Source organism: Myxococcus sp. AB056, assembly GCF_006547365.1.
GTDB lineage: Bacteria > Myxococcota > Myxococcia > Myxococcales > Myxococcaceae > Myxococcus > Myxococcus virescens.
Map to the genome: position 1 here is coordinate 1 of NZ_VHLB01000041.1, position 55055 is coordinate 55055.

General features: G+C 69.4%; 56 protein-coding genes (1 of these 56 running past the window's edge). 26 read left to right on the forward strand and 30 right to left on the reverse strand.

Going from position 1 to position 55055, the window contains the following annotated elements; genetic code table 11:
- Positions 1-150: 150 nt before the first annotated feature.
- On the reverse strand, positions 151-510 hold the full coding sequence (locus tag FMP39_RS18970; protein WP_026114223.1) for a helix-turn-helix transcriptional regulator: 360 nt from the start codon (positions 508-510) through the stop codon (positions 151-153).
- A 421-nt stretch (positions 511-931) separates the two neighbouring features.
- On the opposite strand from FMP39_RS18970, the gene FMP39_RS18975 reads away from it, so the two are divergent.
- Genes FMP39_RS18975 through FMP39_RS18985 form a run of 3 tightly spaced genes read left to right on the forward strand, consistent with a single transcriptional unit; the run spans position 932 to position 5320 of the window.
- Positions 932-3100 (forward strand): HEAT repeat domain-containing protein, encoded by a 2169-nt coding sequence (locus FMP39_RS18975; RefSeq protein WP_228558115.1) that lies wholly within the window; start codon positions 932-934, stop codon positions 3098-3100.
- Between the two features lie 40 nt (positions 3101-3140).
- Entirely contained in the window at positions 3141-4100 is a 960-nt protein-coding gene (locus FMP39_RS18980) for a ParA family protein (protein WP_090486128.1), read from the forward strand.
- 5 nt (positions 4101-4105) lie between these two features.
- Positions 4106-5320, forward strand: a complete 1215-nt coding sequence (locus tag FMP39_RS18985; RefSeq protein ID WP_141591750.1) for an extensin-like protein — start codon at positions 4106-4108, stop codon at positions 5318-5320.
- Positions 5321-5330: 10 nt separating this feature from the next.
- Here the strand turns inward: FMP39_RS18985 and FMP39_RS18990 are convergent, their stop codons facing one another.
- Genes FMP39_RS18990 through FMP39_RS19000 form a run of 3 tightly spaced genes read right to left on the reverse strand, consistent with a single transcriptional unit; the run spans position 5331 to position 9273 of the window.
- Positions 5331-6317: a M48 family metalloprotease gene (locus tag FMP39_RS18990; RefSeq protein ID WP_141591751.1), complete on the reverse strand. Its 987-nt coding sequence runs from the start codon at positions 6315-6317 to the stop codon at positions 5331-5333.
- Positions 6314-6892: an SH3 domain-containing protein gene (locus tag FMP39_RS18995; RefSeq protein ID WP_194858463.1), complete on the reverse strand. Its 579-nt coding sequence runs from the start codon at positions 6890-6892 to the stop codon at positions 6314-6316. Before FMP39_RS18995 ends, FMP39_RS18990 begins: the two co-directional genes overlap by 4 nt.
- 26 nt (positions 6893-6918) lie before the next feature.
- Positions 6919-9273 (reverse strand): CHASE2 domain-containing protein, encoded by a 2355-nt coding sequence (locus tag FMP39_RS19000; RefSeq protein WP_141591753.1) that lies wholly within the window; start codon positions 9271-9273, stop codon positions 6919-6921.
- A 263-nt stretch (positions 9274-9536) separates the two neighbouring features.
- Between FMP39_RS19000 and FMP39_RS19005 the strand changes: the two genes are divergently transcribed.
- Both FMP39_RS19005 and FMP39_RS19010 read left to right on the forward strand, forming a co-directional pair.
- Positions 9537-10742: a hypothetical protein gene (locus tag FMP39_RS19005; RefSeq protein WP_141591754.1), complete on the forward strand. Its 1206-nt coding sequence runs from the start codon at positions 9537-9539 to the stop codon at positions 10740-10742.
- A 1-nt stretch (position 10743) separates the two neighbouring features.
- Positions 10744-11517 (forward strand): ferritin-like domain-containing protein, encoded by a 774-nt coding sequence (locus FMP39_RS19010; protein WP_141591755.1) that lies wholly within the window; start codon positions 10744-10746, stop codon positions 11515-11517.
- A gap of 3 nt (positions 11518-11520) precedes the next feature.
- Here the strand turns inward: FMP39_RS19010 and FMP39_RS19015 are convergent, their stop codons facing one another.
- Positions 11521-12075 (reverse strand): DUF924 family protein, encoded by a 555-nt coding sequence (locus tag FMP39_RS19015; RefSeq protein WP_141591756.1) that lies wholly within the window; start codon positions 12073-12075, stop codon positions 11521-11523.
- 102 nt (positions 12076-12177) lie between these two features.
- Here FMP39_RS19015 and FMP39_RS19020 point away from each other — a divergent pair, with 102 nt between their 5' ends.
- Positions 12178-12747 (forward strand): TspO/MBR family protein, encoded by a 570-nt coding sequence (locus FMP39_RS19020; protein WP_141591757.1) that lies wholly within the window; start codon positions 12178-12180, stop codon positions 12745-12747.
- Positions 12748-12753: 6 nt separating this feature from the next.
- On the opposite strand, the gene FMP39_RS37475 is transcribed toward FMP39_RS19020, so the two are convergent.
- The 3 genes from FMP39_RS37475 to FMP39_RS19030 form a co-directional block, all read right to left on the reverse strand.
- Positions 12754-12921: a hypothetical protein gene (locus tag FMP39_RS37475; protein ID WP_162295036.1), complete on the reverse strand. Its 168-nt coding sequence runs from the start codon at positions 12919-12921 to the stop codon at positions 12754-12756.
- A 154-nt stretch (positions 12922-13075) separates the two neighbouring features.
- A complete protein-coding gene (locus FMP39_RS19025) occupies positions 13076-14671 on the reverse strand; it encodes an ATP-binding protein (protein WP_141591758.1) in 1596 nt (531 codons plus the stop codon).
- 147 nt (positions 14672-14818) lie between these two features.
- A complete protein-coding gene (locus tag FMP39_RS19030; RefSeq protein WP_194858464.1) occupies positions 14819-17461 on the reverse strand; it encodes a M1 family aminopeptidase in 2643 nt (880 codons plus the stop codon).
- 187 nt (positions 17462-17648) lie between these two features.
- Here FMP39_RS19030 and FMP39_RS19035 point away from each other — a divergent pair, with 187 nt between their 5' ends.
- Positions 17649-18440 (forward strand): J domain-containing protein, encoded by a 792-nt coding sequence (locus tag FMP39_RS19035; protein WP_141591760.1) that lies wholly within the window; start codon positions 17649-17651, stop codon positions 18438-18440.
- 10 nt (positions 18441-18450) lie between these two features.
- Here FMP39_RS19035 and FMP39_RS19040 read toward each other — a convergent pair whose 3' ends face one another.
- Positions 18451-19443 (reverse strand): endonuclease/exonuclease/phosphatase family protein, encoded by a 993-nt coding sequence (locus FMP39_RS19040; RefSeq protein ID WP_141591761.1) that lies wholly within the window; start codon positions 19441-19443, stop codon positions 18451-18453.
- Positions 19444-19730: 287 nt separating this feature from the next.
- Here FMP39_RS19040 and FMP39_RS19045 point away from each other — a divergent pair, with 287 nt between their 5' ends.
- Both FMP39_RS19045 and FMP39_RS19050 read left to right on the forward strand, forming a co-directional pair.
- Positions 19731-20282 (forward strand): hypothetical protein, encoded by a 552-nt coding sequence (locus FMP39_RS19045; RefSeq protein ID WP_141591762.1) that lies wholly within the window; start codon positions 19731-19733, stop codon positions 20280-20282.
- A gap of 56 nt (positions 20283-20338) precedes the next feature.
- The gene (locus tag FMP39_RS19050) at positions 20339-20896 is read left to right on the forward strand and encodes a hypothetical protein (RefSeq protein WP_141591763.1); all 558 of its coding nucleotides are present in this window, start codon (positions 20339-20341) and stop codon (positions 20894-20896) included.
- Here the strand turns inward: FMP39_RS19050 and FMP39_RS19055 are convergent.
- Both FMP39_RS19055 and FMP39_RS19060 read right to left on the reverse strand, forming a co-directional pair.
- Positions 20871-21287: a DUF3037 domain-containing protein gene (locus FMP39_RS19055; RefSeq protein WP_141591764.1), complete on the reverse strand. Its 417-nt coding sequence runs from the start codon at positions 21285-21287 to the stop codon at positions 20871-20873. The genes FMP39_RS19050 and FMP39_RS19055 overlap by 26 nt on opposite strands.
- Positions 21265-22050 (reverse strand): HipA family kinase, encoded by a 786-nt coding sequence (locus tag FMP39_RS19060; protein ID WP_140873153.1) that lies wholly within the window; start codon positions 22048-22050, stop codon positions 21265-21267. The genes FMP39_RS19055 and FMP39_RS19060 overlap by 23 nt, the downstream gene beginning before the upstream one ends.
- 184 nt (positions 22051-22234) lie before the next feature.
- Here FMP39_RS19060 and FMP39_RS19065 point away from each other — a divergent pair, with 184 nt between their 5' ends.
- The 3 genes from FMP39_RS19065 (at position 22235) to FMP39_RS19075 (ending at position 24881) form a co-directional block, all read left to right on the forward strand.
- Positions 22235-23863: a S8 family serine peptidase gene (locus tag FMP39_RS19065; RefSeq protein WP_141591765.1), complete on the forward strand. Its 1629-nt coding sequence runs from the start codon at positions 22235-22237 to the stop codon at positions 23861-23863.
- Positions 23864-23970: 107 nt separating this feature from the next.
- The gene (locus FMP39_RS19070; RefSeq protein WP_194858465.1) at positions 23971-24426 is read left to right on the forward strand and encodes a MarR family transcriptional regulator; all 456 of its coding nucleotides are present in this window, start codon (positions 23971-23973) and stop codon (positions 24424-24426) included.
- Between the two features lie 17 nt (positions 24427-24443).
- The gene (locus tag FMP39_RS19075) at positions 24444-24881 is read left to right on the forward strand and encodes an organic hydroperoxide resistance protein (RefSeq protein WP_141591767.1); all 438 of its coding nucleotides are present in this window, start codon (positions 24444-24446) and stop codon (positions 24879-24881) included.
- 197 nt (positions 24882-25078) lie between these two features.
- Here the strand turns inward: FMP39_RS19075 and FMP39_RS19080 are convergent, their stop codons facing one another.
- Positions 25079-26308 (reverse strand): DUF6068 family protein, encoded by a 1230-nt coding sequence (locus FMP39_RS19080; RefSeq protein ID WP_228558116.1) that lies wholly within the window; start codon positions 26306-26308, stop codon positions 25079-25081.
- Between the two features lie 99 nt (positions 26309-26407).
- Here FMP39_RS19080 and FMP39_RS19085 point away from each other — a divergent pair, with 99 nt between their 5' ends.
- Complete coding sequence (locus FMP39_RS19085; RefSeq protein WP_194858466.1) at positions 26408-28414, forward strand: hypothetical protein; 2007 nt, start codon at positions 26408-26410, stop codon at positions 28412-28414.
- Positions 28415-28545: 131 nt separating this feature from the next.
- The gene (locus FMP39_RS19090) at positions 28546-28989 is read left to right on the forward strand and encodes a hypothetical protein (RefSeq protein WP_141591770.1); all 444 of its coding nucleotides are present in this window, start codon (positions 28546-28548) and stop codon (positions 28987-28989) included.
- A 43-nt stretch (positions 28990-29032) separates the two neighbouring features.
- Here FMP39_RS19090 and FMP39_RS19095 read toward each other — a convergent pair whose 3' ends face one another.
- The 4 genes from FMP39_RS19095 to FMP39_RS19110 all read right to left on the reverse strand — a co-directional run bounded on the left by FMP39_RS19095 (position 29033) and on the right by FMP39_RS19110 (position 33186).
- Positions 29033-29581 (reverse strand): hypothetical protein, encoded by a 549-nt coding sequence (locus FMP39_RS19095; protein WP_225888964.1) that lies wholly within the window; start codon positions 29579-29581, stop codon positions 29033-29035.
- A 186-nt stretch (positions 29582-29767) separates the two neighbouring features.
- Positions 29768-31570, reverse strand: coding sequence for an amidohydrolase (locus FMP39_RS19100; protein WP_141591771.1), 1803 nt, complete (start codon positions 31568-31570; stop codon positions 29768-29770).
- Between the two features lie 42 nt (positions 31571-31612).
- On the reverse strand, positions 31613-32311 hold the full coding sequence (locus FMP39_RS19105) for a hypothetical protein (protein WP_228558117.1): 699 nt from the start codon (positions 32309-32311) through the stop codon (positions 31613-31615).
- Positions 32312-32412: 101 nt separating this feature from the next.
- On the reverse strand, positions 32413-33186 hold the full coding sequence (locus FMP39_RS19110) for a rhomboid family intramembrane serine protease (RefSeq protein WP_090486063.1): 774 nt from the start codon (positions 33184-33186) through the stop codon (positions 32413-32415).
- A 201-nt stretch (positions 33187-33387) separates the two neighbouring features.
- Between FMP39_RS19110 and FMP39_RS19115 the strand changes: the two genes are divergently transcribed.
- Positions 33388-33912: a hypothetical protein gene (locus FMP39_RS19115; protein WP_141591773.1), complete on the forward strand. Its 525-nt coding sequence runs from the start codon at positions 33388-33390 to the stop codon at positions 33910-33912.
- Between the two features lie 2 nt (positions 33913-33914).
- Here the strand turns inward: FMP39_RS19115 and rnz are convergent, their stop codons facing one another.
- Positions 33915-34838 (reverse strand): ribonuclease Z, encoded by a 924-nt coding sequence (gene rnz, locus FMP39_RS19120; protein ID WP_011550794.1) that lies wholly within the window; start codon positions 34836-34838, stop codon positions 33915-33917.
- A 119-nt stretch (positions 34839-34957) separates the two neighbouring features.
- Here rnz and FMP39_RS19125 point away from each other — a divergent pair, with 119 nt between their 5' ends.
- The 4 genes from FMP39_RS19125 to FMP39_RS19140 all read left to right on the forward strand — a co-directional run bounded on the left by FMP39_RS19125 (position 34958) and on the right by FMP39_RS19140 (position 40700).
- On the forward strand, positions 34958-35635 hold the full coding sequence (locus tag FMP39_RS19125) for a DUF2293 domain-containing protein (protein ID WP_194858467.1): 678 nt from the start codon (positions 34958-34960) through the stop codon (positions 35633-35635).
- A 98-nt stretch (positions 35636-35733) separates the two neighbouring features.
- On the forward strand, positions 35734-36465 hold the full coding sequence (locus tag FMP39_RS19130) for a TetR/AcrR family transcriptional regulator (protein ID WP_228558118.1): 732 nt from the start codon (positions 35734-35736) through the stop codon (positions 36463-36465).
- A complete protein-coding gene (locus tag FMP39_RS19135) occupies positions 36462-37571 on the forward strand; it encodes an efflux RND transporter periplasmic adaptor subunit (RefSeq protein WP_141591776.1) in 1110 nt (369 codons plus the stop codon). Before FMP39_RS19130 ends, FMP39_RS19135 begins: the two co-directional genes overlap by 4 nt.
- 12 nt (positions 37572-37583) lie before the next feature.
- Positions 37584-40700: an efflux RND transporter permease subunit gene (locus FMP39_RS19140; protein WP_141591777.1), complete on the forward strand. Its 3117-nt coding sequence runs from the start codon at positions 37584-37586 to the stop codon at positions 40698-40700.
- Positions 40701-40724: 24 nt separating this feature from the next.
- On the opposite strand, the gene FMP39_RS19145 is transcribed toward FMP39_RS19140, so the two are convergent.
- Complete coding sequence (locus tag FMP39_RS19145) at positions 40725-41477, reverse strand: hypothetical protein (protein WP_143043105.1); 753 nt, start codon at positions 41475-41477, stop codon at positions 40725-40727.
- A gap of 55 nt (positions 41478-41532) precedes the next feature.
- On the opposite strand from FMP39_RS19145, the gene FMP39_RS19150 reads away from it, so the two are divergent.
- Positions 41533-42090 carry a DUF2378 family protein gene (locus tag FMP39_RS19150; protein WP_141591779.1) on the forward strand — a complete coding sequence of 186 codons (558 nt, stop codon included), beginning with the start codon at positions 41533-41535 and terminating at the stop codon, positions 42088-42090.
- 54 nt (positions 42091-42144) lie between these two features.
- On the opposite strand, the gene FMP39_RS19155 is transcribed toward FMP39_RS19150, so the two are convergent.
- The 3 genes from FMP39_RS19155 to FMP39_RS19165 form a co-directional block, all read right to left on the reverse strand.
- Positions 42145-42573, reverse strand: coding sequence for a hypothetical protein (locus FMP39_RS19155; protein WP_186817974.1), 429 nt, complete (start codon positions 42571-42573; stop codon positions 42145-42147).
- 200 nt (positions 42574-42773) lie between these two features.
- Entirely contained in the window at positions 42774-43340 is a 567-nt protein-coding gene (locus FMP39_RS19160; protein ID WP_141591780.1) for a DUF99 family protein, read from the reverse strand.
- Positions 43341-43433: 93 nt separating this feature from the next.
- On the reverse strand, positions 43434-43637 hold the full coding sequence (locus FMP39_RS19165; RefSeq protein ID WP_002635980.1) for a cold-shock protein: 204 nt from the start codon (positions 43635-43637) through the stop codon (positions 43434-43436).
- Positions 43638-43903: 266 nt separating this feature from the next.
- Here FMP39_RS19165 and FMP39_RS19170 point away from each other — a divergent pair, with 266 nt between their 5' ends.
- From FMP39_RS19170 to FMP39_RS19185, 4 genes are all read left to right on the forward strand, one after another.
- Entirely contained in the window at positions 43904-44461 is a 558-nt protein-coding gene (locus FMP39_RS19170; protein ID WP_228558119.1) for a hypothetical protein, read from the forward strand.
- A complete protein-coding gene (locus FMP39_RS19175) occupies positions 44458-44778 on the forward strand; it encodes a transcriptional regulator (protein ID WP_011550804.1) in 321 nt (106 codons plus the stop codon). Before FMP39_RS19170 ends, FMP39_RS19175 begins: the two co-directional genes overlap by 4 nt.
- Positions 44779-44889: 111 nt before the next feature.
- Positions 44890-45378: an SRPBCC family protein gene (locus tag FMP39_RS19180; protein WP_141591781.1), complete on the forward strand. Its 489-nt coding sequence runs from the start codon at positions 44890-44892 to the stop codon at positions 45376-45378.
- Positions 45379-45419: 41 nt separating this feature from the next.
- Positions 45420-45965 carry an SRPBCC family protein gene (locus tag FMP39_RS19185; RefSeq protein ID WP_228558120.1) on the forward strand — a complete coding sequence of 182 codons (546 nt, stop codon included), beginning with the start codon at positions 45420-45422 and terminating at the stop codon, positions 45963-45965.
- Positions 45966-46034: 69 nt separating this feature from the next.
- Here the strand turns inward: FMP39_RS19185 and FMP39_RS19190 are convergent, their stop codons facing one another.
- The 3 genes from FMP39_RS19190 to FMP39_RS19200 all read right to left on the reverse strand — a co-directional run bounded on the left by FMP39_RS19190 (position 46035) and on the right by FMP39_RS19200 (position 48581).
- Positions 46035-46415 (reverse strand): hypothetical protein, encoded by a 381-nt coding sequence (locus tag FMP39_RS19190; protein WP_141591783.1) that lies wholly within the window; start codon positions 46413-46415, stop codon positions 46035-46037.
- Between the two features lie 144 nt (positions 46416-46559).
- Positions 46560-47531: an aldo/keto reductase gene (locus FMP39_RS19195; RefSeq protein ID WP_141591784.1), complete on the reverse strand. Its 972-nt coding sequence runs from the start codon at positions 47529-47531 to the stop codon at positions 46560-46562.
- A 240-nt stretch (positions 47532-47771) separates the two neighbouring features.
- Positions 47772-48581: a M57 family metalloprotease gene (locus FMP39_RS19200; protein ID WP_141591785.1), complete on the reverse strand. Its 810-nt coding sequence runs from the start codon at positions 48579-48581 to the stop codon at positions 47772-47774.
- 290 nt (positions 48582-48871) lie between these two features.
- Between FMP39_RS19200 and FMP39_RS19205 the strand changes: the two genes are divergently transcribed.
- Complete coding sequence (locus tag FMP39_RS19205; protein ID WP_194858468.1) at positions 48872-49234, forward strand: YciI family protein; 363 nt, start codon at positions 48872-48874, stop codon at positions 49232-49234.
- An 18-nt stretch (positions 49235-49252) separates the two neighbouring features.
- The gene (locus tag FMP39_RS19210) at positions 49253-50488 is read left to right on the forward strand and encodes an RNA polymerase sigma factor (RefSeq protein WP_141591787.1); all 1236 of its coding nucleotides are present in this window, start codon (positions 49253-49255) and stop codon (positions 50486-50488) included.
- Between the two features lie 43 nt (positions 50489-50531).
- On the opposite strand, the gene FMP39_RS19215 is transcribed toward FMP39_RS19210, so the two are convergent.
- From FMP39_RS19215 to FMP39_RS19235, 6 genes are all read right to left on the reverse strand, one after another.
- Positions 50532-51146, reverse strand: a complete 615-nt coding sequence (locus tag FMP39_RS19215; protein ID WP_141591788.1) for a class I SAM-dependent methyltransferase — start codon at positions 51144-51146, stop codon at positions 50532-50534.
- Entirely contained in the window at positions 51130-52482 is a 1353-nt protein-coding gene (locus FMP39_RS19220; protein ID WP_141591789.1) for a cytochrome P450, read from the reverse strand. The genes FMP39_RS19215 and FMP39_RS19220 overlap by 17 nt, the downstream gene beginning before the upstream one ends.
- A 119-nt stretch (positions 52483-52601) precedes the next feature.
- Positions 52602-52832 carry a cittilin family RiPP precursor gene (locus FMP39_RS38680; RefSeq protein ID WP_368667070.1) on the reverse strand — a complete coding sequence of 77 codons (231 nt, stop codon included), beginning with the start codon at positions 52830-52832 and terminating at the stop codon, positions 52602-52604.
- Positions 52832-53590: an ABC transporter ATP-binding protein gene (locus FMP39_RS19225; RefSeq protein ID WP_141591790.1), complete on the reverse strand. Its 759-nt coding sequence runs from the start codon at positions 53588-53590 to the stop codon at positions 52832-52834. The genes FMP39_RS38680 and FMP39_RS19225 overlap by 1 nt, the downstream gene beginning before the upstream one ends.
- The gene (locus tag FMP39_RS19230) at positions 53587-54555 is read right to left on the reverse strand and encodes an iron chelate uptake ABC transporter family permease subunit (protein ID WP_141591791.1); all 969 of its coding nucleotides are present in this window, start codon (positions 54553-54555) and stop codon (positions 53587-53589) included. Before FMP39_RS19230 ends, FMP39_RS19225 begins: the two co-directional genes overlap by 4 nt.
- Positions 54545-55055, reverse strand: the 3' portion of a protein-coding gene (locus FMP39_RS19235; protein ID WP_141591792.1) for an ABC transporter permease. 452 nt of this gene lie beyond the right edge of the window; 511 of the gene's 963 nt are visible here — the last part of the coding sequence; its start codon lies beyond the right edge, outside the window; the stop codon is at positions 54545-54547. Before FMP39_RS19235 ends, FMP39_RS19230 begins: the two co-directional genes overlap by 11 nt.

Genomic DNA, 55055 nt, shown 5'->3' on the forward strand with positions numbered 1-55055 from the left:
GTCATGAAGCATTCAGTACGCCCCCCCAGCAGCGGCTGCTTCACTCCACGCGCCAAGCGCTTGCGCCAGGGCGCAATCCGTCCGGCCCCTCACCACCCTTCAGGTCCCAGCCAGGGTCTTCACCGCCCCGGCCGGGTCTCCGCTGTATCGCTACGTCTCGAGCGCGTTCGCCACCTGCCCCAACAGGCGAAGACGCGGTGCGTCCAGCTTGCGCACCGTGCGCAGCAGCCGGCGGACTTCCGGGCGCTCACGGTATTCCGGCGGGTCCTCCGCCAGCGTGGGCGCGCCTTCCACGCCCGCCATTCCCAAGAGCACGTCCGACGAGCAGTTGAGCACCAGGCACAGCTTGCGCAACGTGCGGACGCTGGGGAGCATGTGGCCGCGCTCCAGGCGGCCATACACCTCGGTGGCGATGCCAACGCGCTCGGCCACGTCGGCCTGGGTCAGCTCCAGCCGCTGTCGCGCCGCGCGGACCGCGTTTCCAATGAGGGTTGCCAGTCGTTGTTCCATGGCGTGCGGAAAACCTGTCGAAAAGAGGGCTTCGTCCCCCCGCATCCAGGCGGAGAGGCTCCGGGGAGAAGTGACGGCCGTTGGCTGCCTCGTGGAACACAGATTACGAGTGGGGTCTGACATTCCGGGGCTTCCGGGAGGGCCTGCTGGAGCGTCCGGAATCGAGCGCTTCAACCCCTTGAGACGGATGTGTCTCGCGCGGCCCGCTCGTGCGCGCGGAAGCCGAAAATTCGGCCTGCGCGGCGTTGTCAATGACTGCCCGGGACGCGCTGAAAAAAGCCCTGGTGTTTCCGTGGTTTACGAAGTGAGGACGTCTGACGTAGGGTGGGCCCCCCGGTAGGTACCGGGAATCCGGTGCAAACCCCCGGTGACTCGGATCCGCAGGCCGCGCCGCGCGCCTCGCGGGGAGGCTGTTGAGGTCGTGAGCGACGAGCGTCCGGACGCGCTGCTCAAGAGCGCACTCGAAAAGATCGTCTACTTCGAGGCGCGTGCCCAACAGCTCCACAGCGAGCTGGCTTCGACGCGCGATGAGATGGAGCACCTCAAGCGCGAGGTCGCGGAGACGCACCAGCGCGAGCTGGGCCTGCGCCGTGAGGTCGCGGAGCTGGAGGTCCGCGTGGGTCGGCTCCAGGCTGAACGCGAGGAGCTGGCCCGGCTCAACCAGGCCCTGCGCGGCGAGCGGAACCAGATGATGGACAAGCTGCTGGACGTGGGGCGCATCCGCGCCACCGCCCAGGAGCGCGACGACGAGGACGACGACCTGGGGCTCGACCTGGCGTCGTTCATCTCCCAGCTTCGCAGCGAGGTGCTGCTGCGCGGTGAGGCGGGGCCGGTGGCCCGCGGGCTGGTGGTCCCCACGCGGCGCTCGCCGGCGCCGCTGCGTGAGACGGCGGCCAGTGTTCCCGTGACGCCGGCGCCGGTGAGCGAGCCGCCCGTGGCCGCTGTCGTCGAGGACGACGGCCTGTCTCCGGTGGCGCGTGAGGCGCAGCGCTTCCTGCAGGCGGGCCGGTTGGGCGTGAGCGCGGCGCAGCACGCGGAGCTGTCCACGCACGCGGGTTTCGGCGGGCCGACGGATGAGACGTTGTTCGGGTTCTCCATCCGCGAGCTGTCCGCGCAGGATGGCGCGGCCCGGGTGCGTGCCGCGGAGCGCCTGAAGGCGCTGTCACAGCCAGCCGCCGCGCCCGCGCTGGCGTCGGCGCTGCATGCGGAGACGGATCCGACGGCGCAGGTGGCGCTGCTCCAGGCGTTCGCGTCGCTGTGCCAGGAAGAGGGCGCGTCGGTGGTGTCGCCGCTGCTCGCGTCGCCGGTGCCGGAGGTGCGCATCGCGGCGCTCAAGGCGCTCCTGACGCTGGCGCCGAAGGACGCGGCGCCGCATCTGGCGCAGGCGATGAAGGACCCGGACCGCTCGGTGCGCCGCCGCGCGTCGCTGCTGGCGCTGGGCCTGGAAGGGGAGACGGCGCGGCGGCTGGGCGAGGAAGCCATCCACGACGCGGATCCGGAGGCGCGCGCGCTGGCCGCGCTGGCGCTCGGCGCCGGCGCTGGGGAGAACGCGCGCACGCTGCTGCTGGGCGCCTTGGGTGACCGTGAGCAGCGCGTTCGCAAGGCCGCCGCGCAGAGTCTGTCGCGCATCCTGGGGCAGGACGTGTCGGCGGTGGTGGACCTGGACGAGACGCACCGCCGCCGGGAGATTCGCCGACTGGCGACGTTGCCCGTGAAGCCCGTGCGGGCGCGGCTGGAGCAGCCTCGTCCGGTGGTGGCTTCGGTGCAGGCGGTCGCGCCGGCAGTGGCTGTCGCCGCGGTGGTTCAGGCGCCGGTGGTGGCGGTCGAGCAGCCCGCTCACGCGGTCGTCGCCGTGGGGGCTGCGAATCGGCAGGCCGTCACCGTGGGCCTCGCGCAGGGCGCTGGTCCGGTGGGGCCTGTGCAGGGGCGAGCAGGCCCCGTGGGACCGCCGGTGGCGCCGACGCCCGCGCCGACGCCACAGGCCGCGGCTCCCGTGCAGCGTCCGCCTGCGCCAACTCCTCAGGCCGCCACTCCGGTGCAGCGTCCGCCCGCGCCGACGCCACAGGCCGCCACTCCGGTGCAGCGCCCGCCCGCGTCGGTTCCGCAGACCGCCGCCTCCGCACCGCGTCCGCCCGCGCAACAGGCCGCTGCTCCCGTGCAGCGTCCGTCCGCGCCGACGCCACAGGCCGCCGCTCCCGTGCAGCGTCCGCCCGCGCCAGCTCCGCAGGCCACCCCAAGCCAATCCAGCCCCGCGCAGGCGCCGCGCGCGCCGGCCGCTCGCCTGTCCCCCGTCCAAGCGGCCCTGGTGGCCATGGGCGCGGTGCCCGGGCAGGCCGCCCCCGCGCCGCGTGTTCCCGCTGCCGCCGCGGAGCCGTCCCGTCCGGCGGCCCCCGTGCGCCCCAGTGCGTCACCGGTGGAAGTCCTCTGCACGCAGATGCTGGCCGAGGTCCGCGTCGCCGTCCGAGGCCGCTCGCTCGTCGAGCTGGCGGTCGCGCTCTCGGCGCCCTCGGAGCTCGCCCAGGAGGCGCTCACTCTGTTGTCCGCACGGGGAGCGGTGATTCGAAGGGGGCACAAATACTTCGCCGCTTGAGGCAAGGTAGCCGTCCCGCACGTCTTTCGAAGGGTCGTCCATGGAAGCGCCGACGTACAGCTCCAAGCAGGTCGCCGAGATGCTCGGCGTGTCCCCGAAGCAGATTCCGGAGGAATCGCGGAAGGACGCCTACACGCCGGACGACATCTGGGAGCTGCGCACCACGCTCGACCGTTTCCCGGCGCGGGTGGGCCACCGCCGCCAGCTCTTCCTGAACTTCAAGGGCGGCACCGGCAAGACGTCGCTGTCCACGTCCTACGCCTGGCGCCTGGCGGAGCTGGGCTACGCGGTGCTTCTCATCGACCTCGACAGCCAGGGCCACGCCACCAAGTGCCTGGGCTACGAGGGCGAGGACTTCGAGAAGACGCTCCTGGACGTCCTCGTCCGCAAGACGCCCCTGGCCAAGGTCATCCAGAAGTCCTCGCTGCCCAACCTGGACTTCGTCCCGTCCAACCTGACCATGTCCACGGTGGACCTCGCGCTGATGCCCATGGCCGGCCGCGAGTTCAAGCTGCGCAACGCCCTCAAGGACGTGGAGGCCCAGTACGACGTCGTCGTCTTCGACGCGCCGCCGTCCTTCGGCCTGCTCAACCTCAACGCGCTGATGGCGGCGAACGACTTGTTCGTCCCCGTGCTCGCGGACTTCCTGTCCTTCCACGGCCTCAAGCTGCTGTTCGAAACGGTGCAGAGCCTGGAGGAGGACCTGAACCACGTGCTCGACCACGTCTTCATCGTGGTCAACTCCTTCAACGCCACCTTCAAGCTGGCGAAGGAGGCCCTGGAGGCGCTCCAGACGCACTATCCGGAGTTCCTGCTGCCCACCATCATCCGGCAGTGCACCAAGTTCGCGCAGGCCTCCAGCGAGGGGCGGCCGGTGTTCGTCGCGGACCCCTCGTCCAAGGGGGCCAACGACATCCAGGCCATGATTGACAACATCCTGCCCCGGCTGGTGGCCGCGGCAGCCGTCGCCCAGACGAAGGGCACCCAGCAGGCCGGCTGAGAACCATGAAGAAAGCCTTTGAACAGAACGTGTCCCGCGCCAAGCCGCGCCTCCGCCTGGGCGCGCTGACGGGCCTCGTCGACCCCGTCGAGCCCACGCCTCCCGAGCCCGAGGCCGAAGCGGCCCCCGAGCCCGTCGCCGAGGCCCCCGACCTCTCCGCCGAGGTGCGCGCCCGCATCGAGCGCGCCCGCAGCCCGCGCCCCAGCGCCGCCGAGGCGATGGACGCCGCCCTGCGCGAGCCGGACGACGCGCCCGTCTACGAGGAGCCCCCGCAGGAGCCCGAGGCGGTCGCCGACGTGCCCGTGACGTACGGGGCGCCGCCGGAGGCGGAGGCGTTGCTCGACACCGAGCCGCACGCCGAGCCCGTCACCTTCGCCGCGCCGCCTCCGGCGCTGCACTTCGACGCCGTCAGTCCTCCTCCGGAGGCGCACCCCATGACGCAGGCCTCGGCTCCCGTGTCCATGCCGCACGTCACCGCCACCGTCGCGGAGCCGGTGGCCCGTGTCGAAGCGCCGCCCACCGAGGTGGAGGTGCAGCGGCCGGCCCCGCCGCGCGAGGACGGGCAGGACTCCTCGGCCCGCCGTGAGCGACTGAAGGCCCGGCTCAAGGCGGTGCGGGAGAATCCGCGCCCGGAGCCGCTGCCCGCCACCGTGGCGGAGGCGGGGCAGCGCGCCGTGGAGCGCATCACCCACCTCCAGGCGGAGCTGGTGAAGGTGAAGGCGCTCAACCTCTCCCTCACGCAGGACCTGGAGGTGTCGCGCCGTCAGGCGGAGAAGGCCACGGAAGAGGCCCGCCTGCGCATGGACGAGGCGCGCCGCCTGTCCTCGGAGATGGAGGGCCGGGTGAAGCTGCTGGCCGACCTGGAGCGCGAGCTGTCCGCGCTGGAGGGCGAGCGCGACGAGGCGCTGCTGTCGCTCCAGGAGACGCGGCAGGCGCTTCAGGCCGCTGCCAAGGAGCGCGAGGCCCTGGAAGAAGAGGTCGCCCGCGGCAAGCAGTCCCTGGTGGACAGCCTGGCCGAGGAGGAGCGGCTCGCCGGAGAGCTGGAGTCCGCCAAGGACGAGTCCATGTCGCTGCAGCGCGCGGTGGAGGCGCTCCAGGGAGAGCGCGATGTGCTGGCCCAGCAGGTGGCCTCGCTCACCGCCGAGCGCGCCGAACTGCTCGAGGCGCGCAAGGCCCTGGAGTCGGTGCACCGGGCCCTGAGTCAGGCCACGGTGCGCTGAAGTCGCCCGGCTACTTCCCGTCCTTCGCCACGCCGCGTGCGTTGTTTCCACCGCGCACGGCGGCGAAGGCGGGGCTGAGCGGCGGCGAGCGGAGCCCTTCGGTGGCCAGTCCACTGAAGGCGCCAGCCGGCTGTTTCAGTGCCTGGACGTGCGCGAGGATGTTGCGCCGGCGCTCGTCCTTCCCCGGGTGGTTGGCGAAGGTGCTGCCCCCGTCCTTCGTCTTGGCCAGCAGGGCGAGGTAGTCGTCCGGCGTGTAGCCCGCGGAGAGCATCAGCTCGACGGCGATCCGGTCCGCCTCCAGCTCCTGCTCCTTGGCGTTCCCCTTGTCGATGAGGTCGATGGTCTTCTCGCTCAGGTGGCCCAGCAGGCCCGGGTCCTGGTCCAAATCCAGCGTCCCGTCGCCATTGCGGCCCGCGGAGAGCACCTTCACCGCGGTGGGGGAGAGCACGGCCTCGCCGTAGGTGACCAGCTCGCACGTCTTCACCTTCGCGTCGCCGTACTGGTGGATGGCGTGCTTGAGCGTGACGTGGGCGATTTCGTGCGCCAGCACGCCGGCCAGCTGTCCTTCGTTCTCCAGTCCCTGGAGCAGCTTCCGGGTGACGAAGACGTAGCCACCGGGCGCGGACATCGCGTTGAACTGGGACGTGTCCTGGAGCACGCCGAAGGTCCACTCGAGCGTGGGCCGCGCGGATTGCGCCGCCAGGTTCTTCCCCACGACGTTGACGTAGCGGTGGAGCGCGTCGTTCGGGCCGTCCAGCAGCAGCCCGCCACCTCGCCGCACGAAGTTGATGGCCAGCGCGCCGCCCAGGGCGTACTCCTCCTGCACGCTGGGAGCGGCGCGCAGCTTCTTGCACGTCTTGGCTTCCGCGGACGCGGCGCTCAGCTTCCCCAGGAGGTTCTCACCCCGGGTGAGCGAGGACGCATTGAAGCCCTTGCAGGACGCCGACAGCGCGCCCAGACCCACCAACGCGAGCACCTTCCAGCCCGTTCGCATCATCGGTTGCCGCTCCGCTTGTTCGTTCCGGCCTTCGCGACCGTGTCGCTGGCGCCCACCACGGGGAAGAGCCCCGCCGCCGTCACGTGCGCGGCGATGTCCGCCGTGGACACGGACTTCGCCAGCGTCTCCAGCGCCTGGATGTCCCGCACGGCCTTGCCGTGGTCGCCGCCCTTGTCCTTGCCGTACTGCTCCGCGCCGGGGCTGAGCGCCTTCACCGCGGCGCCACTGGCGACGAACTTCTTCGGGTCCACCTGCTGGGTGCCATTCCCCTGCGTCACCAGCTCCATGTTGGGCGGCGTGGTGGACAGGTTCGTCTGGAACACGAAACCCTTCTTGCCGGTGGCCGTGGTCACCCGGTGCCACTGCTTGTGCTTCGCATCCGCGCCGCCCCACGTCACCCGCTCTCCGGGCTGGAGCACCGCCACGGCGTTGTCCGAGCCGGATGGGCTCGCCTGCACGCGCGTGTTCTTCGCCTTCACGTACAGCGGCTCGCCGACCTTCACGGCCGACGCCGCCGCCGGAATCGCCAGCGCCAGCAGGGCGGTGGTCCACGCCACCCGCGTCTTCATCCCCATGTCTCCCCGACTCCTTTCCTCACCGCTCACTTGTCCAGGTTCGCCACGCCGTCGAAGTCCTGCGGCGGCGCCTTCACATATCGTTGACAGCGCTCCAGCAACGCCTGCGTGGGCCCGTCCTCCGGGTCCTCCGCGCGGCGCGCATTCAGCACCGCTGCTGCTTCCTCGAACCGCGCCGCGCGGTAGAGCGCCAGCGCCGCGTGATATCGCTCCACCGTCTCCCGCTTGCGCGCGTCCAGCCCGCCCTTGAGCGCGAGCAATTCGTACACGGTGACGGCCTCCGTCTTGCCCGCCACGCGCACCCGGTCCAGCTCCCGCACCTCGATGTGCTCGCGCGCCAGCTCGTACGTGCGCGGGCCAATCATGATGACGGAGCCATAGGCTTTGTTCGCGCCCTCCAGCCGCGCGGCCAGGTTCATCCCGTCGCCAATCGCGGTGTAGCTGAAGAGCTGCTCGCTGCCGAAGTTGCCCACGAAGTTGACCGCGGTGTTGACGCCGATGCGTGTGTACATGTCCGGCAGCCCCTGGGCGCGGAACTCGTCGCGCAGCCGGTCCACCGCCGCCTTCGCCGCGAGCGCGCCCTTGCAGCCGCGCAGCGCGTGGTCCGCCTGTCGCATCGGCGCGCCGAAGAGACACACCACGGCGTCACCGATGTACTTGTCCAGGCACCCACCTTCTTTCAACAGCGCCGCGCTCACCCGCGTCAGATACGTATTGAGCAGGCGCACCAGGTTGCGCGGGTCGTCCTTGAAGCGCTCGCTGAAGGTGGAGAAGCCTCGGATGTCGCTGAAGAAGGCGGTGATTTCGACATTCTCCCCATCCAGCCGAGGCAGCTCGCGCTGGGCAATCATCTGCTCCACCAGCTTGGGCTCCATGAAGCGGCTGAAGGCCTGCCGGATGAAGGCCGCCTCTTCGTTGGCCACCAGGTGGTTGAAGGCCACCGCGCTGACGCTGGCCAGCACGCCCGCCAGCGCGGGCAGGGCGGTGAGCACGTAGGTGTTCGTCAGTCCAAGGGCGGGGCCCGTCACCCAGCTCATGCCGGCGTAGAGCCCCAGCGGCCACGCAATCTCCAGCGGCGTCCAGCGCGTCGTCATCAGCAGCACCACCGACACGAAGGCCACCGCGAAGACGAGCGCCAGACTCACCCCCAGCGGCGCGCGGGTGATGAAGCGGCCGTTGCCCAGGAGCGTGTCCAGCACCGCCGCCTGTTTCACCACGCCGGGCTCATGCGACGAGAAGGACGTGGCCTTGACGTCGTTGAGGCCCACCGCGTTGCCGCCAATGATGACCACCTTGCCGCGGAAGACGTCCGGCGGCAGCCCCGTGGGTTGGCCCTGGCCCCGGTGCACCCACGCGTCGAGCACGGAGATGAGCGGAACGCTGGTGAAGCGGTCATGCAACTGCCCGCCGAAGTCGATGCCAGCGCTGCCATCCGCATCCACGGCGTAGGTGCGCGAGCCCAGGCGCAGCGTGCGCCCGGAGAACTCGATGGCGCTGGCGCCCAGCAGGCCCGCGGCCACGCGCACCGGCAGCGTCGCGAAGGCATTGGGACCATCCGAATAGACGAAGCGCGTGCGGCGCATGAAGCCGTCGGCGTCCGACTCCGGCTCCACCAGCCCGAAGCCATCCACCGCGCCCACCAGCACGGGAATGGGCGGCACCGGGTGGCTGGGGAGCCGCTCCCCCGAGGACGTCGCGTAATCCAGCGCGGGCAGCGTCCGGCCATTCGCGCGCACCGGAAACGCGATGGCCCGGGCAAGCTGCTCGGGAGAAGCGGAGGGAAGGACCACCTCCAGGGCGCCGTCCTCGAACGTCTCCGCGCCGGCTTCCTCCGGGAAGGTGTCCTCCTCCTGAGGGGGGCTGTCCACCACCACCGCCGCGCTGAAGTCAGCGGGGGGCAGCAGCGGCGCGTTCGCGTGGGTGGAGACCCCCAGGTAGAAGGGGATGGACGTCTCCTGGAGCACCTGCGCGAAGGCCAGGTCCATGGACTCGTCCGTGCCGCGCTCGTCCATGACGGCGTCGAACACGATGGCCCGAGCACCCTCGGCTTCCAGTTGTTCCACCACGCGCGCCCAGAGGTTGCGGCTGTAGGGCCAGCTTCCGAAGTTGAGCGCGTACTGTTCGTTGGCGCGGATGCGCTCCAGGCTTGGCTGGTCGATGGTGACCAGCACCACCTGGGATGACACCTCGCGCCGCGCGGTGAAGCGCGTGACGACGGTGTCGTACGCAGTGCGCTCCGCTTCCTCCAGCAGGCCGCCCAGCTTCGCGTCGAAGTGAAGGCAGACGGCGGCCAGCGTGGTGGCCAGCACCGCCACGCCCAGCATCAGCCGCCAGTGGTTCTGCCACCGAGAACGGACCGTCTTCCAGCGCTCGCCTGCCACGTCCCCCTCTTGCGAAGCGTGCTGGGGTGGACACTACCCCAGCGGCAGGGGCGTGGGCAGTCACCTCGCATGGCGGGGTGTCTCGGCCGTGTACTCACGGTGAAACCCGAGATTTCAGAGGGGGCCCCAGCAGGCACCCAGGCGGGCCGCTGGCGCCTCTGACGTCACCCTTCCGGAAACCCGTGGACCGTTTGCCACATGTCGGTGCCGTCCGGACCTTTGCACTCAGTTCGGCACGGATTTTCGCTTTCAAGGAGTCAGACGTGGCCCTGGATATCCTCCAAGAAAAAGGCGTCCCGCTCGACAAGCAGGTCTTCACCTGGAAGGACCTGGTGCGGCGCCCCTACAGCAAGCTGGATGATGACGCCTTCACCCGCGTGTGCGTCATCTACATGAACGGCATCATGGCGGACGCACTGCGGACCAAGCATGCCTTCGCGCGCATGAACCGCGAGCTGCGGGAGCCGCTGGCGTTGATTCGCCGCGTGGAGCAGTACGAACAGACGCTCATCAACTGGCTCAACCCCGCGGACCAGTCGCCGCTGGAGACCACCCTGGGCTTTGAACAGGTCGCCATCGAGGTGACGGCCAGCGTGGCCCTGCGCGAGCCCGACCCCTACCTGGCCCAGACGTACCGGTTCGGTCTGCTCGAGGACTTCGACCACCTGTATCGCTATTCCGCGCTCTACGACCGGCTGGAGGGGAAGGACCCCAACAACATCACCCAGTCGTACACGGACATCATCCCTGGACGGCCTACCTCCGTGGAGCATCGCCATCCGCTGGATGACCTGCGCCGTCCCTACAACAAGCGCACGGCGCACCCGCTGACGAAGCTCCACGCGATGAGCATCACCGCGGCGGAGAACCAGACGCACGACTACTACATGACGGTCGGCCCGTTCTTCAGTGACCCGGTGGCCCGCCAGCTCTACGCGGAGATCGCCTCCATCGAGGAGCAGCACACCTCCATGTACGAGTCGTTGCTGGACCCGGACGAGTCCATGCTGGAGAAGTGGCTGATGCACGAGGCCTGCGAGGTCTACAACTTCTACTCGTGCGTGGCCTTCGAGAAGAACTCGCGCATCAAGGAGATATGGCAGCGCTTCCTGGACTACGAGCTGGGACAGCTCCACTACGTGAAGGAAATCTTCCAGAACGTGGAGAAGCGTGACGCGGCGGAGGTGCTCCCCAGCACGCTGCCGGAGCCCATCGGCTTCAAGGAACACCGCGACTTCGTTCGCAAGACACTGAATCAAGAGGAGGACATGGCCTCCAACGGACAGGACTACGTGCGGCTGGCGGACCTGCCGCGCGACCACCGCTCGTACATCTGGCGCGACCAGCTCAACTCCGACGGCTCCCCGTCCGAGACAGTGGCCGCTGGCTACAAATGGATTCCGGGCACGGAGCTCGCCGCGCGCACGCCGCGCATGGGCTCCACGTTCGAGGGAAAGAAGGTTCACTGACATGAAGACGACCACCAGCGACATGGGGCGCAACCGGACGGGTGTGGCCACCTCGCCCATCGACAGCGCGGACATCACCCAGGAAGCGGAGAAGCATCAGCCCAGCCACCTGGGAGACGGCTCGCTCCTCCTCCAGGTCCGGCAAATCTACGCGCGGGAATCCGAAGGCCTGGGCAGCGTGCCGCCGCCGGTCAGCCTCAAGGGCGTGGCGAAGACGGCGGTGGACGCGCTCAAGGGCTCCAAGCCCACCGTCTTCATCGACAAGCTGGGAGAGCGGCTGGCCTTCGAGCGCAGCGGCACCCGGCTCTACGAGGGCGCGCTCGCCAAGTTCGACGTCTACGGCAGTTGGGAAGGTGGGCCCACGCGTGAGGGCCTGGAGAAAATCTACAACGACGAGCTGTCCCACTTCCTCATGCTCACCGAGGCCCTGAAGTCACTGGGCGCCGACCCCACGGCGATGACGCCCAGCGCGGACGTCGCGGCGGTGGTGTCCCAGGGGCTCCCGCTGCTCATCGCGGACCCGCGAGCCAACCTGCGCCAGTCATTGGAAGCGCTGCTGGTGGCGGAGCTGGCGGACAACGCCGGCTGGGAGATGCTCATCGAGCTGGCCCGCGACCTGGGCCATGACACGCTGGCGGACCGCTTCCAGCTCGCGCTGGATTCGGAGGTGCAGCACCTCCTCTGGGTGCGTGGCTGGCTGGCCGCGGGCGTGAGCGTGGAGGCGCGCGGGGCGCCTGCCCGCGAAGAGCGCGCGGGCACGCAGCCGCGGGTGTGACGCTCAGAACGACGAGCCCGGCTCCTGGAGGAAGACGGACTCCTCCGGAGTCGTCGGACGTCCCAGCGTCACGTTGCGATGCGGGAAGCGGCCGAAGCGCTGGATGACGTCCCGGTGTTGCCGGGCATAGTCGAGCGCTTCCCGGCTGTCCGAGTGATACAGCGCGAGCACCTCGAAGAGGGCCACTGACAGCCGCTGGTCGTTGACGGACTCGCTGTGCTCGAAGGGCAGGTACATGAACCACCGCCACAGCGGCGGCAGGGCCATGTCCAGGCCTCGCGCCAATCCGTGCCGGGCCACCTCGCGCGCCCGCGCGTCCGAGGCGAAGGCCTGGGGCGTGCCGCGGAAGAGATTGCGCGGGAACTGGTCCAACAGCAGGAGCAGGGCCACGCAGCTGCGAGGCTCGTCCCGCCAGTCGTCCAGCTCGCCCTCGGCGGCGCGCTCGACGGCGGGCAGGAAGCGGCGCCGGCATTCATCATCGAAGGCTTCGTCCCGCAGGAACCACCGCTCACGTGGCTGCCCGAACCAGAAGCTCAGGATTTCCTCTGCGCTCGCCATGAGACGCCTCATCGTCAACGAGGGGAAGCCGCCTTGTACACCGGCGCCAGCCGGGGTGGCGGCTGGGAGGCGCCGGTACCACCTTCCACCCGACACTGGCGGGTGCTCCGCCAAGGGAGGACGCGGATGGACTGGACGCTGGAGCCGACGACACGAAACGTGCCTGACCCGGTGCGGCGCACGGCGCTCAACCCCACGCTGCGCAAGGAGTCCGTGGTGGCGCTGGGCGTCTTCGGCGCCCTGACGTTTGGCGCGGCGGCGCTGGGCGCTCGCGTCAGCTCGGCGGACACGCGCTGGTACCGGCGTCTGCGCAAGCCCTCGTTCCAGCCGCCACCGATGGTCTTCGGCCCGGTATGGACGGTGCTGTATGGCCTCATCGCCCTGTCGGGTTGGCGTGTATGGACGGCGCCCGCGGGCGCGGCCCGCTCCCAGGCCCTGGCCTGGTGGGGCATCCAGATGGGATGCAACGCCGCCTGGTCCTGGCTCTTCTTCGGCAGACACCAGCCGCGCCGCGCCCTGGCGGACAACCTGGCGCTGCTGGCCAGCGTGACGGCGTATGTCGCCGTCACCAAGGATGTGGACCGCCCCGCGGCCTGGATGGCGGTGCCGTACCTGGGCTGGGTGGGCTTCGCCAACGTGCTCAATGCCGAAATCGTCCGCCTCAACCCCTGAGCCACCCTAGTTGCGCAGCTTCGACGGCTTGGGCGGGTTCATCGCCAACACGGTGGCGAAGTAGCGGGCCTGACTCTCCGTGGTGCACCGCACCTCCTGGATGCGTCCGCCCACCTTCACGCGGACGAGCCAGCCTTCATTGTCACGAGTCCAAGCAGGCGTGTCGGTCGTCATGGTCATCCTCCCTCGAAGTGCATCCTCCGCCTTTCGATAGAGCAGCCGCCATGCCAGCGTCGGAAGCGTGCGAATCCAGGCGCTTCCCCCCGCCTCTTGGCCAATGGAAGACACCCACCCCTGTCATTTTTGCGGAATGCGGGGTGGCGGAGTTTCAGTGGATGAGCTGTCCGGGTTCCTCGACGTTCGGCTGCGCGGGAGCGCCGGCCATCAACGGCAGGGCGACGTGGAAGGTGGAGCCATGGCCTGGCTCGCTCTCCACCCAGATGCGCCCGCCGTGGCGCTCGACGATGTCCCGGCTGATGTAGAGCCCCAGCCCCAGTCCACCGAAGGAATGGGCGGAGGCGTTGCGCGCCCGGAAGTACCGGTCGAAGAGCAGCTTCTGCTGGTCCGGAGGAATGCCGATGCCTTCGTCGGAGACCGACAGGAGCGCCAGCCCGCCGCGCTGGCGCAAGCTCACGCGCACGGTGCCTCCATTCGGGCTGTACTTGAACGCGTTCTCCACCAGATTGGCGAGCACCTGCTCCATCCGGAAGGGGTCCACGTTCACCTGCACGGGCTGCTCGGGCGCGTCGAACCGCACGGTGTGGTTGCCGCGCTGGGGCTCGAGCTCGTGGAGGACGTGCTCCACCAGCCCTTCCAGCCGGGTGGCCTCCCGGTGAAGGGCCAGTCGTCCCGCCTCGATGCGTGAGGAATCCAGCAAGTCGTTGATGAGGCTGGTGATGCGCAAGAGGTACAGGCGCGCCTGACGCAAGGTGGAGGACTCCACGAGCTCGCCACGCGCCAGCCGGCGCTCCAGCGTGGCCAGCCGGAGGCTCAGCGGGGTGAGGGGGGTCTTCAGCTCGTGTGAGGCGATGGACAGGAAGTCGTCGCGCACGCGGATGGCCTCCTGGGCTTCACGGTACAGGCGCTCGCGCTCGCGCTCCGCGCGGCGGCGCTCGGAGATGTCCTCGACGATGCCAATGCCGCCCTCCACCTGTCCGGCCGCGTTGAAGCAGGGGGCGAAGCGCACGTGGACCGGCGTCTTCCTGCCAGAGGTGATGGCGCGGTACTCGCCTTCGTAGTCGCAGGTATGTCCCGCCAGCGTCTCCCGGACGCAGTGGAGGATGCCCTCATCCCGGAGCGACAGGAGGTTGAGGCCCACCAACAAGCGCTTGGGCGAGCCGATGATGCTCACGAACAGCTCGTTGCACGCGATGACGATGGCGCTCCGGTCGAAGTAGATGATTCCCATGGGCGCGTGCTCCACGACGGTCCGGAAGAGCGCGTCGCCAGGAACGCTCTCCGACTCGAGTCCGTGCAGCGTGCGCTCCACGGGCTCGGCCAGGGTGTCGACGACCTCGTGCAGGCGGCGGAAGTTGAGGACGATGCGCTCATCCCGGCCTTTGCCGGAGGCGCCCACCGTCAGCTCCACCATGATTTCCGCGCCGTCCTTGCGACGCGCGAGCACCCGGGTCGCTCGCCCTCCGAGCGCGGCCCGCCGGGAGAGCAGGTGGCGCAGCAGGCTCTCGCCTTCGTGGCGGTGCAGCCGCTGGGGAAAGAGCCGGGACGCCGGCTGGCCGATGAGCTCCTCTCGCCTCCATCCCAGCAGGCGCTCCGCGGCGGCGTTGAGAAAGCAGACGTTCTCACCGGCGTCGCAGGCCACGAAAGGGTCCACGGCGGCGTCCAGCCACGCGCTGAGTTCGTCGATGCCTGAGGCCATGCTCTCCTCGGAAACCCGCTGGTCGTCGTTGCCAGCGTCCCGGGACATGGGAGCTCGAAACGCCTCGACGCGAAATGCGGAGGGCGTGTCCCTTTCCATACAAGTAGGCATTGGAGGCACAGCCCGCGCCTTCAACATCAATGGTCGGCGTGCGGACGCCAGGTTCGACGTGCAGGCGAGCGGGCGGGCCCCTGTCTAGCGGCGCGTGGCCTTGCGTTTCCGGCCACCGGCCTTGCGTGCGGTTGTCTTCGTGCGCGCCGTGACCTGCTTTCGCGCCGGCTTCGCGCCCCCGCGCGATGGACGCGGCGGTTCGGGGGGCTTCAGCGAGAGCCCCTCCAACCGCTCGCGCAAGGCCCGTGTCTCCTCCTTGAGGCGGTCCACCTCTTCGCGCAGCGATGCCACCTCGCGGGCCTGCGGTTCACCTTCGCGCAGGAAGCGCACCGTCTCCCGCGCCGCGCGCCGGGCGACGGCATCCAGCAGTGGCGTCTGCTCCAGCGCGGGCACCAGGCGTGAATCCCCCAGCGTGCGCGCGGCCTCGAAGACGCCCATGCGCACGCGGAAGAGCGGGTCGCGGAGCAGCTCCGCGAGCAGGTCCACGGCCTCGCGCTTGCGACCCGCGACCTCCGCCAGCTTCGCCACCGCGAGCGTGGCGGCGCGGCGCAGCGGGGCCGCGTGGCCATAGGCGGTGCGCGCCAGCACCACCGAGAAGGCGGCGGGGTCTTGAGACTCGGCGAGCCCATCCACCGCGCCCACGGCGACGACATCCTGGTACGAGGGCCGGGTGCTCACGGCCTCCAGGACGCCCAACGCGTCCGGCGCGCGCACGCGGCCATAGCTGCGGGCGGCCTCCGCCTCCACGAAGTAGCTGGTGTCACCGCCGTTCACCAGGGCGCGCAGGCGGGCTGTCACCTCCGCGTCGCGGCGGAACTCGCCCAGCGAAGCCACCACGGCGCGGCGCACGCGGGGATGCTCGGTGGACAGCGTGTCCAGGAGGCGCGCGCGGGAATCGGGGGTACGGATGCGGCCCAGGGACTTTGCGCACGCGGCGCGAGTTCCCCAGAACAGCCGCGCGTCCGCCAGCGCCGTGCCCAGCGCGTCCACCGCGCGGGGGCTGCCGTCGCGACCCAGGGCCACGGCGGCTTCGGTGCGTGCGCGCATCTCCGGCGCGGCACGCAGTTCCTCCATCCAAAGGCCCGCGGACTTGTCCACCGTCAGTGTGCCGAGCACCCCGCGCCGAGGGTCCACCCGCACCTGCGAGGGCGCGCTGGGGCAGGGCAGGTGGAACGCGTGCTCCGCGTCCGCCACCTCCAGCCGGTGGACGGTGTCGCGGCCGTCCACGGTGAGCGCCACATCCAGCGGCAGCCGGAAGAGGGGCACGCCGTCCGCCGTGGACTGCGTCTGGCGCACCTGGAGGCGCAGCCGCGCTTCCTCGGCGTCGTAGCGGACATCGACCTTCAGCTCGGGGTGGCCGGGCGCGAAGACGTACTGGTCGAAGAAGGCGTCCAGGTTGTGGCCCGTGGCGTCTTCGAACGCGCGGGCCAGGTCCACCGTTTCCACTGAGCCGTGGCGGTGCCGCGCGACGTAGTGGCGCAGGCCCTTGAAGAACAGGTCATCGCCCAGCCGGCGGCGCAGCTCGTGGAGGACCAGGCCGCCCTTCTCGTAGAGGTGCCGGTCGAAGACATCCATGGGCGCGTGGAAGCGCCGCGCGACAATGGGGCGGGCGTAGCGCTCACGCGCCTCGCTCAGGTAGGCCTCCAGGTCCACGAGCCGGTGCTGGTCGGCCTCGTCTTGCCCGTCGGCGCGCTCCTTCCAGAGCATCTCGAGCCAGGTGGCGAAGCCCTCGTTGAGCCAGCCATGGGGCCAGTCACGGCAGGTGAGCAAGTCCCCGAACCACTGGTGGGCCAGTTCGTGCGAGATGAGCGGCTCGGCGTTGTAGTCCGGTTGGGCGCGCGCGTCGTGGAGGACGGTGTCGGTGAGGCTGGTGGCGGAGGTGTTCTCCATGCCGCCCAGGATGAACTCGGTGACGAAGACCTGGGCGTAGCTGCTCCAGGGGTAGGGCTCGCCGGTGACTTCCTGGAAGACGCGCACCATCTCCGGCGTGCGGCGCACGCAGCGCAGGGCGTCCTCCTTGCGGCCCTTGGGGAAGAGGTAGCGCAGGGGCACCGTGCCAGCCGTGTCGGTGGCCTCTTCAAATTCACCCACCACGAGCGTGACGAGGTACGGCGCGTGCGGCTGCGCCATCCGGTAGTGCTGGGTGCGGCGGCCGTCGTGGACGCGGTCGCTTTCCAGTGTGCCGTTGGACAGGGACGTCATCGCCTCGGGGAAGGTGGCGATGACCTCGGACGTGGCCTTCTGGGCGGGCGTGTCCAGGCAGGGGAACCAGGCACGCGCGTCGATGTCCTGGCCCTGCGTCCAGGCCTGGCGGGGACGGTGCGGATAGGCGGCGTCGGGCGCCCAGAAGTAGAGGCCGCGGCGAGGCCGGGCCGTGTAGCGGATGGCCACCTCACAGGCCTGCCCGGCGGCGAGCGGCGCGGACAGCTCCACGCGGACGTGGGCGCCGGAGTTGGAGAAGCGCGCGGCGCGGCCGTCTACCTGGACGTCGGACACGTCGAGGTCCACCGCGTCGAAGGTGAGGGTGTGGACTGGACGGACGGCGGAGACGCGCGTGGTGCACAGGCCGGTGATGCGGTGGGTGTCGAAATCGAGGTCGACCTCGATGCGGACGTGCTCGGCGCGGACCGGCCGCTCGGCGGCGTAGTGCTCGGTGGCGCCAGGAAGGGAGAAGGGGCGGGGGCCGGAGGGGACGGACTCGGAGGCGTGACGGTGGCAGCAGCGCATGGGCACCGGGGACTCTTCCGCAAGCTCGCGTCACCGTCGAGGAGGAGTGCACCTGGGGGCCGATGAGCGTCGTGTATCGACGAAGTCCTGAAGATGACGCCAGGGTCGCGCCCCTCCCCACTGGGGCGTTCATGACATGCACCTGAACACACGCGGAACGGCGTCGACCGGGTAGTCTCTGACCACCGTGCAGTGGGTTCTCTTCTTCTCCGACAGACAGGTGCGTGAGCAGCTCTTCGCCCGGGTGGATTCGACCCGTGGGTTGTTGCTGGTGACAGGGGTCCGGCACGGCGCGGCCATGCGTCCTCCGGAGTCGCGCGAGCCCTTCGCCACGCTGGAGCGGCTCCATGGCGACGTGCTGTCGCAGGTTCTGGTGGCCGACGAGGGCACCACGGATGGCATGTGGAGAGACCCGCTGGGGGACCTGGGCGACCGGCTCCACCCCGGCAGCCGGGATGACGCCTACGCGGCGTCCACGGGCTACCTGCTGCTGCGGGACGGCCGGCCCGCGGCGGTGGTGCGCAAGCAGGGCACGCCGTTCGAGGACCTCTGGTTCCTGCAAGAAGCCCTGAGCAAGCTCACCCCTCGCGTGCCCCCGCCGGACCCGGCCCAGCGGCCAGGACGTCGCCGCGCGGAGCCCGCGCCCCGCTCACCCCCACGGCCCGCGAGCGGTGGCACGCACGCCCGCGCCACGGGGACGCGAGAGCGGGCCGGCTGGGACGATGAGGCCACGCCCCCCCGGGGTACGCGCGTGCCGCCGCCCGCGCCGCCGAGGAAGGACCCGTGGACGGTGCTGGGCATCGCGCCCGGGACGCCCCTGGATGAGGCGCGCAAGGCCTTCCGGGCGCTGGTGGTGCAGTACCACCCGGACAAGGTGGCGCACCTGGCGCCGGAGTTCCACGCGCTCGCCGAGCTGCGCACGCGGGAGATTCTGGACGCGTGGGAAGAGGTGGAGCGAGCGTTGTCCGGAGGGGCGTGAGCCCGCGTGGCTACAGCAGCAGCGACGTCGGCGGAGGCGTGATGAGCGTCTTGCCGCTGTCCAGGGCGAAGCGCGCGACGATGGGCATGTGGTCGGACAGCCCGTGGAAGCGGCTGCGGAGGTCCCCGAAAGGCGATGTCTCCTGCGTGTCGAGCCAGCGCACGCCCGCGCCGGAGAACACGTGGTCCAGGTGCATCCGCATGTGCATGAAGCCGGCGGTGGGGAAGCCGCGCGACACGTTCGGGTCAATCTGTCCCACGGCGGCCTGCGCGCAGGTGAGCCGGCCATCGGTGGTGAGGTAGCGGTACACGGGCGACGCGGGCGGCGAGTTGAAGTCTCCGCACACGATGTAGGGCTCGTCGCCGGTGAGCCCTTGCATGAACTCCGTCAGCTTGCGCGCCTCGTGGAGTTGGTTGATGCCGCCGCCCATCTTGTCTCGCGTGGCCCAGAACTCACGGGCGAAGGGCGTGGGAAGACTGAGGTGGGTGTTGAAGATGTGGAAGGGGTGCCTGTCCTCGCGGCGCAGCAGGCGCATGTGCGCGCAGATGCGGCTCTGCTTCCGGTCCTTGAGCCGTTGGACGTGGTGGTGGGTGATGGCCTGGGGGGCGCCCACGTTGTGCGTGGCCACCTCCAGCTTGCGCGTGTTCACCAGCACCGCCAGCCCGGTGGTGTAGAGGGACACCTCGCGGAGCTTGTAGTGGTGGGCGCGGAAGTAGAAGGCCTCGTAGGGCATCTCCCGGCCCAGCCTGTCGAACGTCTCCACCATCCGGCCCATGAAGGCGGTGAGCTGCGTCTCGCCCGGCTGCTTGGGCCGGTCGGCGATGTTGCTGCGCAGCGAGGACGTCTCCACCTCTTGCAGGCAGACGACATCCGGCAGCGGGTCCAGCGACGCCAATGCCGCGGCGACGCGCCGCTTGGGGCCCACGGTGCTCGCCAGGCCGCGGAGCATGTGGCCGAAGTAGCGGACGTTGTAGGTGACGATTCGCAGCGGGGATGGGCTCATGGGCAGCGCGCTGGCCCCCTCCAGTGGGCCTCGGGAGGAAACTACTAACCGCCAGGCGCTCCGGCTTGGGATGGCGTCAGGCACCTGACACTCCTAGGGCCTGCCTGCCCGGCCGTACTGCTCGTGCGGGGAGCCGAGGACACCGCGCCAAGATGCTCTTCACCAAGCAACGACTGAAGCCGGGTTCCAGCCACCCTGTGGTTTTCTGCTGAGGGTTCCGGGCTCGCGGGGGGGCGCCCGGCGGCCCGTGACGGGTCATCAGCGGTGTAACCGAAGGAGGGCTGTTCATGCGGGGATACACGTGGGGTGTGGCAATCGCATCCATGATGGGGCTCATCGGGTGCGGCGAGGACGACACGTATGTGTATGACGTGTCGCTGGATGCGGCGGCGCTGAGCAATGTCCCGATTGAATGCTTCGGGAAGGCCGTCCCGGAAGAGCGGACTGTTGAAGGACTGGAGGCGCAACAGCGGTGGCGTTTTCAGCGAGGGGAAATGGACTCGCTGTCGCTCGAGATTCCTCATGTCGGAATCACCGCGCCGGGTATTGGGGAGTATTCCATCGGTTCGATGGAGGGTACTCCCGACGTCCTTGATGGGTCCGCCGCGGCAGGCGGGGGATTCCAGTTCCTGCATTTAAAGGAGGTCGGCTTCGGGCGGCTGGCGCCCGCCACTCAGGCGTTCTCCATCGTCGTCGAGACCAAGACCCTGGATGACACCATTCAGGGATTCATGTGGCTTCGATTCATGGACAGGCTCGATCGGGGGCTCCTCAATCGATGGAGTGTCCCACAGTGCGCCATCACCATCCCTTTCACGGGCAAGCGGGTGAAGGAGTAGGCTGCTCCGCTCGTGTCGCCGTGGCGCGAGCCCTGTGACGGAAGGAGCGGAGACCGATGCGTGGAGACCAGTGGGGCGCCATGGCCGCCGTGGTGATGGCGCTCACGGGATGCGGCGAGGACGACACGTACACCTACGACGTGACGCTGGACGCGGAGACGCTTGCCCAGGTGCCGACGGAGTGCAGCGAGTTGGTCGAACCCGCCCAGGGCCCCGCGGTCGGCCTGGACGCGCAGCAGCGCTGGACGATTCGCCGCGGGGAGATGGACTCGATGTTCCTCGAGGTCCCCGACATCGACTTCCAGACGCCGAACAACGCCTACGTCATCAACGGCGACGGCGAGCCGGACGTGCTCATGGGCTCGGTGGGCGCGGACGGCGGCTACCAGTTCATCCACATCCAGACGCGCCTGGATGAGGAGCACAAGCTGTCCGCCCTGGGCAACGAGCACGCCTTCCGCATCGCCATCCACAACAAGGACCTGGATGACGCCATCCAGGGCACGGTCTGGGTCCGCAACGAGCACGTCGAGCGGGACCCCGTCAACGGCTCCACGCTAGCCTCCGGCTGCGCCTCCGCCGTCCGCTTCACCGGCCGCCGGGTGACGGAGTAGCGCGCTTCATTCGCACCACCGTGTCCAGCAGGTGCTCCAGCGCCGCCTGGGGCTCGGTGCACAGGCCGGAGTGCACCGGCCCTGTCTGGATGATGGTGCTGCGCGGCGCCACCACCCAGTGCCAGCGCTCCTTCTGGGACAGCTGGCCAATGGGCCCCGAGCCCTTCCCGCCCTCGCACACGCGGCGGAAGCTCTCCAGGTGGCCGCGAATCACGTCCACGTCCACGTCGGGCCACAGCGCCTTCAACCGCGCTTCGTCCGGCTCCACGCGCACGCCCAGGAAGCGCTGGGTGGCGCAGAAGAGGACGACGCCCGCGTTGATGAACTCCTCGCGCTCCACGCGCGGGACGACGCGGATGATGGCGTAATCAAACGAGCTGGGCGCGGGCACGGTCCGCCTCCTCGATGAACGCGGGCACGGCTTCCAGCCGGCGCAGCAGCCAGGTGGCGTAGGCGGCGCGGTGCGCCTCGGCGGTGGGGAAGGGGGACTCGGTGCTCGTGAGCCACGCCTCCGGAATGGCCCCGACAATGCGCTCCACCACCTCCCGGGTGATGCGCTCGCCCAGGTGCTTGCCGGCCTCCGTCAGCGCCGTGGCCCACGGCAGCAGCACGTGGTCCTTGATGGGCGCGAAGCGGCCCTGGCTGCGCGCCTCCCAGTCGTCCCACGAATGGTGGAAGTACAGCGAGGCCCCGTGGTCGATGAGCCACAGCTTCCGGTGCCAGGTCAGCATGTTGGGGTTGCGTGGGGTCCGGTCCACGTTGGTGATGTACGCGTCGAAGGCGACGATGCCGGACGCCTCCGCCGCGGTGGGCGCGGGGTCCGCCACCGGGTCGAACGTCACCGACGCCGGAAGGTAGTCCAGCGCCAGGTTGAGGCCCGCGCTGGCCTTGAGCAGCTCGCGAATCTCAGAGTCCGGCTCGTTGCGTCCCAGGGCCGGGTCCAGCTCGACCAGGACGAGCTCTGGCACCCGCAGGCCCAGCTCCCGAGCCAGCTCTCCGGCGATGAGCTCGGCGACGAGCGCCTTGGCGCCCTGTCCGGCGCCCCGGAACTTCACGACGTAGAGCCCCGCGTCGTCCGCCTCGATGATGGCCGGCAGCGAGCCGCCCTCCCGCAGTGGCGTCACGTAGCGCGTGGCGGTGACCGTCCTTGGCATTCCTGACCTCCCGTCCTCTCTCCTGGCTCCGTCCCTGGGGCGTCGGGCCGCGTCGCGGCATGTAGCATGCCGGCCGGGGGGAGGCGCTGACGCCGCCTCGGGCTGAACGCTGGAAACTTTGTCCGACACAATGCGACAATCATTTATCGGCGTTTTTTTCTGCCCCCCACGGAGCTCCCCCACCATGGAAATCTCTCGCAAGCCGAAGTCGCCCGTGTCGCAGTCCACCCGCGCCGGTGACACGGCCAAGCCGGCCGCTGCGGCCAGGCCCGTGGAGAAGGCGCCGGTCCAGACGGCGAAGGATGGCTTCGACTCGGCGCCCACGGGTGGCGCGCGGGGCTCCAACTTCGTGGACCGCCCGAAGGGCAACTTCGTGGACCGCCCCACGGGCCTGCCCCAGGGCACCCCGTCGGCGCTGCCGGCCTCGGCCTTCACGTTCGGCTCCGGCCACGTCGCCGTCCGTCCCTTCGCGGCGAGCGCGGCCCGCGCGCCCGTGACGCTGACGGCGTCCGCCACGCCCAACGCGAAGGTGAACGACCTCCAGACGACGACGTCCACCGTGTCCTTCGACCAGGACGTGAAGCTGGACTCGCTGAAGCTGAACCTGGACCTGGCGCACACCTTCAAGGGTGACCTGGTCGTCAAGCTGACCAGCCCCTCCGGCAAGACGGAGACCCTCCACAACCGCAAGGGCGGCAGCGCGGACGACATCAAGGGCAGCTTCGACCTGGCCGCCTTCAAGGGCGAGTCCACCAAGGGCACCTGGACGCTCTCCGTCGAGGACAAGGCGCGCCGCGACACCGGCACCCTGAAGAGCTGGAGCCTGGACGCCGCCGGCCAGACGACGGGCACGGGCCCCATCGAGGAGCCGAAGCCCCAGCTCTCCGGCCCGCCGGTCATCGCCGTGTTCGACGGTGGCGTGGACTTCAAGCACTCCGACCTGGATGACGCGATGTGGGTCAACCCGAACGAGGTCGCGGGTGACGGCATCGACAACGACGGCAACGGCGTCAAGGACGACATCTACGGCTACAACGTCGGCTACAACAGCGGCGACGTGATGCGCGGCAGCGGCACGGACCACGGCACGCACGTGGCCGGCATCATCGCCGCCGAGGACAACGGCGAGGGCAACACCGGCGTCGCCGCGGGCAAGGCGAAGATCATGAGCCTGGGCGGCCTGTACAACGGCGCGGACCTGCTCACGAACTTCGAGCGCGGCGTCGACTACATGGTGAAGATGAAGACCGAGCACGGCGTGAACATCCGCGCCGTCAACGCGAGCTTCGGCAACGAGTACCGTGACGCGGCCTCCGTGAAGCGCTGGACGGACGCGGTGCAGAAGCTGGCTGACGCGGACATCCTCCTCGTCGCGGCCACGGCGAACGGCTACGGCAGCAACCTGAACGACGTGGCGGACATGCCCGCCAACATCGACCTGCCGAACGTCATCACCGTGGCGTCCATGGACAAGAAGAACGACAAGCTCGCGGACTTCTCCTCCTACGGGGACAAGGTCGTGGAGCTGGCCGCAGTGGGCGAGGACGTGCTGAGCACCGTCCCGGGCGGCCGCTGGGAGGAGATGAGCGGCACCTCCATGGCCACCCCGACGGTGGCGGGCGCCGCGGCGCTGATGTTCGCCGAAAACCCCAACCTGACGGCCGCGCAGGTGCGTGACCTGCTGGTCCAGACGGTCGAGGTGGACTCCGACCTCAAGGGCAAGGTGAGCACCAGCGGCAAGCTGGACATCGAGGCCGCCGTCGCCGCCGCCAAGGCCACGCTCGAGGACGACACCTCGGTCGCCGGGCGCTGAGCCGGTCCTGAGATGACGCAGTGAAGAGCTCCCGGTGCCCAGGTGCCGGGAGCTTTTTCGTGTCCGAATTGATTGCGCACAATTTGATTGTGCCCTACTTATCTCCCATGTCGATGGATGACCCGCTCAGCCTGGACCGGCAAATCTGCTTCCCGCTCTACGCGGCGGCCCGGGCGATGACGCAGGCGTATGCGCCGCTGCTGTCACGGCTGGGCCTGACGTACCCGCAGTACCTGGTGTTGTTGGTGCTGTGGGAGACGGACGGGGAGACGGTGAAGGGGATGGGGGAGCGGCTGTACCTGGACTCGGGGACGCTCACTCCGCTGCTCAAGCGGATGGAGTCCCAGGGCTTGGTGCGGCGGGAGCGGAGCGCGGAGGACGCGCGCTCGGTGCGCATCTACCTGACGCCCGAAGGGAGGGCCCTGCGCCGCAAGGCCACGTCCATTCCCGAAGCGATGGCCTGCAAGTTGGGGCTGACGCTGGAGGAAGCGACCCGCCTGCGCCGCGACGTCCAGCGCCTTTTCGAAGTGCTTTCGCAGTCCCACGATGATTCCGCGAAGTAACGCTCAAGGAGAACACCATGGCTCCCGTCGCTCTCTCTCCGCTGTACAGCACCTCCGCCACCGCCCACGGTGGCCGCAACGGCCGCGTGAAGTCGGAGGACGGCGTCCTGGACCTGCCCCTGGCCATGCCCAAGGAGCTGGGGGGCGCGGGCGGCGCCGTCACCAACCCGGAGCAGCTCTTCGCGGCGGGCTACTCCGCCTGCTTCGAGAGCGCGCTGCGGCTGGTGGCGCGCATGCAGGGGAAGAACCTGGGCAACGACGCGGGCGTGCGCGCCACCGTCACCATTGGCAAGACGCCGGACGGCGGCTTCGGGCTCGCGGTGGAGCTCCAGGGAATCCTGCCGGGAATCCCCAATGACGAGGCCCAGAAGCTGATGGCGGCGGCCCACGAGGTGTGCCCGTACTCGAAGGCCACGCGCGGCAACATCGACGTGAAGGTCTCCGTCGCTGGCTAGTCGCACGCGGAGCGTGCATGAGGTCCGCGCAGGCGTTGGTATCGCGCGCGATGTCGGCTTCCTCGCTGCCTGCTTCCGCGCCTCGTGCGTCGCTGGCCCTCTGTGACCGGGTGGGCCATGTCGTCGGCCGGCGCGAAAGGAAGCCAGAGCACGCACGCGCTGTTCGATGAGCGCGCGCGTGCCTGGACACAAGGCGCCTACGGCGTGACGCCCGGCACCCACACGCCCCAGGCCGTGAGCTGCGTGCCTCCACCTCCGGACGTGACGTGGTCGAGCAGCGGCTGGAAGCGGGCCTCGTGGGCCAGCCCCGCTAGCGCATCCTCCCAGGGGTCGGCGGCGTAGGCCTGGACGCGGACGTTGTTCGCCTGGGGTTGCGCGGTCTCGAACTGGAGCACCGGCACGCGGTGCGTGCCCACCGTCAGCGTCTCGCGCTTCGCCGGGGCGGCGCCCTCGGGAGCAGGGGGCCATTGCCGTGCGTCCAGTGACTCCCAGATGCGCGCGAGCACCGCCTCCTCCAGTGGCACGGCTTCCGCCTGGGCGAAGTCCGGGCAGGCTGCTCCCGAGGTGGGCGGCGTCACCTGCTGGCGCAGGATGAAGCCTCGCTCCGCGGCCTGGCAGGTGCGCAGCACGGACGTGGTGCCTTCCGTCTCCATCCGCATGTCGAACCAGGTGCCAGGCCCCCAAGGGCGGGCGAGCGTCGGAGGCAAGCCGGTGCCACCCTCCTGTCCCTGGCGCGCCTCCACCAGGGTGAGCTGTGAGCCGCCGCCCATGGCGAAGCCCGCCAGCGTGATGCTCGCGTCGAGCAGGCCATTGGTGAGGTACAGCGGGCCCGGCGTCGCCGCGTAGAGGCGGTTCTCCAGGGGGCCGTCGAACGCCCGCTTGTCGTTGAGGTAGCGCTTCGCTTCCCAGTGGCGGCCCGCGGCGGTGAGCTGCTCGGTGCTCTGTTTACCCTCGCGGGGGGCCTCCAGCGCACGCGACTCATCCGCTCGCACGGGCACCACCAGCGGCCGCGCCAGCATCGGTCGCCGCGACGGCGCGCCGCCATCCTCGGTGAAGTAGAGCGTCACCCAGACCCAGGGCAGCTCCACCGCAACGACCTCCAGCGTCACCACGCCGGCCACCGCGGCATCTGGCACGGTGCCGGGCTGCTGCCGGCCCATGGCCTTGCGGTTGGCGGAGAAGGAATACGCCACGCGGTCGCCCACGCGAGCCTGCAGCCAGGGCGAGTTGCCGCGCCGCGTTGGCGTCTCCGTCTCGGTCTCCGACTTCGTCTCCGTCACGGGCTCCTGGGTGGAAACTTCCGGCGGCGCGGTGGTGCCCTCGGAGGGCGTGATGTGGGGCTCCACGCTCTTGCAGCTCGTGCCAAGGGCCAGGGCCGCGCACAGCATCGCGGAGCGGGACAGGGAGGAGGCGACAGGCTTTCGCATTCGGGCAACCTCGGCGGTGGGGGGCATTGCGTCACCCCTGTCCGACCTTGATACACCGGGGTGCTGGCCCGCCCTCAACTTTCTGGAGTTCCGCGTCCCATGACCACGAACCTGCGCATTCGTCGTGTCGTCCTCTACAAGCATGGCGTCGGCTACTTCGAGCGCCGGGGAAAGGTGAGTGGCAACGACACGCTCCACCTGGACTTCAAGGCGCGTGACATGAACGACGTGCTGAAGTCGCTGACGGTGCTCGACTTGTCGGGCGGCTCGGTGTCGGCGGTGAGCTACGACTCCACGAAGCCGCTGGAGCAGCTCCTGGCGGAGGCCACCATCCGCATCCCGGAGGATGGCAGCCTCACGGCGCTGCTGGGGCAGATCAAGGGCGCGCGCGTGCGGGTGCGCGTGGGCGGCGCGCAGGTGGAGGGCTCCATCATCGGTCTGGACTCGCTGGCAGTGGCGGCCGGCGAGACGACCCTGATGCGCCCGTTCCTGTCGCTGCTGGTGGGCGCCTCGCTGCGGACCTTCGACATCCTGGACGTGTCCGAGCTGGAGTTCCTGGACGAGGCGGTGCGCAAGGATTTGGAGTTCTACCTGGCCACGGTGCTGTCCTCGTACAAGAAGGACTCCAAGCGGATGGCCATCCTCACCTCGGGCCAGGGCGAGCGCGAGCTGTTCGTCAGCTACGTGGTGGAGTCACCGGTGTGGAAGACGAGCTACCGCATCCTCCTGGACGAGGGCGAGCCGCCGCTGCTCCAGGGCTGGGCGCTGGTGGACAACACCGGGGACGAGGACTGGGTGGACGTGAAGCTGTCGCTCATCGCCGGGCTGCCGGTGTCCTTCGTGCATGACCTCTACAACCCCCGGTACATGAAGCGGCCGGTGGTGGAGGTGACGACGGAGGCCGCCGCCGCGCCAGTGATTCCGGAGGAGAGCTTCGGCAGCGCCGGGGACATGATGATGGATAAGGAGATGGCCGCGCCGATGATGTCCGCCATGCCCGCCGCGGCCCCCATGGCCGCGCCGCGCCGCTCTCGGGCGGAGAAGGCCATGGTGGGCGGCCCTGGCCGTGGAGGCCCGAGCCGGCGCGAGGCCATGGAGACGAGCGCCGCGGTGACGACGCTCACGAAGGAGGTGGGGGACCTCTTCGAGTACGGCGTGGACCGGCCGGTGACGGTGCACCGCAACCAGAGCGCGCTGGTGCCCATCCTGCACAAGCCCTTCGAGGGCAAGCGGGTGCTCCTCTACAACCGGGCCACGCGTGAGAAGAACCCCATGGCGTGCATCGAGCTGAAGAACACCACGGGGCTCACGCTGGAAGGCGGCCCGGTGACGGTGTCGGAGGACGAGCGCTACGTGGGCGAGGCGATGCTCGACACGATGAAGCCGAATGACCGGCGCTTCGTGCCCTACGCGGTGGAGCTCGGTTGCGTGGTGTCGATTGAGGACCACACGGAGGACGGGCCGGTGTTCCGCGTCGCGGTGAACTCCGGGATGCTGGTGGCGGAGTACTTCCACGTGCGGCGCACGACGTACCTGTTGCGCAACAAGGGGCAGCGGGCGCAGGTGCTGTTCGTGGAGCATCCGCGCCAGGGGTGGGAACTGGCCAAGGACGCTCCGGAGCCCGCGGAGACGACGGACGGCTTCTGGCGCTTCAAGCGGGAACTGGCCTCGGGGGGGCAGGACTCGCTCACCGTCACCGAGCGCACACGGGGGCAGCGCCAGTACCTCATCTCCAGCATGGGGCTGGACCAGGTCTCCTACTTCGTGTCGCAGCGCTTCGTTGACGAGAAGATGGCGGGTGCGTTGAAGGAGGTCGTCACGCAGCGCGAGCAGGTGGATGCGCTGGCAAAGGACGAGCAGCGCCTGCAGGAGGAGCGCAACCAGCTCTTCCGGGACCAGGAGCGCATCCGCTCCAACATCGAGTCGCTGAAGAGCGGGGCGTCGCAACGCGAGCTGGCGGACCGCTTCGTGTCCAAGCTCAACGAGCAGGAGGACCGCCTGGAGGCCATTGCCAGCGAGTTGGAGAAGCTGGCGAAGCAGCGGCAGGAGGCGCAGAAGGCGCTCAACCGCCGCATCCAGGCGCTCAGCTACACGGCGGACCTGTAATCCGAGAAATTCGAATCCGCTTTCCGGTTTCTGAAGGCGCGTCTCAGGTGGAGGTTGTTGGGGCCCGATATGCAGATGCCGGAGCGTCGTTGGCACACTGCCGCTCGGTAATCTTCATGCGAGGAGACAACATGCGAATTCAGGCCGTGCTGCTGGCAGTGCTGTTGATGGCCTGTGGTGATGGTGGGGGACCGGACGAGGACGCGTTCGTGGCTCGGTTCGAGGCGAGCTTCGGCCAGTGCTATGGGATTTGCTACTACCGCCTCGACGTCGCCTCGGATGGCTCCGCCGAGGTGGCCTACGCGGAGAGAAAGGGCGCGCGCGAGTCGAAACAGACGTTCTTGCTGAGGCAGTCCGAACTGGACGGACTCCTGGAGGATGCGGCGCTGGCGCGCACAGAGACGTGGGCGCCCGTGTACGGATGCCCGGACTGCGTGGACCAGGGGAGGTACAGCCTGAAACTCGCCGACAAGGGCGAAGTGAGGGAGGCGATGGTGGACCCGATGTTCATGCCAGCCCACCTGTCCCCGATGATCCTCCGGTTGACTGGGGTGCTTGTCAGGAGCCTGCGCTGAGCGACCGCGTGCTGGCGCGGCCGCCGCGTTGAGGGCGGCCGTGCTACCCGGAGACGATGCGCCAGCGCAGCGTCCCGTCCTTGTCCGGCGCGACGATTTCCACGCGCGGATTCTTGGCGCTGGAGCATTCCAGGTACGCCCTGAAGCCCCCCGCCATCTCATGGAGGGCCACCGGCGTCTGGTAGGTGAACTGGCGCAGCAGCAGCATGCCCGTGCCGTTCTCCTCCTGGTGCAGCAGCTCCCCCTGGTCGCAGTAGGAGCGCCACATGCGCCGCGCCATCCCCAGCACCATGTTGGGCGTGGTGAAGCGCAGCACCATCTTGAAGATGGAGTGGATGTCTCGCAGGGTGACTTCGTAGCCCACCGTGTGGGCCCCCTCCGGCTTCCCGTCGAAGTGCCGGTCCACCACGTGCTGGATGATGCCGAAGTACGTCTCCACCGGCACCCAGCCCACCGCCAGCGTCGTGCGCGGGTCCGCGTGGGGTTGCAGCTCGGGAAGCAGCGACTCCACGGCCGTACGCGCGGTGTCCTCGCCGAAGCGCTCGTGCACGTAGGCCAGCAGGTTCTGGACGGTGAAGCCCTTGTAATTCACTCCGGACAATGAGGCTGTCACGCTTGCGATACCCCCCGCTCCAACCTGTGAGCCGGCCTTGGCTCACAGGAGGGTTGCGGCAAAGCCGTATGCTAGAGCACTCCACGACACGGCGGAAATAGCAGTACACGCCAATTCCCCGCGACAGCCACGTTGCGCCCTGGATTCCCTGACTGTCCTGAGCGCTCAGCGCTGGAAGGCGCGGTAGACCTCCACGCCGGCCACCACCGTCAGCCGCACCTCGGCGCCGGGCAGCGCGGTGACGGGCCCGTCCACAGGGTCCACCGACAGGGCCACGAAGTCCGCGTCCATGCCGGGCTGGAGTCGGCCACGCCGGGCTTCGGCGAAGGACGCGTGCGCCGCGCCCACGGTGAAGCCCTCCAGCGCCTCCTGCCCGCTCAGCCGCTGCTCCCCGTACCAGCCGCCCTCCGGCAGGCCCCGGAGGTCCTGGCGCGTGCGCGCCGCGTACAGGCCCGCCAGCACGTTGGGCCGCTCCACGGGGAAGTCGCTGCCCAACGCCAGCACCGCGCCGGACGCCTTCAGCCGTTGCCACGCGTAGGCCCCGCGGATGCGCTCCGCTCCCACGCGGGCCTCCGCCCACGGCATGTCGCTGGTGGCGTGCGTGGGCTGCACGCTTGCGACGAAGCCGCTGCGGCCCAGCCGTTCGATATCCTCGGGGCGCATGATTTGCGCGTGCTCCACGCGGTGCCGGCCGGACTGGAGCGTGCCAGTGGCCTCGGCCGCGCGCGCGAGCACGTCCAGCACCACCGTGTTGGCCCGGTCTCCAATCGCATGCGTGCACACCTGGAAGCCCCGCGCCATGAAGGCACGCACGCGAGCCTCGTACTCCTCGGGGGACAGCAGCAGCAGGCCGCGGTGGCCGGGTTCGTCGCTGTAGTCCTGGTGCAGCGCCGCGCCCCGGCTGCCCAGCGCGCCATCCAGGGTGAGCTTCACCGCGCGCATCGTGAGCATGCGCCCCTCATAGGGGCCGTCCTTCAGGTACGTCTCCCGGTCGCCCGTCTGTCCATCCGCCATGGCGTAGACGCGCAGCGGCAGCTTGCCTTCCTTGTCCCAGCGCTGGAGCAGGCGGAAGGTGCGCAGGTCCATGCCCGCGTCGTGGACACCGGTGAGGCCCACTTGCGCGCCGCGCTGGAGCGCCGCGGTCAACTGCGCCGCGTGCTGCGCGTCCGTGGCGGGTGGCAGCACGGACTCCACCAGCTCCATGGCGTTGTCCACCAGGATGCCGGTGGGCTCTCCGCCCTCACCTCGGAGGATGCGCCCGCCCGCCGGGTCCTTCGTGTCACGGGTGATGCCCGCGCGGCGCAGCGCCTCGCCGTTGACCCACAGCGCGTGTCCGTCCACGCGGCTCAGCGCCACCGGCCGCAAGGGAAAGCGCTTGTCCAGGTCGGCGCGCGACGGGAAGGTCTTCTCCGGCCAGTCGTTCTGGTCCCAGCCGCGGCCCAGCAGCCACTCGCCCTGGAACGCGGAGGAGGGCGCCAAGGTAAGCCGCTCCAGGGCCTCCTCCTTGGTGTCCACGCCCTGCAGGTCCACCGTCACCAGGCCGCGGCCCAGGCCCGCCAGGTGCCCGTGCGCGTCGGTGAGGCCCGGCACCACCGTGGCGCCGCCCAGGTCCACCACGCGCGCGTCCTTGCCGGCGGCCGCGAGCACCTCGTCCCTGGTGCCGGTGGCCAGCACCTTGCCGTCCTTCACCGCGAGCGCCTGCACCTGGGGCTTCGCCGGGTCCAGCGTCCGGATGCGCTCGGCCACGTACACCGTCGTGGTGGCGGTGGGCTCCGGCACGGGGACCGGGTTGTCATCCACGGGTGGCACGCGCCGGGTGCAGCCCGAAAGGCTTGTCAGAAGGAGTACCGCCCCGAGGAGTCCACCACCGAGTCGTCGTAGCGTCATGTCTGGCACCTGTCTGGAAGCCCGCGCCAATTCCTGGCGCGTCCGGCGCGACACTCTGGCGCACCTGGAAGGGGAGGCCAAGCATGGGCGTCCCCCTCCAGGCGTGTTGACGTCACTGCACGGTTACAGGTTGGTGGGGCAGGGCTGCGAGCGCGGCGAGCAGCCCGTGGACTCCACCTGGTAGGTCAGCTCGTACTTGCCGCCGTGGCCTTCGAGAATCGAGGTGAAGGTGCCCGTCTGGCCACGCAGCGTGGTCCAGCCAATCTGCTCCTGCACATCGAAGATGTGCATGCTCTTGTCCCAGAGCGCCACCAGCTTGCCGCCCGCGCCCACCGTTTGCGTCGTGAACTGCAGCGGCGGCGGATAGGAGTTCAGGGGGCTCCACTCCACCCGCTTGTTCGGCGTCATGTAATCGTCGTTCCAGATGACCTCGGACTGATTGTCGCCGGTGACCTCTGCCTCCAGCCAGGCCTCGTCGTTGCCGTCGATGTCCGACGTGGTGATGCACTTCAGGGACAGCAGGTTCGCCCGCCAGAACAGCGTGTAGTAGGGCCAGTCGGGGTCGGGCTCACCGCCACCACCGCCGCCCTCACAGGATGGGTCATTGCACTGCGCCGGCGGCGCCAGACCGGCCTCCTGCAACTGCTTCTCCAGCGCGATGATGTCCACCGGCTTCGCGTCCGCCGCCTGCGCGTCCACGCTCTCCACCGCGTCCGTCTCCACGGGCGTCTGCGACGGCTCCATGGGCTCCGTACCGCAGGCCGTGAGCGCGAGCACCGCGCCCATCGTCAGCCCCAGCGTCTGTCGCTTCGTCTTGCTCATCCGCATCTGCGCTTCCTTCAGGTGTCTGGCCCCAGCAGCCTGGATACGCAGTGGTTCCCGAAGTCTGGCAATTCACAGATGCGGAAAAAGTCAGAGCCCCATCACGGATGGTTGGGATGGAGCCGGTGGCGCATCGACGTGCGCTGGTTCGTGTAGCGCGTGTTCTGGAACAGCTTGATGAGCGCCATGCCTGCTACGAAGCCACCGATGTGCGCCCAGAAGGCGACGCCGCCGGACGCCTCCGCGCTGACCGTGTTGAGCTGGGGCAGGCCGCTGAAGAGCTGCACGCCGAACCACCACAGCAGCACCGCCCACGCGGGCACGGGGAAGACGCGGATGAAGATGACGATGATGAACAGCATGTTCACCCGCACCCGTGGATAGAGCAGCAGGTACGCGCCCATGACGCCGGAGATGGCGCCGGACGCGCCCACCGTGGGCACCGGCGAGCCCGGGTCCACCAGCAGGTGCGCCGCCGCCGCGGCCAGTCCGCACAGCAGGTAGAACACCACGAAGCGCAGGCGGCCCATGCTGTCCTCGACGTTGTTGCCGAAGACCCAGAAGAAGAGGCAGTTGCCCAGCAGGTGTCCCCAGCCGCCGTGCAGGAACATGGAGGTGATGGGGGTGAGGAGGTTGATGGGCTCGTTGTCCACCACGCACGCCAGCCCATCTCCCAGGGGAACGGGGAGTCCCAGCGCCGCCTTGCCCGTCAGCTCGCCGGGCACCATGCCCAGGTTACAGACGCTGGCGGCCAGCCGGTAGGCGTCCAGGCCCGCGCCCTGGATGAAGACCCAGACGAAGCCGATGGTGCCGAGCAGCAGGTACGTCACGACGGGAGTGCGGAGGGTGGGGTTGTCGTCGCTGATGGGAATCATGTGGGGGCCCCATCATGCGCGTTCCCCTGGCCGGGGGCGGCGGCGGAGGGGGCCTGGATGTGCGGCGCTGGACGCATGGGCACCCATACGGACGGAGCGGGTGGGATGCTTGCCCAGGGAAACCATCCCCGGGGAGACTTGGCGGTGGGAAGAAGGTTGAGGGATGTTGAGCCGCCTCACACTCCCGTGGAGTCCTGAGAAATGAACCTGTCGATGCTGTCGCGCGGCGCCGCCGCGCTCCTCGTGGTCGCTGCGCTGTCCCTCACCACCACTGGTTGCGCCGGCCGCCGCCGCGAAGCCTTCCTGCTGGAGAAGGCGCGCAACCACGTCTACCGCAAGCCCGTGGCGGAGGTGTATCCGCAGGCGCTCGCCCTGCTGAAGGAGAAGGGCTACTCCTTCAAGACGGGCCAGAGCGGCTTCGAGGCCACCACCGAGTGGTTGATGCAGGGTGCCCCGTCGTCGCTGGGCACCACCCAGGTGCGTTACCTGGTGCGCGGCATCGAGAAGGGCCCGGGCCAGTCCTCGGTGGAGTTCACCCGGCAGCTCGTCACGCAGTCCGCGGGCGCCGCCAACACCTCCGGCCGCGCGCCTGACGTCTCCGAGCCCGCCGTGCGCGCCGACGGCGGCAACATCACCCGGGACGAGGCGCTGGAGTGGGAGCTGGTCCAGCGCGTGGACGCCGAGTCCGCGTCGGCCCTGCGCGCCGAGTCCGAGAAGATTCAGTAGCCTCAGTCCCGGAGGGGCAATTCGACGGTGAACCCGTCGAAGGCCACCTCCACCGGCCCCTGGTACTCCTCACGCGCCTGCGTGAGCAGCTTCGAGGGGTCGGTGTCGTGCCGGCTGGAGAGGTGGGTGAGCACCAGCCGCCGTGCTCCCGCCTCTCGCGCCACACGCGCCGCTTCCCGCGCGGTGGAGTGCCGGGTCTCCACGGCCCGCTCCTGTTCGTCGTCGGAGAAGGTGGACTCGTGGACCAGCAGGTCCGCGTCCTTCGCGGCCTTCACCAGCGCCGGGCACGGGCGCGTGTCCCCGGAGATGACCAGCCGGCGCCCCGGGCGTGGCGCGCCGAGCACGTCCTCCGGCTTCACCGTCCGCCCGTCCTCCAGCGTCACCGGCTCGCCCCGCTGGAGCTTTCCGAAGCTGGGGCCCTCTGGCACGCCCAGTGAGCGCGCCACGTCCAGGTTGAAGCGCCCGGGCCGGTCGTCCTCCACCAGCGCGTAGCCCAGGGCATTGATGCGGTGGTCCACGCCCACCGCGTGGACCGCGTAGCCCTTGCGCGGCACCACGTCACCGTCCTTCAGTTCGTGAATCTCCACTGGGAAGGACATGGACTCCACGCCCAGGTGGACGGCCTGGTGGAGCAGGCGCTTCGCGGAGGGCGGGCCGTACAGGTGGATGGGCTCGGAGCGCCCCGTCATGCCCAGCGTGCGCAGGAAGCCGATGATGCCCAGGTAGTGGTCCGCGTGGAAATGCGTGAAGAACACCGCGTCCACGGTGAAGCCGGTGCCGTAGCGCACCATCTGCCGCTGGCTGCCCTCACCGCAGTCGAAGAGCAGCAGGTCCGAGTGCGCCTTCACCGCGAGTCCGGACAGGTTCCGGTGCAGCGTGGGCTGCGCGGCGGATGTACCGAGGAACGTGAGCCTGAGGAGGGACATGCCGGCACTTCCCACGCGTTGAGGACCTCCCGCGCCAGGCAACCGCCGACGCGAGGGGGCCATTTACCAGGGTTGGAGGCACCCATGCTATGTGGCCGCCCCCGACCTCGGACTTCACCATGCCTGAATCCCTGACCTTCGCGCCGACTTCGGACCCTCGCCGCGTGCGCGCGCCGGATGGCCGCGTGCTCACCGTGCCGGACGGCTGGGCCCTGCTTCCCCCCGGTGACGCCGGGCTCACCCGCCGCGTGAAGGCGGCGGGGCCCTCCTGGACCGTGGCGGAGAAGGTGGGCCGCAAGCTCTTCTCCCGGGGCGTGTGGGCGCCGGAAGCGCACATCCTCCACGCCCGCGCCGCCCTCGAGGCCGAGCGCGCCACCCCCGCCTACGAGAAGAAGCTGGCCGCAGGACGCGAGCGCCGCGCCCGCGAGCAGGAGGCCTACGAGGTCGACTTCGCCAACGCCGTGCTGCGCTTCCTCGCCTTCTCCCCGGCGTGGCTGCCGCACGCCAAGCGCATGGCGGTGCTCGTCGCCGCCCATGCCACCCCCGTGGGCAGCGGCACCGTGGCCCGCACGGAGCGCATCCCCCTGGAGCGCCGCGCCGAGGCCGCCGTCATCGCGTGGATGCGACATCAGACCACGAGCTACGACGACATGCGCATCGCCCGGGTGAAGGGCGCCCGGCGGGAGGTGCGCCGGGAGCTGGCGGACATCTCCCGCGCCGTGCTGGACCTGCACCGCCGCGATGTCCCCCACGGGCCCGCCGCGTGCCCGCTGTGCACCGCGCTGGCTCGGACCTGAGCGTCGGAACGCACCCACAGTCGCAGTTCCTGGGTAACTGACCCGGTGTTCAGAAACCTTGCGTGGTTAATGACCGGCGGGTTAGGAATCCGGCCAGCATGGCCCGTCCCGCCGACCCTCACGCTCGGAGTGCGCTGGTGTCCGCGGCCCGGCGGGAGTTCGCTCGCCGGGGGCTGAAGGGCGCGCGCATCGAGGACATCACCGCCGCGTGCGGGCTGTCCAAGGGCGCCTTCTACCTGCACTTTCCGTCCAAGGAGGCGCTGTTCGGGGAGGTGGTGGGCGCGTTCGAGTCCGGGCTGATGGAGATGAACGGGCGTCGCATGGCGCGCATGGAGGGCTTCTTCCAGACGCACGGCATCCCGGGAGCGCAGGACCGCATCGAGCGCAGCGAGCGCTACCTGCGGTTCCTCCAACTGGAGAAAGAGCACGACCTGGAGGCCCTGGACTGGGTGTGGGAGTTCCGGGACGTGTCCCTGGTCCTCACCAGCGGCAGCCAGGGCACGGAGTTCGAATCCCTGCTGTGGCGCGTGACGGATGCCCAGGTGGAGCGCATCTCCCACGACTTCCGGCGGCTGCAGGAGGCTGGCGCCATGGACCCGGAGTTGGACGCGCGAATCTTCGCCTCCATCATCGTCGGGTCCTTCCTGCTGCTCTCCACGCAGATGGCGCGGCTGGATGAGAAGCCGGACCTGAACGCGTGGGCGAACACGCTCCAGCGGCTGTGCCAGGAGGGCACCCGTCCGGCGTTGCCCGCCCCGTCCAAGCGTGTTGCGCGCCGGCCCCGGGCCGCCGCCGAGAAACCCCGAAAGACCCCGAGGAAACGCTCGTGAAACCCAACCTGAAGCCGTCCGCTGTCCGCGTGTTCGCCGCGGCGGGCATGGCCACCGCCGTGCTGTCGCTGACCGCATGCCAGAAGGCGGATGCCTCGTCGTCGCCGCCCGCCAAGGGCTCGGCGCAGGAGGTGGTGCCCACGGTGAAGGTCGTCTCCGCGCGGACGGTGCGGGCCGCGCCGAGCGAGTCGGTGACGGGGACGCTGTTTCCCGCGCAGGGATTGATGGTGGGCTTCGAGGTGGGAGGCCGCCTGTCGCTCGTCCGGGTGAAGAAGGGGCAGGGGGTGAAGAAGGGCGACGTGCTGGCGCAGCTGGACCCGGAGATTGCCGACGCGCAGGTGGCCCAGGCCGAGGCCGCGGTGGCCGCAGCGGAGGCCGCCTCCACCATGGCCGCCGACGTCGCCGCCCGCAACGAGAAGCTCCAGCAGCAGGGCGGGGTGAGCGAGGTGGCCCACCGCACCGCCAGCGCCAACGCGGCGCAGGCGCAGGCGCAGTGGATGGCCGCCAAGGCGCAGCTGGCCCAGGCGCGCGCGTCCCGCCGCCGGCATGACCTGCGGGCGCCCTTCGACGGCACCATCATCGACGCACCGGAGCAGACGGGCGCGACGGTGGCGCCGGGCACGCCGCTGTTCAACCTGGAGCGCCTGGACACGCTGCTCTTGAAGACGACGGTGTCGGAGGCCCTGCGCTCGCAGTTGGAGCACGGCGCCAAGGTGCGCGTGGAGTCGGTGGGCGCGCGTGTGTCCTCGGACGAGGCGGTGGTGCGCACCATCCTCCCCTCCGCGGACCCCGCCACGCGCCGCATTCCGGTGGAGCTGGCCGTCCCCAACGCGGATGGCCGCTTCGTGGCGCACACGCTGGCGCGGGCCGTGCTTTCACTGGGGCAGGTGCAGGACGCCCAGGTGCTGCCGGGCACCGCGTTGTCGGCCCTCAACGGGGACCATGTCTGGGTGGTGGCGTCCGGTCAGGTGCGCCGCGTGGACGTGCGGGTGTTGGAGCGGCGCGAGCAGGGCGAGGTGGTGGTGCTGGCGTCCTCGCCGCTCGACTCCGTCGTTGACCACCCCACTCCGGGCCTGTCGCAGGGCGCCCGCGTCTCCGTGAAGTAGGGAGCCCTCCCCATGCTGCTCAGCGACGTCTCCATCCGCAGGCCCGTCTTCACCGCGATGTTGTCGCTGTGCCTCGTCGTGCTCGGCCTCATGGGCCTGGGCCGCCTGGGCACCGACCTCTATCCGGACGTGTCCTTCCCGGTGGTGGTCATCAACACCGTCTACAAAGGCGCGGGTCCGGGCGAAATCGAAACGCAGGTCATCAAGCCCATCGAAGACGCCGTCGCTGGCATCAGCGGCGTGGACAAGATTCACTCCTACAGCCGGGAGAACGTGGGCATCGTGGTGGTGCAGTTCAAGATGACCGCCCCGCTGGACCGCGCGGTGCAGGACGTGCGCGACAAGGTCGCCGGCATCGTCAGCCGCCTGCCCCAGGACGCGGACGCGCCCGTCATCGGCCGCGTGGACCTGGGGGCCACGCCCATCCTCACCTACGCCGTCTCCGCGGAGCTGCCCTCGCAGGAGCTGCGCCGGCTCATCGACGACCGCGTGAAGCCCGCGCTCGCGCAGTTGGAAGGCGCCGCCGAGGTGCGCGTCACAGGAGGAGACACGCGCGAGGTGCAAATCGACATCGATTTGGACAAGGCGCGCGCGGCGGGCGTGTCCCCGCTGGACATCGCCCAGCGCGTGGCGTCGGAGAACCTGGACCTGCCCGCGGGCCGGCTCCAACTGGGCGCCTCCGAGATGACGGTGCGCTCGCTGGGGCAGTTCCAGAACGTGGATGAAATCCGCGACCTGCCGGTGGCGCGCAGCGCGACGGGCGCGCAGGTGCGGCTGGGCGAAATCGCCAGCGTGACGGACGGCGTTGCGGAGCGGCGCACCCTGGCGCGCCTCAACGGGCAGGACGCGGTCATCCTGGAAATCGTCAAGCAGCCGGGCTCCAACACCGTCGCGGTGAGCGAGGCGGTGCGGAAGGTGATGGCGCAGATGGGCTCGGTGGTGGGGCATGGCTTCCAGGCCACGTTGCTCATCAACCAGTCGGACATCATCCAGGAGAACGCGCACGAGGTCTGGGTGGCGCTCATCTTCGGTGGCGCGATGGCGGTGCTCATCATCCTCATCTTCCTGCTGGACGTGCGCGGCACCTTCATTTCGGCACTGGCGCTGCCCACCTCCGTGCTGGGCACCTTCTTCGTGATGTACGTGCTGGACTACACGCTCAACCAGATGACGCTGCTGGGCCTGTCGCTGGCCATCGGTCTGCTCATCGACGACGCGGTGGTGGTTCGCGAGGCGATTACCCACCGGCTGGAGAAGGGTGAAGACCCGGAGAGCGCCGCGTCCAACGGCACCAAGGACGTGGGCTTGGCGGTGCTCGCCACCACGCTGTCGCTGGTGGCGGTGTTCGTGCCGGTGGCCTTCATGCCTGGCATCGTCGGCCAGTTCTTCCGGCAGTTCGGCATCACCATCTCCGTGGCGGTGCTGATTTCCCTGTTTATCTCCTTCACGCTGGACCCGATGATGTCGGCGCGGCTGGCGAAGCGGCGCGTGCCGGGCGAGGTCCGCCAGGAGAACGCGGTGGCCGCGGCGCTGCGCCGCTTCCTGGACGGCACCGAGCGCGTCTACGAGTCCATTCTCCGCTGGGTGCTGGCGCACAAGTGGACGACGGTGGGCCTCACGCTGGTGCTGCTGGTGGTGTCCTTCGGAGGCGCCAGCCGCCTGGGCATGGAGTTCATGCCCGCGGAGGACCGCTCGCAGTTCTTCGTGGACCTGACGCTGCCGGACTCGGCGAGCATCCGGGAGTCGGAGGCCCGCACCGCCGACGCGGAAGCGCTGCTGCGCCAGCTTCCGGAGGTGACGGACGTCTACTCCATCGTCGGCAAGGACGGCGATGTGAACAAGTCCCGCATGCGCGTGCTGACGGTGGGCAAGGACGCGCGCACCAAGGGCATCCAGGTGCTGAAGGAGGACGCGCGCGCCCTGCTGGAGCCAGGGCTGGTGGGCACGCGGGTGAACCTGAGCGACCCGCCCATCCTGGAGGGCATGGGCGACTACTACCCCATCATGGTGCGCATCACCGGACCGGACCTGGTGCGCGTCAACGAGGAGGCCGAGCGCGTCGCGGGCATCCTCCGCGAACTGCCGGGCACCGCGGACGTGCGCGTGGAGTCCAACCCGCCCAAGCCGGAGATGCAGGTGCTCATCGACCGCGCGCGCGCCAGCGACGTGGACCTGCACGCGGGCGCGCTGGCCACGCAGTTGCGGCTGGCCATTGGCGGTGACGTGGTGGCGAAGCTGCGCGAGGGCATCACCGAGACGGACATCCGCGTGCGCCTGTCGGAGAAGGACCGCGCCACGCCGGAGCGCGTGCGCCAACTGGAGGTGTACACGCCCAGCGGCCTGCGCCCGCTGACGGACGTGGCCCGGGTGGAGATGAAGAACGGCCCCAGCCTCATCGAGCATGAGAACCGCGAGCGGCAAATCGCCGTGTACTCGCAGTTGGGCCCGGGCGCGGCGCTGGGCGACATCGCCCGGGAGCTGAAGGCGCGCGTGGCGGCCCAGCCGCTGCCACCGGGCTACGCGCTCATCTACGACGGGCAGATGAAGAACCTGGACGAGCAGAACGACGCCTTCGGCGCGGCGTTCGGTCTGGCCTTCATCTTCATCTACATGGTGCTCGCCAGCCAGTTCGAGTCCTACAAGCACCCGCTCACCATCATGGTGTCGCTGCCACTGGCCCTGGTGGGCGCGCTGCTGGGACTGGTGGTGACGGGCTTCCACCTGTCCATGGGCGCCATGATTGGCATCATCCTGCTGATGGGCCTGGTGACGAAGAACGCGATTCTGCTCATCGACGGCGCGCTTCAGAACCTGCGGGAAGGCGACACGGTGGACGAAGCGCTGCTCAAGGCGGGCCCGCGCCGGCTGCGGCCCATCCTGATGACGAGCGCGGCCATGGCCATCGCCATGGTGCCCACGGCGGTGGGCACGGGCACGGGTTCGGAGTTCCGCGCACCCATGGCCATCTCCGTGATTGGTGGCGTCATCACCTCCACCTTCCTCACGCTGCTGGTGGTGCCGGTGGTGTTCGCCGGCATGGAGCGCCTGGGCTTCAAGCGCGGCCGTCGGCGCGATGATGCCGCCGCGCCGCCGCACCAGGTGGAGCCCAGGCCCGGTCAGGCGGCCTGAGGTCCACAGGCTCGGCGGGGGCGTTCATCCCCCCGCGTACAGCGGCGCCATCGCATCCACGATGGCGCCCATCAGCCGCTGTCCGTCGGGCGTGTCCGGGCAGAGTCCGCCCCAGACGAGCGTGAGGCGTTCGGCCACCGGGCGGAAGTACATTCGCCCGCGCATGCGGACCGGTTCGTAGCTCTCCCGGCCGCCCACGAGGTAGTCCTCCTCTGGCACGCCGAACACGGCGTAGTAGGTGAGGTCCGGCGCCTGCGCGTCCTGCACCCGGTGCAGTCCGCTGGGGATGATGCAGCCCACCTCCGCCATGTGCCACGGGCCTTCACGGCCCTGGCGCACGTCCAGCACCTCGAAGCACATCTTCGACGCGGGGCAGCCCAGCTCTCCGGCCGTGAGGAAGTTGTAGTCGAGCCGCGGAATCTCCAGCATCTCGTCCAGGTCCGGGCGGCCGTCGCGGGTGAATCCCCACGGGCTGCCATCCCGCTTGTACGAGCGGATGCCGTAGGCACCGTAGAAGACGTTGTACCAGGGGCTGTGCGGGTTGAAGTAGTTGGAGCAACCGGCCCGCTCCGGGAAGTCTCCGATGGTGAAGGCCACCAGCAGGTCCATCAGCCGCTTGGTGTCGAAGGCCATGAAGGGTTCATGCGCCACCGCGCCAATCGACCCGCGGATGGCGGGCACCGGTGTGGCGATACCGGCCTCCGCCAGGAAGTTCTTCTTCCCCGGCAGCGGCGTGGCTTTCATGGCCAGGATGGCGAGCTCTCGTTGCAGACCCATGGAATTCCTACCCCCTCGCCGCACATCCTAGCGGAGGAAGGGTACACTGCTGAACATGCCGGAGAAGCTCGTCTTCGAGCACACCTTGGAGGGTCTCTTCGTGCGGGGACTGGGTGCCCGCGTCACCCCCGTGCTCCGCGAGCGGCTGCGGGAGGTGGGCGTGGACCTGGAGCGCAAGCTGCAGCCCGCCTACGCCTTTGAAACATGGTGCTTCGCCGTGCGCGTGGCCGCGCGCGAGCTGCACCCGGACGTGCCCGACGACGTGGGCTACGCGCTGCTGGGTGAGCGCATGGTGGACGGCTACCGGGAGACGGTGCTGGGCCGCGCGGCCTTCGGTGTGATTCAGCTCCTGGGCCCCCGCCGGTGCGTGAGCCGGGCCCGGCAGATGTTCCGCTCCGGGAACAACTACACGGAGACACGCCTGGACGACGTGTCCCCCACCGAAGTGGACCTGTGGATGAACGAGGCCGGGGCCATCCGCTACTTCACGCAAGGCGCGCTACGCGCGGGCCTGCGCGCCGTGGGAGCGCCGCATGCCGAGGTGCAGGTGCGCGCCTTCACCGACGAAGGCGTCACCTACCGGCTTACGTGGCGCAACGGCCACGAGGCCTGAGCCTGCTGGGATTCCAGGGGCTGGAGCCGTCCTGCTCCAGCCTGGAGGTGTGTCTCAGCGCGCCGCGTGCTCCACCGCGTCTTCCGGAGCCGCGCCTAGGAAGTAGCGCGAGCGCGCCTTGGCGAGCTGCGAGTGCGCTTCCTCCAGCGACACGCAGTCCACCGTGATGTCGTTGTCAGCCGCCGCCGCCGAGGCCACCCGCGCCGTCTGCAGCCGGGCGATGGTGGAATCCGAGACGTGCGCGCACATGACGCAGCCCATCTGCCGGCCGTAGGCCACCACCTCTCCGAAGAGGCTGGCGGACTCCGGCTCCAGGGTCCTGAGCCCACGCATGTCCGCGAGCACCAGGTGTCGTCCTCCTCCGTAGGAGTCTGTTTCGTGACGATACCGGCTCGCGAAGTCCCGCATCTCGTTCGGCCTGACGAACCCACTCAACCGCACGGTGACGGTACGGCGATTCTTGTCATTGATGACTTCGAACATGCGTGCGCCCTCCTCGCGAGGCAAAGATTAACATGAAGACAAACGGGGTTCCATGCGGCCCCCCAGGGCAGGTTCATGGCTGGAAGAGTGTGCAAGCGTGTCTGGGTTGTCTGGCGCCGGTGGAAGTTTCCGCGCGCTGGCACCCGCATGTGGTGACGGCGCAATCCTCCGCCAGGAGGTGAAGCCCGTCTGGGAAAGGCTCAGGCGCGCTGACTGCTCTGGCCGGTGACGACGGCGGAGCCGATGAGGTGCGCCAGCCGCAGGGGCTCGGGGACGAGGCCGCGGTCCGTCACGCGCGCCAGCGCCTCCGCCACCCAGGAGGGCTCCGCGCCCTGCACCTGGAAGGTGAAGCCTCCCAATTGGTGGATGGGGCCCGCGCGCTTCAGCTTCGCCCAGCGCGCGTCCGCGCGAGGCAGACGCCGCAGCGCGCGCTCCACCGCGTCCAGGTCCGGTGGCCGCCGCATCACCGCCACGCACGGCCGCTTCAGCCGGCTGGCCAGCAGGGGCAGGTCCACGACGTTGAAGCCGCCGAACGCAATGCCATCCAGCAGCACCAGGTGGAGCTGCGGGAGGAACTTCCCGCCTTCCAGCAGCCGGCACACCTCCCGCGTGGCGTTCCAGCCGTCGCGGCGCACCCGTCCCCAGACGAGTCCTTCGAAGCGCGTGCCTCCACACACCACGCCCGCCAGGGGCACGGCGGCGCCAGGGCGGCGCGCGAAGGGGCCGTCGTCGAAGCCGATGACACGCGGGAAGCGGGGCAGGCGCATGGGCCACGCAGCCTCTCAGGGGGCGCCCGCAAAGAGAAAGCCCGGACTCGCCATCCGCGAGACCGGGCTTTCATGGCTTCGCCGGACCGCCGTTCAGGCCGCGCGAACGTTCTGCGCCTGCAGACCCTTGGGGCCCCGGCCTACTTCGAACTCCACCTTCTGGCCTTCCTGCAGGGTGCGGAAGCCATCCATGTTGATGGCGCTGTGATGGACGAACACGTCCTCACCGCCGCCGTCCTGCACGATGAACCCAAAGCCCTTCGCATCGTTGAACCACTTGACGGTACCGGTTGCCATGAATCGCGTTCTTTCGTTCCAAAGCGGCTGGGTGGCCGCGGATATCGCCCTCTCAGAAACTGAAGGGCTGTGCTGCGAGCCATAGTCTGCCCGGGGCGGGCCACCGAGTGGAAGCCCCCCTGGTTCCCCAGCAGCCAGGAATTCGCGGGTGGACAGGCTTCCTACCCTCGGTGCCCGGGCAGGCGAGGCGCGCATCGCCATGCGTCACGGGCCGCGTGCCTACCGTAGTGGCGACTTCACGACGGCAAGACTGGAAGGAGCGCCACATGGCTGAACCGCAGACCCTGAGCCCGTCCACCCCCAGACTCGTCCCGCCCCCGGTGCCTCCGGAGGGGCGCTTCCGGCGGGGCGTGCGCCGCGCCATGGACCGGAGCGCCGCCGCTGGCATCATCTCCCGTCCGCTCCTGGGACGGCTGCCGTTGCGCCGGTGGGTGCCCCAGGACCTGCACTCGCTCATGGACTACAAGGGCGGGACGGCCTCGGTGGTGGCGGGGGTGTTGTCCGGAGATGCCGTGGCGAAGTCCGCGGGCATTGCCCTGGGGTCCACCATCCTCGGTGTGTCATTGTTGACGGACTACCGCATCAGCTTGACCAAGCTCATCCCCATCGAAGCGCATGAAATCGCCGACTATGCCTTTGGCGCCGCGTCCATCCTCTCGCCCTTCGTGCTGGGCTATGCGAAGCGCAGCCCGCTGGCCGCGGCCATCCACGTGGCGGTGGGCGTGACGACCGTGCTCGCGTCGCTGGTGACGGACTACCGGTGCCAGACGGGCATGCACCTGGGCGGCGAGCTGGCGACGGACCCGGGGGCGATTGGCGCGTGAGTGCCCCTGTTCCTCCAGCGCGCGGCAGCACCGTGCGCGGCGCGCTGGAGGCGGCGCTGACGTCCGCCCCGGAGAGCGGCCTCACCGCGAAGGACCTCTCCGCCCTGGTGGGCATCTCCGAGAAGGACGTGGCCGGGCACCTGGAGCACCTGGAGAAATCCCTCAAGGTCCAGGGCGCCCGCCTGGAGGTGTTGCCCGCCTCATGCCTGGCGTGTGGCTTCACCTTCAAGGACCGCAGGCGCTTCACGCGGCCCGGTGCCTGCCCCCAGTGCCGCGCCACGCGCATCGATCCGCCGGCCTTCCGCGTCATCGGTTGAAAGCACCTGGTGGCGCCGTCCCGGGCTCGGTGGAAATTTCACCATTCGGTTGACAATCGAGCGGTGGTTGCAGAAATACTCAACCAACTGGGTGAATATTGGGAGTGTGTCATGGCGTCGACAGGGAATGACAAGGGTGCGCCGGTTGCCACGGCGATGATGATGATTCGCCGTCCCGTGGCGGACGTCTTCGCGGCCTTCGTGGACCCCGCAATCACCACGAAGTTCTGGTTCAGCCGGGGCAGCGCGCGGCTCCAGCCCGGCGGCACGGCGCAGTGGTTTTGGGACACCTACGGCGTGTCGGCCACCGTGAACGTGTTGGACTTCGAGCCCGGCGCCCGCCTGCGCATCGAGTGGGGCGACCCGGGGGCGATGACCTTCGTCGAGTGGACCTTCACGACGCTGTCGCCGGACCGCACGTTTGTCCGCGTCGTCGAGTCCGGCTTCCGGGGTGACGACAAGGCCGTCGTGGCGCGAGCGCTGGACAGCACCGGGGGCTTCAACCTGCTCCTCGCCGGGGCCAAGGCCTGGCTGGAGCACGGCATCGCGCTCGCGCTCGTTCCGGACCATGTCCCCGAGGACGCGCGGCACCTCGTCTGACGCCGCGGTTCCCCCCACCCCCACGCATGACCGAAGGCGCCATGAAACGAGACTCGCACGCCCGCCTGTTGTCCTCCGACACCGTCCGATTCGAACGCCTGCTGCCCGGCCCCATCGAGCGCGTGTGGGCCTATCTCACCGAGCCGGAGAAGCGCCGGCTGTGGCTCGCGGGCGGCCCCACGGAGACGAAGGTCGGTGGCAAGGTGGAGCTGCTGTTCCGCCACGCCGAGCTGTCAGAGGAAGGCGGCGCCCCACCGTCGCGCCATGCGGACATGGCACAGGGCCACGTCAATGTGGGGCGCGTGACGGCGTGTGAGCCGCCGCACGTGTTTGCCTATACGTGGGCGGAGAACCACGGGGACCCGTCAGAGGTCCGCTTCGAGCTGACCGAGCGCGAGGACGGCGTTCTGCTGACCGTCACCCACGTGCGACTCGATGGCCGGGACTCCCTGCGCAGCGTGGCGGGCGGCTGGCATACGCACCTCGACCTCCTGGTCGACCGGCTGAATGGACAGCGCTCGCCTGACTTCTGGGAAGCCTACGAGCGCGTCCACGCCGAGTACGTCACGCGCCCGGGCTTTGAGTAACGCGGTTGCTGGCGCTCCCGCGGTGCATCCGGGGGCGGCCCTTGGAGGACCGCACCCGGAGGTCCGTGCCTACTTCGGCTCTTCGGGGACGAAGCGGCAGTCCGGGTCGCTGATGGCGCACAGCTGATTGCAGCAGCCATCCGCCCGGCAGCTGCAGATGGGCTCCTGGATGATGGGCCTGCAGCTCTGTGAGTTGCCGTTGCAGGTCACGGTGCCGCCGTTGGCGCTGTTGGCCGAACAGGCGAAGCCCGTGCCGTAGCACGACTTGATGTTCCCACCCTCGCACTCGATCTGCACGAAACAGTCACCGGTCAGCGCGGCCTCCTGCGTGCGGAAGTGGTCCTCGGCGGTGACGTCGTTACCTCCCTGGGTCTGCTCCTCGGTGGGCACGGGCCCGCAGGAGGTCAGCATCACCAGCGCCATGACGAAGATTCCAGCCATCGACTTCATGAGAACCTCTCTTCTGTTGGGGGATACCGCGGCTGGGAATATGAGAGGAATTCCCAGTCGTCAATAGTGACACTCCGTGATGATTGGGTGTCTTTTCCGACCGTTTGAGAGGGATTTGTAACCTTTTATGTCTCGCCCGGTGCGTCACCAGGCGTAGTCCTCCGGGGCGGGCTTGTGGCCCGGGAAGATGTCATCCAGGCGTGACAATGTTTTCGCATCAAGTGTGACATCGGCCGCGTGGACCGCGGCATCGAGCTGGGCGGACGTTCGCGGTCCGATGATGGGCGCGGTGACAGCGGGCTGGTGCAGCAGCCACGCCAGCGCGACGTCACCGGGCTGATGCCCGAGCTCGTCGGCGAGCGCCTCGTAGCGCTCGATGCGGTCGCGGTGCTTCTGGAGGGCTTCCTTGGCGCGCCCTTCCAGACGGCGCTTGCCTTCGCGCTCCTTGCGGAGCACGCCGCCCAGCAGTCCGCCCTGGAGGGGAGACCAGGGGAGGATGCCCACGCCATGGAACTGCGCGGAGGGCAGCACCTCCAGCTCCACGGTGCGGGCCATCAGGTTGTAGAGCGACTGTTCGCTGACCAGTCCGGTGAAGTTGCGCCGTGCCGCCACGGCCTGGGCCTGGGCGATGTGCCAGCCCGCGAAGTTGCTGCTGCCGACGTAGAGCACCTTGCCCTGCGCCACGGCCACCTCCATGGCCTGCCAGATCTCCTCCCAGGGCGTGGCACGGTCGATGTGGTGGAACTGATAGAGGTCGACGTAGTCCGTGCGCAGCCGCTTCAAGCTGGCATCCAGCGCGCGGCGGATGTTGAGCGCGGACAGCTTGCCCTCGTTGGGCCAGTCCCCCATGGGCGCGTAGAGCTTGGTCGCGAGCACGGTGCGCTCGCGCCGCCGGCCGCCCTTGGCGAACCAGTTGCCGATGACCTCCTCGGTGCGGCCCTTGTTCTCCCCGAAGCCGTAGACGTTGGCGGTGTCGAAGAAGTTGATGCCGTGGTCGAGCGCGGAATCCATGATGGCGTGGGACTCCGGCTCCTCGGCCGTCCAACCGAAGTTCATGGTGCCCAGGCACAGCCGGCTGACGGAGAGCCCCGAGCGGCCCAATTGCGTGTACTTCATGGCGACTCCTCGATGGCCGGAGGCAGGCTCCCTCCACCGAGGACGGCCCGGCCGTTCACCGCCCGCGGGTGCCGAGCATTCAGGGCATCCGCGGCGCATGGGGGCCAGGGGTTTGCGGTGACGCCCACGCCAGGTGTCGGACAGCCAACCCGGGCGCGTGTCGAGGCGGCGTTGGTGAAACGAAAAAGGGCCACCGCCATGAAGGCGGTGGCCCTTGGGGCCGACGGAAGACCGTGGAGCTTACGGGTACAGCGCGCGGGCGCCGCTGCGGTCGTCGCTGGTCAGCACCAGGTCACCCGTCTGGGTGCCGCTGCACTGCGGGTAGTGCATGACGGAGCTGGAGTCATACGGCGTCAGCGCGCGCCAGGCGTTGTCCTCGTAGCAGCCGGTGCTGGTGAGGCGGGTGTGCTCGTGGCGGAAGCCCAGCACGTGACCCAGCTCGTGGCGAAGCACGCCCTCCAGCGTCCAGGGCGCGATGTTCTGGAAGGACGTGGTCGAGATGAGGACGTTGGCGCTGCGGCGGGCGCTGTTGGGGAAGAAGGCGCGCGCCAGGTACTGGGACGTGTTCGTCTGGTTCACGTCGAACACGACGTTGTTGTTGCGGTTCGTGCACTTCGAGTCTTCAGCGCTGACGTGGACGAACTTGACGTTGGCGGCCGCCTCCCACTCCGCCGCGGCGCTCTTCATCGCGTTGACCACGCGCGTGTAGTTGCCGCCGAACTTGGTGCTCACGCAGTACGTGAGGTTGAGGGCCTGGCTGGCGCTCCACTTGATGTCGCGTCCACCGCTGTAATACACGGCCAGCGCGCCCTGCTGCGTTCCAATGCCGCCAACGGACTGCTCGTAGAACTCGCGCAGCTCCGACTCCGTCGGCAGGAAGATGTCACCGTCGACGACGAAACCACCGGACTCGGGCTCCTGATACGCGCCGGCGCGGAACTCCTCGAACGAGACCTGCTGCGTATCCTGCGTCTCGGACTCAGGGGCGCCGCATGCGGAGCCAAGGACGGAGATGCCTGCCAGAAGCGCAATGGAGCGAAACTTAGCCATGGTGGACCTCGGAGCGAATTCTCGGAATTGAAACGAAAAGCGAGAAGAGGACCCCGGCACCGGGAAAACGGACACACAGGTTCACGCGAATTCTGAAATGGGGCTTGAGTCTCACTGGAAGTGAGAGAGTCTGCTCTGACTCAGGGTGAATCGGCCGCCATCGACGGCGGGCGCTGGGGGCGGTTAACCGAAAAGAAATCCCCCGTGAAAAGACGGTCGATTCACGGCGGTTTCGTTCGACCACGGAAGCAGGGAGGCTCTTCTCCCGCTCACCCGTGAGGCACGGACCCATGAAGTACCTGCTGATGATCTATGAGAACGAGAAGGCCGCCGAGGCGATGTCGGAGGCGGACGTCCAGCGCGTGATGGGGGAGTACGGCACCTTCGAGGCGGCCATCCAGCAGAGCGGGCACTTCATCTCGGGCGAGGAACTGGAGCCCACGACGGCGGCCACCACGGTGCGCATCCGCGACGGCAAGCGACTGACGACCGACGGCCCATTCGCGGAGACGCGGGAGCAACTGGGCGGCTTCTTTCTCGTGGAGGCCAGGGACCTCGACGAGGCGATTGGCATCGCGTCGCGCATTCCCAGCGCGCGCAGCGGCTCCATCGAGGTGCGGCCCGTGCGGGAATTCGTCAGGCCCCAGGACTGACGCCGGCTCCCGCGCGGCATGATGGACACCTCCTCCATTCTCGAACGGGCGCACCGTGAGGATTACGGGCGCATCGTGGCCACGCTCATCCGCGTGCTGGACGGCGACTTCGGCGCGGCGGAGGAGGTGGTGCAGGACGCCTTCGCCGCGGCCTTGAATCAGTGGCCGCGCGAGGGTGTGCCGCGCGAGCCGGCCGGTTGGCTGATGCGTGTCGCGCGCAACAAGGCGGTGGACCGCATGCGGCGGTCCGCTCGCCTGGAGGCGCGCGTGGGCGAGTTGGAGGCGGTGGCGCCATCCGTGGACGACGCCGAATGGCAGACGTTGCCGGACGACTCGCTGCGGCTGCTCTTCACCTGCTGTCACCCCGCCTTGTCACCCGAGGCCCAGGTGGCGCTCGCGCTCCGTTGCCTGTGTGGGTTGACGACGGAGCAGATCGCCCGCGCCTTCCTCGTGTCGCCCGCCACGCTGGCCCAGCGGCTGGTGCGCGCGCAGCGGAAGATACGCACCGCGCGCATCCCCTACGTCATCCCGGAGCCCGAGGCGCTGGGGGAGCGCACCGAGGGCGTGCTGCACACGCTCTACCTCGTCTTCTCGGAGGGCTACGCGGCCACGGACGGGCCGGCGTTGCTGCGAGTGGACCTGTGCGAAGAGGCCCTGCGCCTGGCCCGGCTGGCGCGCTCGCTGCTCCCAGACGACGCGGAGGTGGCGTCCCTGCGGGCGTTGATGCTGCTTCACCACTCCCGCCGCCGGGCACGCGTGGCGGCGGATGGCGGGCTGGTGCTGCTGGACCGGCAGGACCGCTCGCTCTGGGATGGCGCGCAGCGGGACGAAGGACTGGCGGAGCTGGGAGCCGCGCTCGCCATGGGGGCTCGGGGGCCGTACACGGTGCAGGCGGCCATCGCGGCGCTGCATGCCCAGGCTCCGCGCGCCGAGGACACCGACTGGGCGCAGATTGCCGCGCTGTATGCGCGGCTGGTGGTGCTGACGCCGGGGCCCGTGGTGGCGCTCAACCATGCCGCCGCCGTGGCGATGGCCCGCGGCCCCGAGCACGGATTGTCCCTGGTGGATGACCTGGAGGACTCCGGACGGCTGGCGGACTACCACCTGCTGCCGGCCGCGCGCGCGGACCTGCTCCGGCGTCTGGGGCGCAAGGACGAGGCCGTGAGTGCCTACCGGCGGGCGCTGGCAATGGTCCGCACCGCGCCCGAGCGGCGTTTCCTGGAAGCGCGGCTTCGCGAGCTGCTGGCGGAGTGAAGGGGCCCGCGCTGGCTTCGTGGTGGGAGCGACAGCGCCTGAGTCAGTCCTCCGTCGATGAGGAAGGCGGCACCCGTTCGATGGTGGCGAGCCAGGCCTGCGCGCCCTCCGGGTCGGTCTGCTCGTAGTGCGCCTCCCGGATGGACTTCACGCGCCAGCCTTCCCCGAAGGCCGCGCTCAGTGCCTCCGGTGGAACGGCACGCGGTCCGTCGCGGAAGTACAGCGCATGGTAGTGCCCGCCGGGCCGGAGCACGCTCGCGAGGCTGGCGGCGAACGCGGGCCGGTCTCCAGGCTCGAAGACGTGGAGCAGGGCCGAATCAATGACGGTGTCGAAGCGCCGGCCCAGCGTGGCCAGCTCCAGGGCGTTGCCCACACGCAGGTCCACATCGAGCCCGCGCAGACGGGCCGTCTCGCGCGCCCGCTGGATGGCCGGCTCCATCATGTCCACGCCGCACACCGGCAGGCCCTTGGCCGCCAGAAAGAGGGCGTTCTCCGCGAAGCCGCAGCCCACGTCGAGCACCTCGCCGGAAATCGCGCCGGCCTCCCACAACTGGACGAAGGCCCGTTGGGGCCGGCCGATGTCCCAGGGCGCGCCCAGCAGGTATGCCGAGCGGAAGAACTCGCGCCGGACCGCTGCCCCTTCATGCTCCCGCCGCATGCCGCACCTCGCCTTCCTGTGTTTGGTGAGAGCGATGCCGCGGAATCAGCCGGACCCCGAGCGGCTGGAGCGCGAGCGCCGGCCGGGGCCGCACCACGCAGCCCGGTGCCAGCTCCAGCCGGAACCGCCGCGCCACGCACGCGGTGATGAGCACCGTCTCCATCATCGCCAGCGCCGAGCCGATGCAGAACCGGGGGCCGCCGCCGAACGGGAAGTAGACGTACCGGTGCATGCGTTGGGCGTCCTCGGACAGCCAGCGCTCTGGACGGAAGGACTCGGGGGCGTCGAAGTAGCGCGCGTCGCGGTGGGTGACCCACTGGCTCACCGCCAGCATCGTGCCCGCCGGGACGTGGAACCCACCGAGTTCACAGTCGCGCAGCGCCTCCCGGCTGGTAATCCACGCCGGTGAGTACAGGCGCATGGCTTCCTTCACCACCGCCTCCGTGTAGCGCAGGCGCGGAAGGTCCTCGGCGCCAGGGAGCCGGCCCCCGAGCACCGTCTCCAGCTCCGCCACCAGCCGGGCCTCGGCCTCCGGGTGCTGGGCCAGCAGGTACCAGGCCCACACGAGCGCGTCCGCCGTCGTCTCGTGTCCGGACATGATCATCGTCGCCAGCTCATCGCGCAGCTGGGTCTCGGAGAGGGGCACCGGAGCGGACAGCAACAGGGCGAGCAGGTCCGTGCGCGACTCCGGCTGCTCCCGATAGCGGCGCACGAGCGTCGCCAGCAGCGTGTTGAGCCGGCCCAGGGCGCGGCGCAGGCGGAGGTTGGTGGGCGTGGGCACCCAGATGGGCGGCCGCAGGGGACTGTCGGTGTGCCGCATGACGGCGTCCACGGCGTCAGCCACGTGGCGGGCCTCGTCGTCGATGGGCGTGTGGAAGAGGAATCGGCTGACGATGTCGAGCGCCAGCGCGGACACGTCCGCGTGCACGTCCCGCGCGTCGCCCGGGCGCCACGTCTGGAGCATCGTTTCGGTGAGGGCCACCACGGTGTCACCACACGCGGCCACGTGCTTGCGATGGAACGCGGGCTGGACGAGGCGCCGCTTGCGCAGCCAGTCCTCGCCCTCGCTGTTCATCATCGCTTCGGGAAAGCCGCCTTTGTGACGCTTGCCTTGGCCCACTCCGGCGAGCTTCACGAAGTTGCCGTCGCCGTTGACGAGGACGCGTTCAATCAGGTCCGGGTGATTGAGGAGGAAGTTGCGCTTCCCCAGGCGCACCACGTCGCCGTACTCCCTGGCGCAGCGGGTGAGGAACCCCAGCGGGTCCTCGGAGAACTCCACCAGGTTGCCAGCAATGAAGTGGCCCTGGGGCCCCGGCGGTAGGCGCACCTGTGGCATGAACGGGTCCTGGAGGAGGGGAACTGCCGCTGGCGCAGGTGGAGCGAACCCTGCGCTCCACCCACGTCGACCAGCTCTTGAGACCCAACCGTCAGGGCGCAATGCCTGACGGCTTTTGACTAGTAATAGATATACGGGGCGGAGAGCTTGTCCGCGCGAGCAAACCGCATCAGCACAGCCAAAGAGTACAGGGCCTTCTTCATGGCGAACTCCTGGTTTGAGGTGGTGGCGTCTTGCTGTCTGCTGACGTCATGGCCAGCGCGGCGAAATGTGGCACAGCCCGAGAAGGCAGTGCAAGTGTATGTGATTAGTGGAAACCCCTTGCTTTCCAGGCTGGCGCGCCGCGCCATCACCGGTAGTGGGTGGCAATCCAGTCGCCTTCAATCTGCTGCACGGAGATGTCCAGCTCGTAGATGGCGCGCAGGACGTCGGGGCGCATGATGTCCTCCGGGCGGCCCTGGAACGCGACCTTGCCGTCGCGCATGGCGACGATGTGGTCGGAGTAGCAGGAGGCGAAGTTGATGTCGTGCAGCACCAGCACGAAGCTCTTGCCCAGCGTGTCCGCGGCGTGCCGGAGCCGCTTCATCATGGACACCGCGTGTTTCAGGTCCAGGCCGTTGAGCGGCTCGTCCAGCAGCACGTGGTCCGTGTCCTGGCAGAGCACCATGGCCACGAAGGCGCGCTGACGCTGGCCGCCGGACATCTCATCCAGGAAGCGGTCGGCGAGCGCGCTCAGCCCCATGTGCTCGATGGCCCGCTCCACGTGTTCGCGGTCCTGCACGGTGGGGCGGCCCTTGGTGTGCGGATAGCGGCCGAAGGTCACCAGCTCACGCACTGTCAGCCGGGCGGAGATGTGGTTGTCCTGCCGGAGGATGGCCAGCCGCTTCGCGAGCGTGTCCCCCGGCGTGGTGGTGACGTCCAGCCCGTCCACCCAGACGTTGCCCGACGACATGGGCATCACCCGGCTCATCATGGACAGCAGGGTCGACTTGCCCGCGCCGTTGGGGCCGATGATGGAGGTGATGCCACCCACGGGCAGGCTCAGGGTGACGCCATCCACCACCAGCGTTTCACCGTAGCGCTTGCTGACGTTCTTCGCCTCGATCATCTCGTGGCCTTTCTCATGAGCATCGCGATGAACACCATCCCGCCGACGAACTCGATGATGACGCGTGGGTTGGTGTCCAGGCGGAAGACGCGCTCCAGGATGAACTGCCCGGCGACCAGGGCGATGGCGGCGATGAGCGCGGCGGCGGGCAGGACGAACGCGTGCTGGTAGGTCCGCATCACCGCGTAGGCGATGTTGGCCACCAGCAACCCCAGGAACGTCACGGGCCCCACCAGCGCGGTGGACACGGCGACCAGGATGGCCACCAGCGCCAGCACCCAGGACACTGTCCGCTGGTAGTCCACGCCCAGGTTGATGGCGGCCTCCCGGCCCAGCACCAGGACGTCACAGGCGCGCAACAGCCGCAGGCCCAGCACGGAGACCCCCAGCGTCAGCACCGCGGAGAGCAGCAGCAGTTCGTGCTCCGGGTCGTTGAAGCTGGCGAAGAAGCGGTCCTGCAGGAAGATGAACTCGTTGGGTTCGATAACGCGCTGGACGAACGACGACAGGCTCCGGAACAGCACGCCCATCACCACGCCGCTGAGCAGCAGCAGGTGGACGTTGCCCCGGGCCATGCCGAAGAGCCAGCCGTGCAGCACGGCGGAGAAGGCCACCATGATGATGACCTCCGCGCCGAACAGGAACCGGGGGTCCAGCCCCGCCACGGTGGTGGAGCCCAGGAAGAACACCAGGCACGTCTGGATGAGCACGTACAGGTAGTCGAACCCCATGATGGCGGGGGTCAGCACGCGGTTGCCTGTCACCGTCTGGAAGAGCACCGTGGAGACGGCGACGGCGTAGCCCACCAGCAACGCGGTGGCGACCTTCTTCCCGCGGAAGGGCAGCACGAAGTCCCACGGGCCGCTCACGTCGACGAGCATGAACAGGGCCATGAAGGCCACGGCCACGCAGCCCAGCACGAGCAGGGGCCGCAGGGGGTTGACGGGCGGGGCGCTAGCCGGCACGGGCGCCTCGCTTCAGCAGGAGGTACAGGAAGAGCACGCTGCCGATGACGCCGGCGATGGTGCCTCCGGGAATCTCATACGGGTGGCGCACCACGCGGCCCACGATGTCGCAGAGCAGCACGAAGGCCGCGCCGCTCACCGCGACCCAGGGAATGGACCTGCGCGCGTTGTCGCCCATGACCATGCTGACCAGGTTGGGGACAATCAGGCCCAGGAACGGAATCATGCCCACCGTGACGACCACCATCGCGGTGACCAGGGCGACGATGACCAGCCCCAGCGCGACGATGCGCGGGTAGTTCAGCCCCAGGTTGGCGGTGAACGTCTCGCCCATGCCGGCCACGGTGAAGCGGTCCGCGGCGGTGTAGGCGGCGCAGGTGAGGCCCAGGGTCACCCACAGCAGCTCGTAACGGCCGCGAAGCACGGTGGAGAAGTCGCCCGTGGTCCACGCGTTGACTGTCTGAAGCAGGTCGTACCGGTAGGCGAAGAAGGTCGTCGCC

Excerpts from the sequence above, each read along its gene's own strand:
- FMP39_RS18980 (WP_090486128.1), top strand. The coding sequence starts at position 3,141 with ATGGAAGCGCCGACGTACAGCTCCAAGCAGGTCGCCGAGATGCTCGGC.
- FMP39_RS19160 (WP_141591780.1), bottom strand. The coding sequence starts at position 43,340 with ATGCGCCTGCCCCGCTTCCCGCGTGTCATCGGCTTCGACGACGGCCCC.
- FMP39_RS18985 (WP_141591750.1), top strand. The coding sequence starts at position 4,106 with ATGAAGAAAGCCTTTGAACAGAACGTGTCCCGCGCCAAGCCGCGCCTC.
- FMP39_RS18970 (WP_026114223.1), bottom strand. The coding sequence starts at position 510 with ATGGAACAACGACTGGCAACCCTCATTGGAAACGCGGTCCGCGCGGCG.
- FMP39_RS18995 (WP_194858463.1), bottom strand. The coding sequence starts at position 6,892 with ATGGGGATGAAGACGCGGGTGGCGTGGACCACCGCCCTGCTGGCGCTG.
- FMP39_RS19060 (WP_140873153.1), bottom strand. The coding sequence starts at position 22,050 with ATGCCAAGGACGGTCACCGCCACGCGCTACGTGACGCCACTGCGGGAG.
- FMP39_RS19210 (WP_141591787.1), top strand. The coding sequence starts at position 49,253 with ATGATGGACACCTCCTCCATTCTCGAACGGGCGCACCGTGAGGATTAC.
- FMP39_RS19195 (WP_141591784.1), bottom strand. The coding sequence starts at position 47,531 with ATGAAGTACACGCAATTGGGCCGCTCGGGGCTCTCCGTCAGCCGGCTG.
- FMP39_RS18990 (WP_141591751.1), bottom strand. The coding sequence starts at position 6,317 with ATGATGCGAACGGGCTGGAAGGTGCTCGCGTTGGTGGGTCTGGGCGCG.
- FMP39_RS19070 (WP_194858465.1), top strand. The coding sequence starts at position 23,971 with ATGTCGATGGATGACCCGCTCAGCCTGGACCGGCAAATCTGCTTCCCG.
- FMP39_RS19050 (WP_141591763.1), top strand. The coding sequence starts at position 20,339 with ATGCGTGGAGACCAGTGGGGCGCCATGGCCGCCGTGGTGATGGCGCTC.
- FMP39_RS19065 (WP_141591765.1), top strand. The coding sequence starts at position 22,235 with ATGGAAATCTCTCGCAAGCCGAAGTCGCCCGTGTCGCAGTCCACCCGC.
- FMP39_RS19150 (WP_141591779.1), top strand. The coding sequence starts at position 41,533 with ATGCCGGAGAAGCTCGTCTTCGAGCACACCTTGGAGGGTCTCTTCGTG.
- FMP39_RS38680 (WP_368667070.1), bottom strand. The coding sequence starts at position 52,832 with ATGGCGCGGCGCGCCAGCCTGGAAAGCAAGGGGTTTCCACTAATCACA.
- FMP39_RS19185 (WP_228558120.1), top strand. The coding sequence starts at position 45,420 with ATGAAACGAGACTCGCACGCCCGCCTGTTGTCCTCCGACACCGTCCGA.
- FMP39_RS37475 (WP_162295036.1), bottom strand. The coding sequence starts at position 12,921 with ATGACGACCGACACGCCTGCTTGGACTCGTGACAATGAAGGCTGGCTC.
- FMP39_RS19105 (WP_228558117.1), bottom strand. The coding sequence starts at position 32,311 with ATGAGCAAGACGAAGCGACAGACGCTGGGGCTGACGATGGGCGCGGTG.
- FMP39_RS19075 (WP_141591767.1), top strand. The coding sequence starts at position 24,444 with ATGGCTCCCGTCGCTCTCTCTCCGCTGTACAGCACCTCCGCCACCGCC.
- FMP39_RS19045 (WP_141591762.1), top strand. The coding sequence starts at position 19,731 with ATGCGGGGATACACGTGGGGTGTGGCAATCGCATCCATGATGGGGCTC.
- FMP39_RS19125 (WP_194858467.1), top strand. The coding sequence starts at position 34,958 with ATGCCTGAATCCCTGACCTTCGCGCCGACTTCGGACCCTCGCCGCGTG.
- FMP39_RS19030 (WP_194858464.1), bottom strand. The coding sequence starts at position 17,461 with ATGCGCTGCTGCCACCGTCACGCCTCCGAGTCCGTCCCCTCCGGCCCC.
- FMP39_RS19040 (WP_141591761.1), bottom strand. The coding sequence starts at position 19,443 with ATGAGCCCATCCCCGCTGCGAATCGTCACCTACAACGTCCGCTACTTC.
- FMP39_RS19225 (WP_141591790.1), bottom strand. The coding sequence starts at position 53,590 with ATGATCGAGGCGAAGAACGTCAGCAAGCGCTACGGTGAAACGCTGGTG.
- FMP39_RS19215 (WP_141591788.1), bottom strand. The coding sequence starts at position 51,146 with ATGCGGCGGGAGCATGAAGGGGCAGCGGTCCGGCGCGAGTTCTTCCGC.
- FMP39_RS19090 (WP_141591770.1), top strand. The coding sequence starts at position 28,546 with ATGCGAATTCAGGCCGTGCTGCTGGCAGTGCTGTTGATGGCCTGTGGT.
- rnz (WP_011550794.1), bottom strand. The coding sequence starts at position 34,838 with ATGTCCCTCCTCAGGCTCACGTTCCTCGGTACATCCGCCGCGCAGCCC.
- FMP39_RS19170 (WP_228558119.1), top strand. The coding sequence starts at position 43,904 with ATGGCTGAACCGCAGACCCTGAGCCCGTCCACCCCCAGACTCGTCCCG.
- FMP39_RS19165 (WP_002635980.1), bottom strand. The coding sequence starts at position 43,637 with ATGGCAACCGGTACCGTCAAGTGGTTCAACGATGCGAAGGGCTTTGGG.
- FMP39_RS19190 (WP_141591783.1), bottom strand. The coding sequence starts at position 46,415 with ATGAAGTCGATGGCTGGAATCTTCGTCATGGCGCTGGTGATGCTGACC.
- FMP39_RS19010 (WP_141591755.1), top strand. The coding sequence starts at position 10,744 with ATGAAGACGACCACCAGCGACATGGGGCGCAACCGGACGGGTGTGGCC.
- FMP39_RS19200 (WP_141591785.1), bottom strand. The coding sequence starts at position 48,581 with ATGGCTAAGTTTCGCTCCATTGCGCTTCTGGCAGGCATCTCCGTCCTT.
- FMP39_RS19025 (WP_141591758.1), bottom strand. The coding sequence starts at position 14,671 with ATGTCCCGGGACGCTGGCAACGACGACCAGCGGGTTTCCGAGGAGAGC.
- FMP39_RS19220 (WP_141591789.1), bottom strand. The coding sequence starts at position 52,482 with ATGCCACAGGTGCGCCTACCGCCGGGGCCCCAGGGCCACTTCATTGCT.
- FMP39_RS19155 (WP_186817974.1), bottom strand. The coding sequence starts at position 42,573 with ATGTTCGAAGTCATCAATGACAAGAATCGCCGTACCGTCACCGTGCGG.
- FMP39_RS19085 (WP_194858466.1), top strand. The coding sequence starts at position 26,408 with ATGACCACGAACCTGCGCATTCGTCGTGTCGTCCTCTACAAGCATGGC.
- FMP39_RS19080 (WP_228558116.1), bottom strand. The coding sequence starts at position 26,308 with ATGCGAAAGCCTGTCGCCTCCTCCCTGTCCCGCTCCGCGATGCTGTGC.
- FMP39_RS19205 (WP_194858468.1), top strand. The coding sequence starts at position 48,872 with ATGAAGTACCTGCTGATGATCTATGAGAACGAGAAGGCCGCCGAGGCG.
- FMP39_RS19015 (WP_141591756.1), bottom strand. The coding sequence starts at position 12,075 with ATGGCGAGCGCAGAGGAAATCCTGAGCTTCTGGTTCGGGCAGCCACGT.
- FMP39_RS19115 (WP_141591773.1), top strand. The coding sequence starts at position 33,388 with ATGAACCTGTCGATGCTGTCGCGCGGCGCCGCCGCGCTCCTCGTGGTC.
- FMP39_RS19180 (WP_141591781.1), top strand. The coding sequence starts at position 44,890 with ATGGCGTCGACAGGGAATGACAAGGGTGCGCCGGTTGCCACGGCGATG.
- FMP39_RS19110 (WP_090486063.1), bottom strand. The coding sequence starts at position 33,186 with ATGATTCCCATCAGCGACGACAACCCCACCCTCCGCACTCCCGTCGTG.
- FMP39_RS19145 (WP_143043105.1), bottom strand. The coding sequence starts at position 41,477 with ATGGGTCTGCAACGAGAGCTCGCCATCCTGGCCATGAAAGCCACGCCG.
- FMP39_RS19140 (WP_141591777.1), top strand. The coding sequence starts at position 37,584 with ATGCTGCTCAGCGACGTCTCCATCCGCAGGCCCGTCTTCACCGCGATG.
- FMP39_RS19130 (WP_228558118.1), top strand. The coding sequence starts at position 35,734 with ATGGCCCGTCCCGCCGACCCTCACGCTCGGAGTGCGCTGGTGTCCGCG.